We start from the raw sequence: 41,794 nt of genomic DNA, 5'->3' as shown, positions 1-41,794 counted from the left end.
CAGCGTGCTTGACGGTATAAGCGACGGTAAGGCCGCAAGTCGATCGCAGCCAATCCCTTTAACCACGCGGGTTTAGGTGGCCTGTTGATGATGGAGTGGGAGTGAGATCGGGTTCGTCGGGGACTATCGGCCACGATCGAATAGCTGCCGTAACGTATTGATTTAAAAAGACATACGTCACGGTTGCTATCGGTTGGCTATCGCCGGCCAGCGGAACAGGTTGGCGGTAGCGGTGGCGAGGTCACGAGCTAAGCGCTTCAGTTCCTTCAGTTCCAGATTGGATCTTCCTTCTGCATCTGATCCTTGGTCTTCTTCATCCAATAGGAACCGATCTGGCGTTCCGTGACGAAACCCTGCTTTTTGACGTCGATCTTGTCGAAATTCTCGTAGACATGCGGCATGCCCGTCTGCGCTTCGTCACGGGCCAGCTTGCCGTCATGATTGGTATCGGCCGCCTTGAACCGCTCGGCAATCAGGGCCTTGGCCTGCGCCGTAGTCGGGGGGGCTTTCGGAATCTCGGCTGGCGCCGCCCCCGGTTGGGATCCCGGCGCTGACTGGGCCGTCGCACCTAGAGAAGTGAGTGCCATCAGGACTGCGAAACCAACTGCGGGCAATTTGCGTACGGTCATGTCGCTCTCCTCAAGTCATGATGTTGTTTGAATCTTCGGCACTGGAAGATCTGCTGGCCGAGCTTCCTGAGCCTTGACTCACTCAGCATTCTAGGCGCCCGGACCGGAGACTGCGCGCCAAACTTCGCGTCGATGATATTCGACGCGAAGAGCGAAATGAGCCGCCTGGCTCTCCATTTCGATACCCAAGGTGCCACTTGGCTTGGGTGCGACATCACGCGGTGTTGTTCGGCGATGTTGAGTGCAACGGCCTGCCTCTGGTACCGGCGGATTCCGCTAGACCGCCTAATATGAAAGGCCGCGGGCTCAACGCGTCGAACTCGCCTTCTTCTCTTGCGACACCGTTGCCATGCAAAACAAGCCCAATGCGACAATATTCGTGCCGTTCACCGTGGTCCTGCGCGATGGACGGGAAGTCCTGGTTCGGGAGATTGCCGAAGACGACAAGGCCGGCCTAATGGCGGCATTCAGCAAACTTTCCGCCGATGCGCGTTATGCCAGATTCATGGCCGCCATGCAACAGTTGCCGGAAACGATGCTTGAGCAGGCGACGCACCCGTCCGCGGAACGCGAGTTTGCCTTGGTGGCGCTTGCCACGAAAGAGAAGGGCTCCTCTATTGTGGGTGGCGCGCGCTACGCCGCGGCGCCGGGCAACGATGCTTGCGAGTTTGCCGTGACGGTAGTCGATGACTGGCATGGGATTGGCCTTGCCAGCCGACTGCTGAGCGCTTTGATTGACATCGCTCGCCGCCGCGGTTATCGATGCATGGAAGGTTATGTCTTGTCATCGAATACCGCGATGCGGCGACTGGCTAGACGTTTGGGATTTTCCGACATACCGTGCCCCGACGATGCCACGCTGCGCGTGGTGACCCTTGCGCTGTAAGACAGTGTTGCCCGGAGGTGGGTTACCGCTCTACCTTCGGCTTTCCTGCATCGGATACTCTGCTGCCCGGCCCTATATGCGCTAATCCACACTGCATCTTTGCGACCTGCCTTCACGATGTCCATAAGTGTTGGGCGCGGCCGTCATGCTCGGGGCGCCGCACCTAGGACAACCTCTACTACGCAGCCCTCACTTCGCAGTCTCCGGTTCAGGGCCAAGGTTAGGCCGCCGGCGAATTCAACGCTCGTTCCTCCGGTCGACGCCACGATGTCGGTGGTGGCTACCGGGTTCATGTTGAAAGCGATGCAGATTTTCAGGCTGCGGTGCCGCGCGTCTTCGATTAGGACTTAATCTACAAGGGCGAACGACCGTCGATTTCCTTTGATGGCAGCCCCAGGAGCGCGCGCGCCTGGGCCACTGTCGCCACGGGGCGCCCATATTCCTCGCACAAGGCCGCACCTGGCTGACCAGCGCGGCGTTGGAGGGCGCCAGTGTATGCTTGTCAAGCCGTACATTGTCTTCCAGGCCGGTGCGGCAATGGCCGCCCAGTTCGAGCGACCAGCGCGCCATCGTCAACTGGTCGCGGCCGATGCCAGCGCCGGTCCAGGTGGCATCGGGTGCCAGGCGCCGCAGGGTATGCACATAGAAGGCGAGCACCTCGCGATCGACCGGCATCGCATTCTTGATCCCCATCACGAACTGGATATGCAGCGCGCCGTCGATCTTGCCGGCCTGTTGCATGGCCACCGCCTGGAAGATCATCGACAGGTCGAAGGCCTCTATCTCGGGTTTGACGGCGCAGGCCTTCATTTCCGCGGCGAGCCAGTCCACCAGGTCTGGCGGATTGTCATAGACGCGTGTCGGGAAATTGACCGAGCCGGTGGCAAGCGAGGCCATGTCCGGCCGCAGCGCCAGCATCCCGCCTCGCTCCTTTCCCGCGCCGGAGCGGCCGCCGGTGGAGACCTGCGTGATGATGCCCGGCGCATGCTTGCGGATGCCCTCCAGCACGCGGGCAAAGCGGTCCGGCTCGGAGGACGGCGTCTCGTCGTCATTGCGCACGTGCAGGTGGACGAGCGTGGCCCCCGCCTCGAACGCGGCTTGGGTGGACTCGACCTGCTCGCTGACGGTGATCGGCACGGCCGGGTTGTCCTTCTTGCGCGGCAGCGAGCCGGTGATGGCGACGGAGATAATGCAGGGCTGGGTCATATCGAGGCTTCGGGTGGTGTAGTGCATCACGCCTGGGACAGGAAGCGGATCACCGCGTGCGAAAACGGCTTGGGCAACTCCCAGTTGGACAAATGCGCGGCATTGAGCGCGAGGTATTCGGCGTCGGCAATGCCTTGCGCCAGCTCGCGGCCGTGTTGCGGCGTGGTGGCGGCATCCTGCACGCCCGCGATCACCAGCACGCGCGACCGGATGCCTGGCAGCAGGCCGCGCAGGTCGGCGTCGCGCACGGCGGCGCAGTTGGCGATATAGCCGGCGGGATCCGTGGAGGCGAGCATGGCGAGCACGGGCGCGATGTGCGCCGGATCGCCTGCCAGCGCAGCCGGCGTGAACCAGCGGGCCAGCACGCCCTCGGCAATCTCCGCCATGCCCTCGTTGCGCACGCGCTCGATGCGCGTGTTCCAGCCGGACGCCGGGCCGATCAGCGCCGCGGTATTCGCCAGCACGAAGCGGCCAAAGCGTTCGGGATGATGGCGTGCCAGCCAGATGCCGGTCATGCCGCCCATCGACAGGCCGCAGAAATGGGCCTGCTCAACGCCGGCGTGGTCCATCACCGCCAGCACGTCGGCACCGAGCTCGGCCATGCCGAACGGCGCTGTCGGAACACCGGAGGCGCCATGGCCGCGCGTGTCGTAGCGCAGCACGCGGAAGCGCTCCAGCAGCGCCGGCATCTGCGGGTCCCACATCGACAGGGTGGTGCCCAGCGAGTTGGACAGGACCAGCACCGGCGCGCCGGCCGGACCGTGGAGTTCATAGTGCAGGCGAAGCCCGTCGTGGGTGGCAAAGCGCATGACGTGGGCTCCCTCAGCGGATCGATGAAGGATGCGGCGCCAGCGGGGTGACGGCGATCTTCATGTACGGGAACAGCGGCAGCCCCGACAGCAGCGTGTGCAGCGCCTCGTTGGACTCGACGTCGAACATGCTGTAGTTGGCATACTCGCCGACCACGCGGTAGAGCTGCTGCCACTTGCCCTGGCGCTGCAGGTCCTGCGCATAGGCTTTCTCGCGCGCCTTGATGTCCTCCGCCTGCGCGGGGGGCATGTCGTGCGGCAGGTTTACGTCCATTCGTACCAGATACAGCATTGGTGTCTCCTCGCCTCGATTCTGATGGGGTCTGATTGCAGGGATTCAGGCGCGGTCGCGCCGGTAGTGGGCGAGCTTGTCCTCGTCCAGTGCCATGCCGAGGCCGGGGCCCTGCGGCAGGTGCAACGCGAAGTCGCGGTAGATGGGGCGCTCGGCCACGATGTCGTCCTTCAGCAGCAGCGGGCCGAACAGTTCGGTGCCCCATGCCAGTTGCGGCAGGGTCGCAAAGCCGTGGGCGGCGGCTATGGTGCCGATGCTGCCTTCGAGCATGGTGCCGCCATACAGTGCAATGCCGGCCGCATCGCCCACCGCGGCCGTGCGCAGCATGCCGAAGATGCCGCCCGACTTGGCGATCTTCAGGGCGAACACGTCGGCGCCGCCGATGCGGGCCAGTTCCATCGCGTCCTCGGGCCCGCACACGGCTTCGTCGGCCATGATGGGCACGACGAAGCGCGCCGCCAGACGCGCCAGCGCGGCGCGTTGTTCGCGAGGTGTGGGCTGCTCGATCAGGTCGATGCCGGCGGCCTCCAGCATGGCAATGCCGGTGGCGGCATCCGCTTCGTTCCAGGCCTGGTTGACATCCACCGTGACGCGCGCCCGCTCGCCCAGCGCGCGCTTGATCGCGGATACATGTGCGACGTCCTCGCGCACGCTGCGTCGGCCGATCTTGAGCTTGAAAGTGTCGTGGCGGCGCTCGTCAAGCAGGCGCTCCGCCTCGTCGATGTCCCGCGCGGTGTCGCCGCTGGCCAGCGTCCACAGCACCGGCAGGGTGTCGCGCACGGGGCCGCCTAGCAGTGTCGCCAGCGGCACGCCGAGACGCTTGCCCTGCGCGTCCAGCAGCGCGGTTTCTAGCGCCGACTTGGCGAAGCGGTTACCGCGTGCGACCTTGGCGAGGCGCGCCATGGCGCCATGCACGTTGGCCGCATCCTGGCCCAGCAGCGCCGGTGCAAGGTAGCTGTCGATGGTCAGCTTGATGCCCTCGGGGCTCTCGTCGCCGTAGGAAAGGCCACCGATGGTGGTCGCCTCGCCGAGGCCTTCGACGCCGTCGGCGCAGCGCAGCCGGACGATCACCAGCGTCTGCCGCTGCATGGTCGCCATGGCGAGCTGGTGCGGCCGGATGGTCGGAAGATCGACCAGGATGGCCTCGATGGACTCGATGGCCGTGATGCTTTGCTGCGTCGCCACTTTCATACCTTTCTGATGCAGTTGAACGTTGCACCGGAGTATGGAGGGCGATTTTTTGGGTGTCCAAGACCGTTGGCGTCTGATTTCATACCTCCAGAGTATGGACCGCCCGCTGCTCCTTATTCCTTCGGCGGCGGCAGGTAGGCCATGCCCTCATCCTCGTAGAGCTGGTAGATCATGTCCCGCAGCGAGCGCAGGTCGGCCGACTCGTCCAGCATGCGCGTGCTCATGATAATGGGCGATACCAGCTTGGGATCGTCCAGTTCCTTGTAGGTCACGTCGCCCCGCTTGAGCCCGTAGACGCTGCTCGGGACCACCGAGATGCCTTCGCCCATCGCCACCAGCCCGAGCGCGATCTGCAGCTCGCGCACTTCGTGCAGGCGGCGGGGCTTCAGGGCGCGGTCGTGGAAGGCGGCCAGCACCTGGTCGGCAAAGCTCGGGCGCGGCGCCTTGGGGAAGATGATGAGCGGCTCACCGACCAGGTCGTGCAGCGCGAGCTCGGGTTTGGTGTCAGCCAGCGGATGGCCGACCGGCAGCGCCACGATCATGCGCTCCTCGCGCAGCACCACGCGCCGCACCGACGGGTCTTCGTGGCGAATACGCCCGAAGCCCACGTCGATGCGCCCCTCCTTGAGCGCCTTGATCTGGTCCATGGTCGACATCTCATGCAGGCTCAGTTCCAGATCGGCGTGCATCTGCCGGAAGCGCCGGATGATGCGCGGCAGCATCCCATACAGCGTGGAGCCGACAAAGCCCACCGACATCTTGTGCTCGATCTTGCCGACCCGCTTGGTCATCGCCTGCAGTTCTGCGGTCTGGGCCAGCAGTTGCAGCGCGTGGGTATAGAAGAAGCGCCCGGTGTCGGTCAGCTTCAGCGGGCGCGAATGCCGCTCGAAGAGTTGCACACCCAGGTCTTCCTCCAGTTGCTGGATCTGGCGCGACAGCGGCGGCTGTGCGATATGCAGCCGCTCGGCCGCCCGGGTGAAGTTGCGTTCCTCTGCCACGGCCACGAAGTAACGCAGGTGCCGCAATTCCAAGACTATACCTCCTGAGTATCGAGCAGATACTAAATCAGTGTTGGACTGCTAAAACTGCCGTTGACTATGCTCCATCCGTGCCCGGAAGACAAGCTCGATACCTGCAAAGCATGAACCGGGACCCAACCACAACTATGGAGACCCCCATGACTCACTCGGAAATCGACGCCCTGGTCAACAGCTTTATCGTCGCCACCGGCACGCAAGGCACCCCCGACCCGCGCGTGCAGCAGGTGGTAGTCCGCCTGACGGCGGACCTGTTCAAGGCGATAGAGGACCTCGACCTGAGCGCCAGCGAGGTCTGGAAGGGCATTGAATACTTCGCCGAGGCGGGCGCCACCCAGGAGTTGGGCCTGCTCGCCGCCGGCCTGGGGCTGGAACGCTTCCTCGATGTCCGCGCCGACGAGGCTGAAGCCCGCGCCGGCCTGACCGGCGGCACGCCGCGCACCATCGAAGGCCCGCTCTACGTGGCCGGCGCCCCGGAAAGCACCGGCTTTGCCCGGCTCGACGACGGTAGCGACGACGGCAAGGGCGAGGTCCTGTTCATGCAGGGCACGGTGTACGGCGCCGACGGCAAGCCGCTGCCCGGCGCCAGGGTCGAGGTGTGGCACGCCAACCTGATGGGCAACTACTCGTTCTTCGACAAGACCCAGTCGCACTTCAACCTGCGCCGCACCATCGTCACCGACGCCAACGGCCGCTACCAGTTCCGCAGCAACGTGCCCAACGGCTATGGCTGCCCGCCGGAAGGTACCACCCAGCGCCTGCTGGACCAGCTCGCGCGCCACGGCCGGCGCCCGGCCCACATCCACTTCTTCGTGTCGGCGGACGGCCACCGCAAGCTGACCACGCAGATCAACATCGACGGCGACGAATACCTGTGGGACGACTTCGCCTTTGCCAGCCGCGAGGGGCTGGTGCCGGCGGTGACCCGCGTCACCGACGCCGCCGCGCTCGACAAACACGGCGTGGACAAGCCGTTCGCCTCGATCGACTTCGACTTCCGGCTGCTGCCGGAGCAGGCCGGCGCTCCCGCCGCCGAGGTGGAGCGCCAGCGCGCCGCCGCCTGATTTTCCGTAGTGCCGCCCGCCGTGCGGGCCGGCAGATCCAGTCCGGGCGGCAGCGCCATGCGCAGCGCCGTCCCGCAGACAAGACATCGGCAGGAGACAACTCCATGATCCCCATCTATCCGGAGGGCAAGGCCCCCGTTCGCCCCGGCGCCGGGCGCCTCGACCTCGATGCCTTCCTGGTGGAAGACAAGGCAAGCGGCGACTACCGGCTGCACCGCGCGGCCTTCACCGACGAAGACCTGTTCGAACTCGAGATGAAGCACATCTTCGAGGGTAACTGGATCTACCTGGCGCACGAAAGCCAGATCCCGAACAACAACGATTACTACACCACCCATATCGGCCGCCAGCCGGTGGTGATCGCGCGCAATCGCCAGGGCGAACTGAACGCTTTCATCAATGCCTGTAGCCACCGCGGCGCCATGCTGTGCCGCCACAAGCGCGGCAACAAGGCTACCTATACCTGCCCGTTCCACGGCTGGACCTTCAACAACAGCGGCAAGCTGCTGAAGGTGAAGGATCCCGAGAACGCCGGCTATCCCGACTGCTTCAACAAGGAAGGCTCGCACGACCTGAAGAAGGTGGCGCGCTTCGAGAACTACCGCGGCTTCCTGTTCGGCAGCCTGAACGCGGACGTGCCGCCGCTGAAGGACTTCCTCGGCGAAGCGGCGCGCGTCATCGACATGATCGTCGACCAGTCGGCCGACGGGCTTGAGGTGCTGCGCGGCTCGTCCACATACACATTCGAGGGCAACTGGAAGCTGCAGGCCGAGAACGGCGCCGATGGCTACCATGTGTCGGCGGTGCACTGGAACTACGCCGCGACCACCAGCCAGCGCAAGCAGAAGAACGCGCAGGACGACAAGATCCGCGCCATGGACGCCGGCAAGTGGGGGCAGCAGGGCGGCGGCTTCTACGCCTTCGAGCATGGCCACATGCTGCTGTGGTCGCGCTGGGCCAACCCGGAGGACCGCCCCAACTTCAGCCGCCGCGAGGAATTCGCCGAGCGCTGCGGCGCGGAGACCGCGGACTGGATGATCCAGAACTCGCGCAACCTGTGCCTCTACCCCAACGTCTACCTGATGGACCAGTTCGGCTCGCAGATCCGCCTGCTGCGTCCGCTGGCCGTCGACAAGACCGAGGTCACCATCTACTGCATCGCGCCGAAGGGCGAAGCCGACGAGGCGCGCGCGCGCCGCATCCGCCAGTACGAGGACTTCTTCAACGTCAGCGGCATGGCCACCCCCGACGACCTCGAAGAGTTCCGCGCTTGCCAGCAGGGCTACGCCGGGCAGGCGCTGGCCTGGAACGACATGTGCCGCGGCGCGAAGCACTGGATCGACGGTGCCGACGAGGCCGCGCAGCGCATCGGACTCAAGCCCGTGATGAGCGGGGTGCGTACCGAGGACGAGGGCCTCTACACGGTGCAGCACCGCTACTGGCTGGACGTGATGAAGAAGGCCGTGGCAGAGCAATCCGCCGAAGCTGCGAATGAAGCCACCGACGCCGCCGCAGGGAGCGCAGCATGAGCACCGCCGACATCACCCTCGACCAACCGGTCGACCTTGCCGCCATCCAGTCCTTCCTGTACCGCGAGGCACGGCTGCTGGATGACGAAGAGTGGGACGCATGGCTTGAGTGCTACCACCCCGACGCAAAGTTCTGGATGCCCTGCTGGGATGACGACGGCAAGCTGGTTACCGACCCACAGCGCGAGATCTCGCTGATCTATTACCCGACCCGCCAGGGCCTGGAGGATCGCGTGTTCCGCATCAAGACCGAGCGCTCCAGCGCCACCATCCCGGACACGCGCACCAGCCACAACCTGAGCAACGTGGAAGTGCTCGGGGTGGAGGGCGACACCTGCACCGTGCGCTTCAACTGGCACACGCTGAGCCATCGCTACCAGACTACCTACAGCTACTTCGGCATGTCGCGCTACACGCTCGACCTCTGCGGCGGGCAGCCACGCATCCTGGACAAGTATGTCGTGCTCAAGAACGACTACATCAACCAGGTCATCGACATCTATCACATCTGATCCAGGCTGGAGGAACGCGCCATGGAACACACCATCGCACTGCAATTCGAGGACGGCGTCACCCGCTTCATCACCTGCGGCGAGCACGAGACCCTGTCCGATGCCGCCTATCGGCAGCAGATCAATATCCCGCTGGACTGCCGCGACGGCGCCTGCGGCACCTGCCGCGGGCTGTGCGAGTCGGGCAGCTATGACCTGCCGGCGTCTAGCTATATCGAGGATGCACTGACCGCCGAGGAAGCGGCCGAGGGCTACGTGCTGGCCTGCCAGACCCGCCCGCGTTCGGACTGCGTGATCCGGGTGCCCGCCTCGTCGGCCGCCTGCAAGACCGGCGTCACCACCTACCAGGGGACGCTGGCCGAGCTGGAACAGCTCTCCGATTCGACCATCGGCTTCGCCATCGACCTGGACGAGGCCGCCGGCCTGGATTTTCTGCCCGGCCAGTATGTCAATGTCGAGATCCCGGGCACCAGCCAGACGCGCTCATATTCCTTCTGCTCCGCGCCCGGCAGCGCGCGCACCGGCTTCGTGGTGCGCAACGTGCCGGAAGGGCGGATGAGTACGTGGCTGACCAGCCAGGCGAAGGCCGGCGAGCGCGTGGCGTTCTCGGGCCCCTACGGCAGCTTCTACCTGCGCGAGGTGGCGCGGCCGGTGCTGTTCCTGGCCGGCGGCACCGGCATCGCCCCTTTCCTGTCGATGCTCGATGTGCTGGCCGCCAGCGGCTGTGCGCAGCCGGTGCGCATGGTCTATGGAGTCACCAACGACATAGACCTGGTGGCGCTGTCGCGCATCCATGCGGCCCAGGGTGCCTTGCCCGGCTTCGAATACCGTACCTGCGTTGCTGACGCTGCCAGCAACCACGCCCGCAAGGGCTATGTCACAGCCCATGTGGAACCAGAATGGCTCAACGGCGGCGATGTCGACATCTACCTCTGTGGCCCCGTGGCGATGGTGGAGGCCGTGCGCGGCTGGCTGCAGCAGAGCGGTATCACGCCCGCCGGCTTTTACTACGAGAAGTTCTCGGCCAGCAACGCGGCATGAGCAAGGAGCACGACAACATGAGAACTGCTACACGCTTTGCCGGCAAAGCCATGATCGTGACCGGGGCCGCGCAAGGCATCGGCCGCGGCGTCGCACTGGCCGCCGCCGCCGAGGGCGCCTCGGTGGCGCTGGTCGACCGCTCGACGCTGGTCGATGAAGTCGCGGCGCAGATCGTTGCTGCAGGCGGGCAGGCCATCGCAGTGCACGCCGACCTGGAGCGCTATGCCGGCGCCACGCACATGGCGCAGGCGGCCGAAGCAGCCTTCGGCCGCATCGACATCCTCGTCAACAACGTGGGCGGCACAATCTGGGCCAAGCCCTTCCAGGCCTATGAAGAGGACGAGATCGAAGCCGAGATCCGGCGCTCGCTGTTCCCCACGCTGTGGTGCTGCCGGGCGGTGCTGCCCGGCATGGTCGCGCGCCGGCAGGGCGTCATCGTCAACGTGTCGTCGATTGCCACGCGCAGCATCCACCGTGTGCCCTACGCGGCGGCCAAGGGCGGCGTCAACGCACTGACGGCCAGCCTCGCCTTCGAGCATGCGCACGAAGGCGTGCGCGTCAACGCAGTGGCCACCGGTGGCACCGAGGCACCGCCGCGCCGGATTCCACGCAACATGGCTGCTCAGAGCGAGCAGGAGGCCATCTGGTACCAGGCCATCGTCGACCAGACCAGGGCCTCGAGCCTGATGCACCGCTATGGCACGATCGACGAGCAGGTGCATGCCATCCTGTTTCTCGCATCGGACGAGGCTTCGTACATTACCGGCACGGTCTTGCCAGTTGGCGGCGGGGATCAGGGCTGACAGCGGTCTGAAGCGCCGGCCCCCGGCGCAATCAGCAGGTGGCGCTTGACGCGCATTTTCTTTTGGTTCACCTTATGTCGCCGGCATGGCTGGCCGGGCGTCCGATGGCCGGCGCCAGGCTTTTCGCGGCGATCGCGCCAGCGCAGCCCGCGAGCGAACAACAATAGGTGACCAAAGGGAGACCATCACAATGAGCAAGCTGCTGCTCGGACCCGTGCTGTCTACCGGGGCACGGACAACCCGAACGGCTGCAAGCTGTGGGCGACGTGGCGGTGCGAGACCAAGGCAGCATTCACCAATTCACCTGCTGGCTACCGACCCGGTGAACTTATAGGTTGGGCCGAGTCAGAGAGTAGGGCGGGGCGACGTGCTCAGGCATGCGTCCCCCATGCCTCGCCGATTCAAACCCCATCCGAGGAGGATTCATACCATGCGCCATTGATGCCGCCGTCTGCATGACGGCCAGTCTCCACCGCCCCCAAGCAGGGGGAGTTCCTGGCATCCCTGGAATCTTGCATGTCAAATCCCAAGCTGACGCTGGAAAGCGTTGCCTGCGTCCTGCCCGACGGCCGGACGCTCTTCTCTGAACTGTCCGAACAATTCGATGGCCGTCCCACTGGCCTGGTCGGGCGCAACGGTATCGGCAAGTCCGTGCTGGCACGCATCCTGGGCGGGGAGCTGGAGCCCTCCGCGGGGCGTTGCGTGCGCTCGGGCAGCGTGCATTACCTGTCCCAGCAGGCTGCGCATGCCGTGCAGACGTCGGTGGCCGGGCTGGCTGGCGTGCAGTCGGTGCTGGATGCGCTGCAACGCCTTGAGGCCGGCAGCACGGTGGCACAAGACTTCGATGACGTCGGCGAGCACTGGAACATGCCGCAACGGCTGCAGCAGGAGCTGGAGCGCAATGGCCTGGGCTACCTGCACGCGGACACCCCGGCGCGCACCCTGAGCGGCGGCGAAGCCATGCGTGTGGCACTGATCGGCGCGCTGTTGTCGGATGCCGATTTCCTGATTCTCGACGAACCCAGCAACCACCTGGACCGGCCGAACCGGCTGGCGCTGATCGCACAACTGCAACGCTGGCAACGCGGCCTGCTGGTGGTCAGCCATGACCGGCAATTGCTGGCGGGCATGGCGCGCATCGTCGAGCTGTCGTCGCTCGGACTGCGCAGCTATGGCGGCGGCTATTCGTTCTATGCGCAATGCAAGGCGCAGGAGCGAGAGAATGCCTTGCAGCAGCTGGATCAGCGCAAGCTCGAACGCAAGCGGGAAGAACAGTCGCTGCGTGCGCAACGTGAACGCCAGGAGCGTCGGCAGGCCCGTGGCCACCGGCAGGCGCGCGACGCCAATCAGGCCAGGATCCTGCTGGGCCGGCAGAAGGAGCGCAGCCAGGCATCGGCGGGCAGGCTGCGCCTGCAGCAAGCGGCGGCGCGCGAAGCGCTCGATGCGCGCGTGAGCGACGCAGCGCGACAGGTGGAAGACGATGCAGCGATCATATTGCTCGCGTTGCCTGTCAGTCAGGCGGCCCAACGCCGCGTAGCTGAACTGGAGGAGGTCGATCTGCCGTTCGTGCCGGCCGCTACGCGACGCGTCAGCCTGACCCTGACGGGCCAGCAGCGCGTGGGCGTGGTCGGCCCCAACGGCTGCGGCAAGTCCACCTTGCTCAAGCTGCTGGCCGGCCAGTTGCAGCCGCTGGCTGGCCGCTGCGCGGTGCATGTCGAAAGCGCCTACCTCGACCAGCAACTGGCCGGCCTGTTGCCGCAGCGCTCAACCATTGAACAGATGCTGGCCGCCAACCACACCGCGGGGGAGGCGGCATTGCGCACGCGGCTGGCGCTGCTGGATCTCGATGCGCAGAAGGTCACCGTACCCAGCGGCCTGCTCAGCGGCGGCGAGCGCCTGAAGGCCGCGCTGGCTTGTACCTTGTATGCCGATCCGCCGGCACAGCTGCTGTTGTTCGATGAACCCAGCAACCACCTGGACCTGCCGTCCGTGCAGGCGGTGGAGACGATGCTGCGCGGCTATCAGGGCGCACTGGTGGTGGTGTCCCACGATGATGTGTTCATGGCCAGCCTGGGGCTGACCCATCGACTGGCGGCAACGTCGGATGGGTGGAAGCTGGAACCCTGGTGACCCGAAAGCGAGGTGGTCTTATTTATACCCGGGTGATATTGGCATCTTATTTTATCCGGGTAATATTCGGAGGTCGTCTCCCAGGGGCATCCCCATGAGCAACGTAACGCTTCACAACTACACCACCTTCGACGGCCACCGGCGTATCGCCACGGGCCCGCTGCAAGCCAATGCGCTGGCGCTCAAGCGTGCGCTGGAAGCTGGCGCGGGCGGACCCGTGCTGGTTTTCGACGACAGCACCGGGCGCTCCGTCGACCTGGATACAAGCGGGACGGAGGCCGCCGCACTTGAGCGGACTGCCAAGCGCGCCGCGCAGCTAGAATCCCTGCGGCAGCCAGCCGGCGAGAACGACGACGCAGCGGATGTGGCCGAGCCCCGGGGCCGAGGGCGCCCGAAGCTTGGCGTGGTATCGCGCGAGGTGACGCTGCTGCCGCGCCATTGGGAATGGCTGGCCGCCCAGCCAGGCGGGGCATCCGTGGCCCTGCGCAAGCTGGTCGAGCAGGCGCGCCGGGACAGCGCGGACAAGGACCGCGGCCGCCGCGCCAGCGAACGGACCTACCACTTCATGGTGGCGATGGCGGGAGATTTGCCCGGCTTCGAGGAAGCCACGCGGGCCTTGTTCGCGGGCGATGTGGCGGGCTTTGCGCAGCGGATCGAGGCATGGCCGGTGGATGTCCGCGAGCACGCGATGCGCCTTGCCAACAGCAACGCCTGAACGGCTGGGCGGTCCCGCTCAGATGCCGCCCAGCAGGTCATGCGCATCCACGATCGCATAGGCGATCTCGGGATGCTCTTCCATGCTGCGGCGGATGGCGGCGGGGATCGACTGGCGGATCTTGCGGCACAGGCCGGGCTGCTCCTGCACCTGGATGCTGATGCCGCGCACCGTGCGCACGCCGCGGGCGCTGGGGGTGATGGTCAGCACGATGCCCAGCTGGGTCTGCATCAGGCTTTCCATGCGCTGCAGTTCAGCCAGGCTGGTCAGGCTCTCAAGCCGTTCGACCAGCCGCTTTTCCTCGGGGCGGGTGAGCCGCAGCACGCGCAAGTCAGCGTTGGGGTCACTCAGCAAGGCTTCGCGCCCGCAGATGCAGGCGCCGGGCGGGCATTCCGTGCGAAGAGGGAACGGCGCGTTCATGTGGGGCGCGGCCACAAGGCCGCAAGATAGCGGGGGCGATGACCGCATATGTTAACAGGTTGCCGGTCGCCGGTTGCCCGCTGCGGGCGCGCCATCTTTCCCGCCACCCCTCAGGTCTCAGGCCGCGGCACCTGGCCTGGCCGCGCCCTGCCGGTTGCGCGGCTCGGTGTCCGGCAGCAAATGCCGATCCGGTCTATGCTCGCGGCAGCGGTGCGGCCCGACGGCCCCCGACAACAAGAAATTTCCAACCAGGGCCTGCACAGGAGATCCCCATGGCACTCTCGATGTACGAAGTTTCGATTCCCTTGTTCATCCGCGCGCTCGGCAACCTGGCCGCGATCCTGGACAAGGGCGCGGCCCACGCCCAGGCGCAGGGCATGGATCCGGCCGACCTGATCCAGTCCCGCCTGATCGCCGACATGGATGCGCTGGCGGCACAGGTGCAGCGCGCCAGCGACGCCGCCAAGGGCTGCGCCGCGCGGCTGGCAGGCATCGAGGTGCCGTCGTTCGCCGATACGGAAACCACCTTTGCCGAACTGCAGGACCGCATCGCCCGCACCGTCGTCTTCCTGGAGCAGATCACGCCTGAGCAGCTGGAAGGCAGCGAGCGGCGCGCGATCGAGCTGAAGCTGCGCCAGGGGCCGATGACATTCGACGGCAAGTCCTACCTGCTGGGCTTTGCGTTGCCCAATTTCTACTTCCACGTGACCACTGCCTACGACATCCTGCGCCACAAGGGCGTGCAGATCGGCAAGCGCGACTATCTCGGGCTCAAGTAAGAAAAAGGCCGGGCGCAAAGGCCCGGCCGTGTTCATCATGGCGCGCTCAGGCGGCGATCAATCCCACTTCGGCGCAAAGTCCGGGTTGGCCAGCCGCTCGCCGCGGTCCAGGCCGGCGATGGCCGCCATCTCCTGCTCCGACAACCGCAGCGATGCTGCCGCCAGGTTGCTCTCCAGGTTGGCGCGCCGGGTCGACGACGGGATCACCGCATAGCCCTGCTGCAGCAGCCATGCCAGCGCGACCTGCGCGGGAGATGCGCCGTGCGCCTGTGCAATCCGCTGCAGGACCGGGTCGTGCACCACCTTGCCGTAGGCCAGCGGCATGTATGCGGTGAGGTGGATGCCTTGCGCGCGGGTGAAGTCGGCCAGCTTGCGGTTCTGCAGGAACGGGTGCATTTCGATCTGCTGCGTGGCGATCTGGTCGGCGCCGACCGCATCGATGGCCTGCTGCAGGTGGGCGATGGTGAAGTTCGATACGCCGGTCGCGCGGGTGAGGCCCGCGGCGCGCGCCTCGGCCAGTGCCGCCATGTATTCCTGCACGGGGATTGTGTCGCCGGGCGCGGGCCAGTGGATCAGCGTCAGGTCGACCTGGTCCAGTTGCAGCTTTTCCAGGCTCTGCTCCAGGCTGGCGCGCAGGCGGTCGCGGCCCAGCGCTCCGGTCCAGATCTTGGTGGTGACAAACAGGTCCTGGCGCGGCACGCCGCTGGCGGCGATGGCCTGGCCGACTTCGGCCTCGTTGTCGTAGATCTGCGCGGTGTCGACATGGCGGTAGCCCAGTTCCAGCCCGGTGCGCACCGAGTCGATGACCTGCCGGCCCTTGAGTCGGAACGTGCCGAGGCCGATGGCGGGAATCTGCATGATGTTCTCCTTATAGCTTTCAGGGTGTTCGCGAAGCGTCGGTACAGGGGGGGCGGATCAGTGCGTCATGGCACCGGCCGGCATGCCGCCGCTGCGGGCATCGAAGCCAGCGGCGCGGTCCAGGCGCCCGCTCAGCTCGGTCAGGGCCAGTGCCACCAGCACGACCAGCGCGCCGATCCATGGAGTCTGCATCAGCCCCAGGTGGGTCACGATCAGCCCGCCGGCCCAGGCCGCGCCGGCAATGCCGAGATTGAAGGCGGCGATATTCAGGCCGGAGGCCACGTCCACGGCGTCAGGCGTGAAGCGTTCGGCCTGCTTGACTACGTAGACCTGCAGGCCGGGCACGTTGCCGAAGGCCACGGCGCCCCAGGCCAGCACGGTCGCCACCACCAGCCAGCGATGCGGCGCGGTGAAGGTCAGCACGAACAGCACCAGGGCCAGCAGCAGGAACACCAGCTTCAACGCCGGGATCGGCCCGTGGCGGTCGGCCAGGCGGCCGCCCCAGATGTTGCCCGCGGCGACCGAGACACCATACACCAGCATCACCAGGCCGACCGCGCCGGCGTCAAAGCCGGACACGTCCTGCAGGATCGGGGCGAGGAAGGTGAAGGGGATGAACGAACCGCCGTAGCCGATCGCGGTCTTGGCGTACACCAGCAGCAGCCGCGGCTCGGCCAGCACACGAGCCTGCTGCAGCAGCGACGCCGGCGGCGTATGCGCGATGTTGCGCGGCACGAACAGCAGGCTGCCGACAAAGGCCACTGCGCCCAGCGCCGAGACGGCCAGGAAGGTCTCACGCCAGCCGAAGTGCTGGCCAATGAAGGTGCCAAGCGGCACGCCGGTCACCAGCGCCACGGTCAGGCCGGTGAACATGATGGCGATGGCACTGGCGGCTTTCTCGCGCGGCACCAGCCCGGTGGCGATGGTCGAGCCGATCGAGAAGAACACGCCGTGGGCCAGGCCGGTCAGCACGCGCGCCAGCACCAGCGATTCATAGCCGGGCGCCTTCCACGCCAGCAGGTTGCCGAGCGTAAACAGTGCCATCAGCGACAACAGCAGCAGCTTGCGCGGCAGCCGCCCGGTCAGCGCGGTCAGCACGGGCGCGCCGATGGCGACGCCCAGCGCGTACAGGCTGACCAGCAGCCCCGCCGACGGCAGCGAGACATGCAGGTCGGCGGCAATGGTAGGGATCAGGCCAACGATCACGAACTCGGTCGTGCCGATGGCAAAGGCGCTGATGGTCAGCGCGAACAGGGCAATGGGCATGATGCAGCCTCCGGTAAGGGCAACAAGGGCGAAAGGAGCCAGGAACAGGGCCGAGTGTGCCTGACATGCTTTTGCAGAAAAACCCGGTGATCTGCAGAAGATATTTGATTAAAATTCAAGAATGAAGCTGACCCTGGAAGAACTCGCCGCCTTTGTCGCCGTGGTCGATGCCGGCTCGATCACGGCCGCTGCCGAGCAGTTGGGCCAGACCGTGTCTGGCATCAGCCGCGCGCTGAGCCGCCTGGAGGACAAGCTGGAAACCACGCTGCTGCGCCGGACCACGCGCCGGCTGGAGCTGACGGAGGAGGGCGGCGCCATGCTGGCGCATGCGCGCGGCATCCTGTCCGCGGCAGACCTGGCCGAGGAGCAGATGGCGCTGCGCCGCCAGCGCCCGGCGGGCAAGCTGCGCGTCAATGCGGCCGCGCCGTTCATGCTGCACGCGGTGGTGCCGCTGGTGGGCGAGTTCCGGCGCCTGTATCCGGACATCGAGCTGGAACTGAACACCAACGACCAGATCATCGACCTGATCGAGCACCGCACCGATGTCGCCATCCGCATCGGCACGCTGCGCGATTCAACGCTGCATGCGCGCTCGCTGGGCACCTCGCGGCTGCGCGTGCTGGCCAGCCCCGCCTACCTGAAGGCACGCGGGCGGCCGCGCAGCGTGGCCGACCTGGCCGGGCATGCGCTGCTGGGCTTTACCCAGCCGGAAGGGCTCAACCGCTGGCCCGTGCGGACCGACGACGGCCTGGAGTTGCCGATCCGGCCACATCTGGCGGCATCCAGCGGCGAAACCCTGCGCCACCTGGCCCTGGCCGGCCAGGGGCTGGTGTGCCTGGCGGATTTCATGACCGAGGCCGACCGGCGCGCGGGCGATCTGGTGCAGGTGCTGGTGGACCAGACCGAGGAGGTGCGGCAATCGATCCACGCCGTGTACTACCTGAATACGCAGCTGTCGGCGCGGATTGCCTGTTTCCTCGATTTCCTGGCCGCTCACCTGGCCGGCGGCGGGGACCGCATCCCGCCAGTATCTAAGCGAAAACCCTGACCCCTCTGGTATACTTGCAATACGTCCGGACCGGCCGGACGCAGCCTGCGACAGGCCACAGGCGGTCCTCCGGCAGTGCCCGGAGCCCTGCACGGGAAACCCGGTGCACACCGCCCGCGCTGCCAGCAATGCGGCGCCGATCCGGGAGCCCGAGCCCAGATCCGTGATACTTGTAATCCGGCCTTTGCCCAATACCTATTGAAACCCCGGCCAGCCCAACGGCGGCCGAAGGCCCGTTAACGGTCCCGGAACGGTCCAGAACGGTCCCAGAGAGACCCCCACGCATGACTTACGCCGTCAAGGAAATCTTCTATACGCTGCAGGGCGAAGGCGCCAATGCCGGCCGCGCCGCGGTGTTCTGCCGCTTTGCCGGCTGCAACCTGTGGAGCGGCCGCGAAGACGACCGCGCCAGCGCGGTGTGCCAGTTCTGCGATACGGATTTCGTCGGCACCGATGGCACGCGCGGCGGCAAGTACCGCACGGCCGAAGAGCTGGCCGCGGTGGTCGCGTCGGAATGGCCGCAGGGCGCGGGCGGCCAGCCGCTGGTGGTCTGCACCGGGGGCGAGCCGCTGCTGCAGCTGGATGCGCCGCTGATCGGCGCGCTGCATGCGCAGGGCTTCGAGATCGCGATCGAAACCAACGGCACCATCGCCGTGCCGGCGGGGATCGACTGGGTCTGCGTCAGCCCCAAGATGGGCTCGGAACTGGTGGTCACGCGTGGTGACGAGCTCAAAGTCGTGATCCCGCAGGAGGGCCAGGACTTTGCCGCATACGAGCAGCTTGATTTCCGCCATTTCCTGGTGCAGGCCATGGATGGCCCGCTGGCGAGGGAAAATACCGCCGCCGCGGTGGCGTTCTGCCAGCGCCATCCGCGCTGGCGGCTGTCGCTGCAGACCCACAAGCTGCTGGGCATCCGCTGAGCGGCGCGGCATCCACGGTATCGACAGGTCGCCCAACGGGCGGCAAAACGTACACAATACAGGCTTCGGACGCGCGCGCAGCGTCTGTTCCAACGCAGGCGGCCGGCACCGGCGCCGGTAGACATGAGCAAACAAGTTTCCATTACCCGCCGGCTGGAGTTCGACTCCGGCCACCGCATCCCGAACCATTGCGGCCAGTGCCGCAATATCCACGGCCACCGCTACCGGCTGGACCTGACGCTCTCGGGCGAGGTCCTGCACCGCGAGGGCGCGTCGGATGACGGCATGATCCTGGACTTCGGCGACATCAAGGCGCTGGCCAACGAGCACCTGGTCAGCAAGTGGGACCATGCCTTCCTGATCTATCGTGGCGACACCGCGCTCCTGGACTTCCTGCAATCGATGGAAGGGCACAAGACCGTGGTGCTGGACGCGATCCCGACGGTCGAGAACCTGGCCCAGGTCGCGTTCGACATCCTGGCGCCGGTGTTCAAGGACTGCTTCGGCCACCACCTGCAGCTGACCAGGCTGGTGCTGTTCGAAACGCCCAACTGCTGGGCGGAAGTGAGCGCGCCCGCCGTGCAGCCGGCGCAGGACTGAGCGGGGACGATGCCAGAGACGCCACCGCTGCCGTTGCGCGCGCTGCGCGCGCTGCCTGAAGACCCGGCCGAGGCTGCCGAGCGTGACGCGCGCTACATGCGCGCCGCGCTGGAAGAAGCCCGCCTGGCCGAAGCCGCCGGCGAAGTGCCGGTGGGCGCGGTGGTGGTCTGGAACGACACCATCATCGCGCGCGGCCACAACCTGCCGATCCGCTCGGTGGACCCGTCCGCGCATGCCGAGATGCAGGCGCTGCGCGCCGCCGCCCAGGTGATCGGCAACTATCGCATGCCGGAGTGCGAGCTGTACGTGACGCTGGAACCGTGCGTCATGTGCAGCGGCGCGATCCTGCACGCGCGGCTGCGCCACGTGGTGTTCGGTGCGACCGACCCCAAGACCGGCGCGGCCGGCAGCGTGCTCAACCTGTTCGAGCAGGCGCAGCTCAACCACCAGACCACCATTGCCGGCGGGGTGCTGGCCGACAGCTGCGGCCAGATGCTGAAGGATTTCTTCGGCGCGCGCCGCCGGGCCCAGAAGGCCGCGCAGAAGGCGGCACCGCCGGACGCCGCCGCGCCCGTCACCGATCCCGGCAAGAACCACGACACTGAAGCATGAGCATGCCGAACAGCAGGCCGCCGCATACCGAAGTCCGACTGATCGCGTCGTCCGGGTATCCGCACGACGTCGCCATCGCCGCGCGCGGGTGTGCCTGGCTCAGGCATCATGGCTACCACATGACCAACCCCGACGTGCTGGCGCGGCGCTACCTGCGCTTTGGCGGCACGGATGCGGAGCGGCTGGCCGACCTGCACGCCATCGGCACCGGCGCGCCGCACGCGCTGACGCTGGCGGTGCGCGGCGGCTATGGCATCGCGCGGCTGCTGACGCAAGTCGACTTTGCCCGCATCGCCGCGCAGGCCAGCGCCAGCGGCACGCCCATCGTCGGCCACAGCGACTTCACCGCGTTCCAGCTGGCCTACCTGGCGGCGACGGGTGGCGTCACCTTTGCCGGGCCGATGCTGCTGGCGGATTTTGGTGCCGAGGTGGTGGATCCCTTCATGTGGGAGCATTTCGAAGGCATCTTGCGCAACCCTGCGTACAGTGTCGACGTGGCAGCGCCGCAGTCGGGCGGCCAACCGTTTTCCGGCAGCGTGCAAGGCACGCTCTGGGGCGGCAACCTGGCCATGCTGTGCAGCCTGCTGGGTACGCCTTTCATGCCGCAGGTGGAGGGCGGGGTGCTGTTCCTGGAAGACATCAACGAGCCGCCGTATCGGGTGGAGCGCATGCTGATCCAGTTGCAGCAGGCCGGGGTGCTGGGCGCGCAGCGCGCCATTGTGCTGGGCGACTTCTCCAATTACCGCGTCACCGACTACGACAACGGCTACGACATGGACGCGGTGGTGGCCTACCTGCGCGACCAGCTGCCGGCTCCGGTGCTGACCGGGCTGCCGTTCGGGCACTGCGCGCGCAAGCTGACGCTGCCGGTCGGTGCCCAGGTGCGGCTGGCCGCACGTGCGGATGGTTTCAGCATGGCGTTTTCTGGCTATCCGGTGCTGGCGCCACCGGCCTGACCGGCCGCATCGTCCGATGCCGCGCGTCCGGGTCGCAAGGAATGCGTCCGGATGATAGAATGTGCGGTTGTTTCCTGACTTCCTGCCGGGTTCTCACATGAACCGGGCGCGGCCCGTGCCGCATCGCAAGCCATGGCCGTCTGAATACTTCCGGCCAGCGCGATGCATCTCCGGCAAGGCCCGCCCCTTGAGCGGCATGGGGGTGCGCCTCGTGTGCAAAACCGGCAAGCCGCGGCCAGCGCCGCGGCGCCACAATCTCCAGACAAGGTTCCAGACGTGCTTTCTACCGCAAACATCACCATGCAGTTCGGCCCCAAGCCGTTGTTCGAGAATATCTCGGTCAAGTTCGGCGAGGGCAACCGCTACGGCCTGATCGGCGCGAACGGTTGCGGCAAGTCCACCTTCATGAAGATCCTGGGCAGCGACCTCGAGCCGTCGTCGGGCAACGTCATGCTGGAGCCGGGCGTGCGCCTGGGCAAGCTGCGCCAGGACCAGTTCGCCTATGAAGACATGCGCGTGCTGGACGTGGTGATGATGGGCCACACCGAGATGTGGGGCGCCGCGCAGGAGCGCGACGCCATCTACGCCAACCCCGAAGCGACCGACGAAGACTACATGAAGGCCGCCGAGCTGGAGGCCAAGTACGCCGAATACGACGGCTACACCGCCGAGGCCCGCGCCGGCGAGCTGCTGCTGGGCGTGGGCATCCCCACCAGCCAGCACCAGGGCAACATGAGCGACGTGGCCCCGGGCTGGAAGCTGCGCGTGCTGCTGGCACAGGCTCTGTTCTCGAACCCGGACGTGCTGCTGCTGGACGAACCGACCAACAACCTGGACATCAACACGATCCGCTGGCTGGAGACCGTGCTCAACGAGCGCAACTCCACCATGATCATCATCTCCCACGATCGCCACTTCCTGAACTCGGTCTGCACCCACATGGCCGACATGGACTACGGCACGCTCAAGGTCTACCCGGGCAACTACGACGACTACATGGAAGCGTCGATGCAGGCCCGCGAGCGCCAGGTGGCCGCCAACGCGCGCGCCAAGGAGCGCATCAGCGAGCTGCAGGACTTCGTGCGCCGCTTCTCGGCCAACAAGTCCAAGGCCCGCCAGGCCACCTCGCGCGCCAAGCAGATCGAGAAGATCAAGGTCGACGACATCAAGCCGTCGTCGCGCCAGAATCCGTTCATCCGCTTCGAGTTCGAGAAGAAGCTGCACAACCTGGCCGTGGAAGTGGAGAACATCACCAAGACCTACGACCGCAAGATCATCGACGGCCTGTCGCTGGCGATCCAGGCCGGCGAGCGCGTGGCGATCATCGGCGAAAACGGCGCCGGCAAGACTACGCTGCTGCGCAGCCTGCTCAACGGCGCGGTGCAGACCGGCGTGCAGCGCGGCGTGGAAGTGGACCGCGGCACGGTCAAGTGGGCCGAGAACGCCAACGTCGGCTACATGCCGCAGGATACCTACGAGGAATTCCCGGACAACCGCGACGTGATGGACTGGATGAGCCAGTGGACGCAGGCCGGCGACGACGAGACCTCGCTGCGCGGCACGCTGGGCCGCCTGCTGTTCTCGGCCGACGACATCAGGAAGTCGGTCAAGGTGCTGTCCGGCGGCGAGAAGGGCCGCATGATCTGGGGCAAGCTGATGCTGGGCCGCCACAACGTGCTGGCCATGGACGAGCCGACCAACCACATGGACATGGAGTCGATCGAATCCCTGCAGATCGCGCTGGACAAGTTCCCGGGCACGCTGGTCTTCGTTTCGCACGACCGCGAGCTGATCAGCGGGCTGGCGACGCGCGTGATTGAAGTGCGCACGGACGGCACGCTGACTGACTATCTGGGTACGTATGACGAGTATCTGCAGTCGCAGGGCATCGACGGCTGAGCGCCGCCGCGCCTGACCGATGCTGAAGGCCGCCTCCGGGCGGCCTTTCTTGCTTTTGCCGGCAGTATCTGGCTGAGGCACTGGATGCCTGTCCTGGGGTTGTGGCAACCTCGGCACAGGCCGAAAGCCGACACTACACAGGACTAGCGGGCACCGGCGCGCTGCTTTCCCAAGACTCCGGCCTTTAAGCGCCACAGTTCATAGCGCTCAGCTCCAGGCTTTACCGAACCAGCGAAATGCTCGTTGAGGCGGCTTGCCGTGAAGACGAGATAGCCATCTGGCGCGATGGCCGGGGTATCGGGCCACCACACACCGTCGTCAGCGGCCATCAGGCGCATTGCATGGGATGTCGGCTCGTAGCGAACAATGCCGTTGCGGGTCACATCGGTGATGTAGAGGCGACCCTGGGAGTCCGTGACGATGCCGTCGGTGTTGCCGCCCACATTGCCAAGGTTCTTCACTGCGGAGCCAAGTTCCTTGTCGCTCCGGCCTCCGTCGCGCAACAAGCTTGTCTTCAGGCTATACGCATGCGTGCCGGTGGTCACTGTCCAGTACAGGGTGTCCCCGTTCGGCGACAAGGCGATGCCGTTGATACCCAGCTTGAGCGGATTGCCTGGCCACACCTCGGCGCCATGAGACCGGACCTTCACCTTCGGCTCGGGCATCACCGACGCGTGCTGATGCAGGACACGCCGCACAGTGGCGCTGTCAAATTCAACCACGATAATGCCTGCTTGATTGTTCGGCGCACTTCGCAGGCCACTGTCCGAGATGTAAGCCATCTTGCGCTGTTCATCGACGACAACGTCATTGAGGAAACTGCCTTTGCGATCGGCTACCCCATCCAGCGCAATGCGCTTGATAACGCGGCCGCTGGCGATCTCGTACACGATGAGCTTCTGAGCGCCCTCGGGCGCATCGCCTTCGCCGGCCACGAATCCCATGTCCAGCGCCCACACCCAGCCGTGCAGGCGGTCCACGTGGAATCCGAGAACATTGCGAAGCTGCTCGGCCGGCGGGCCTGTCACCGCATTGCCGTCCGCGGAAGGGAAGGCCTGAAGCCGTGCGGGCCCGCCGTCTTCACGGGTGTCCAGCATGCTCAGCGTGGCCGGCGATCCTGCCGAGATCAGACGGGGAGTGCTCACGAATGCACGCCCGTCGCGATCGAAGTGCAGACCGGCAATGGGCGCATTCACAGACTCCGGGAACGGCGCCGGCGACTCCCCGGTGGCCGGCGATGCCCAAGTCACGCCGGTATAGCTGCGCCAGCGTTCCAAGTTCACCGGCCCGGCAGCGAAGGCGGGGAGCGCGGCGCTCAAAATGGCCAGCAGACTGAGCGATATAGACCTGGAAAAAGATGAGTTCATGGCTGCGCCCTTACAGGATGGAGCGATAGCTGCCGCCTTCCACTCGAACGGCTGCGCCATTCGATGCGGCGCCCAGAGGACTGGCCAGCAGGGCCACCATCGCCGCAATCTCGTCGGCTTCGATCATGCGGGCGATCAAGGAACTGGGGCGGAAGGTACGGAAGAAGTGCGCTTCGATCTCCGCATCGGTCATGCCGGGCCGAGGCGCGGTCTGACGCAGGTACTCAACGATGCCGTCCGAGCGCGTAGCTGCCGGCAGCACACTGTTGACGGTCACCCGGGTCCCCTTCGTGAGCTCCGCAAGACCGCGTGCGACCGCCAGTTGCGCCGATTTGCTGACGCCGTAATGCACCATGTCCGGCGGCGTGAACGCACCGACCTCGCTCGAGATAAAGATCACACGGCCCCAGTTCCGCGCCAGCATCTGCGGGAAATAGTGTCGCGACAGCCGTACGCCCGACATCACGTTGACCTCCAGCATCTGCCCCCAGTCCGCGTCGGTAATTTCCGCAAAGGGCTTGGCTTCGTAGAAGCCGAGGTTGTTGATCAGGATGTCGGCCTCCGGCTGAGCCGCGATCAGCTGGGCCGCGCCCTCTGCATTGCCGAGGTCGGCGACCAAGGCGCGTACGCGAGCCTGGGGGACCGCCGAGCGAATCGTGGCCACGGCCTCGTCGAGCTTGTCCGGCGAGCGGCCGGTGATGGTGACGGATGCGCCTTCGCGGGCGAGGGTGCGGGCGATGGCGAGCCCGATGCCGGCGGTTGCGCCGGTAATCAAGGCGGTCTTGCCTTGTAATTGCATGTCCATGTGAAAACTCCAGCGTGGGAAACAGTCTCGCCACTCTATTGATGTCATTGAAGGCAATAAACTATCATTGGAGAAAATTATTTGTTCTCTTGGGAGCAAGATGAGCCGCAAGTTTGAGTACCTGGCCGACGTCGAGATCTTGCTGGCCGTGGTGGATCGCGGTTCATTCACCGCAGCGGCGATAGCACTCTCGACAACCGCCTCGGTGCTCAGCCGGGCCGTCAGCCGCCTGGAAGCGCGGCTGGGGCAACAGCTGATGCGCCGCACGACCCGTCGAATCGGGCTGACCGACGCGGGCCGCAGCTATCTGGAACAAGCCCGCAGCGCTTTCGATTTGCTCGAAGGTGCCGAACGGGCGGTACGGTCACAAGACAACGGCGCGCTCAGCGGGCGCGTGCGCATCAGCGCACCGACCACCTACGGACACTATCGTCTGCCGGCGCTGCTCAAGCCGTTCGTGGCGCGGCATCCGCAAGTCAGGTTGGAGCTCAACATCACCAACCGCAACGTGGATCTGGTGGCCGAGGGCTTTGACATGGCGATTCGCTTAGGGCATCTGCCCGATAGCGGCCTGGTGGCCCGCAAGCTGGAAGACGCGCGACTGAGGTTGGTGGCGACGCCGGACTATCTGTCTCGGGCCGGCACGCCTGCTGCGCTCGACGATCTGCAGCGGCATACCTGCCTGCCATTCGTCATGCCGCGCACGGGCCGGTATGGACCGTGGTCGTTCCGGGTCAACGGCGAAGATTTGGAATGGCTGCCGACCTCCGTGCTGGAGGTGTCCGACGATGTGCTTGCCACGGTGTCTCTGGCCGAGCAGGGCATCGGCATCTGCCAGACCTACGATTTCATCGTGCGGGAGCGACTGGCCAGTGGTCGGTTGGTCGAACTGATGCCCGAACTAGGTGGGCGGACCAGGCCGTTCTCGCTGGTGTACTCGCCACATCGGCATCAGTCGGTGGCGGCGCGGGCCTTGATTGATACGCTGACCAGCTGAGTTGGCTCTGCTCAAGATAATGCGTTCAGCCGACCCACCGAGAAGCCGCCATTCACCACAAAGCGCGTCAGGCGGAGCCGGCGACGATGCCGTGGCAGAGTTGGTCTAGTTGCGCGATGATGGCCCGCGCAGTGATCTCCCCCCGGGCCTTGAGCAGTGCAGCGTGCAGGGGCTCGCGCAGCGCCTTCAGTGCGGGCAGGTCAGTGGCCTTTTCCACCTTCACCTGCAGCATGTAGCCGCGCAGTCCGAGGTGCTGCCCGATCACCTCGGTATAGAAGTGGTAGAGGCGCTGGAACGCCTCGATATCCGCGGGCGAATGGCCTTCGGCAGCGGCTGGGTGCGGCGCCTCCGGTATCTCGGCAACCGCTGCATGCCGCATCGCATACACGGAGAACAGGTTGGTGTCGGCAACAGGCGTGGCGGCGCGCACCGGTGCCAGTGCTGCGGCGGCGGGCGGCTGTGCCGGCTCCGGAATGGCTGCGACCAGCCCTTGTGCCACCAGCGCATCCATTGCCTCGGGGCCCACCCCCAAGCCGGCTACCTGCGCCAGCAATTCCTGCCCGCGGCGCTCGCCGTTGACCATCAGCAGCAGCGCGCGCAGCTTGTGGTCAAGCTTGCGTGCACGCGTCCGGATCTCGTCCAGTCCCGCATCCGTCTTGCGGTAGATCGGATCGACCATGTCTCACCCCTTGTTATGTCCGGCCGCCTAAAGGCGAGAGTCCCGTCGGCCGATTATCGCCATCTTCTTGTCCAGAGCGGTATGCGCGGCTTTCCGCGGCGCAAAAACATAGTCCCGAATCCGCTCTACAATGTGCATGCACCATAAAAGTAACAAAAAATTGCAATCGCCAATTCACCAAACCGAGAACTGTGGCCATGCAACAACGAGACAAACTCTTTATTAACGGCAAGTGGGTCGCTCCCCACGGCAACGGCAAGATCGACGTTATCCATTCCGCCACCGAGGCGGTGATGGGCACCATCCCCGAAGGCTCGGCGCGCGACGCCGAGGATGCCATCCAGGCGGCCCGCGCGGCCTTCGACAGCTGGTCGGCCACGCCGCCGGCGGTGCGTGCCGGCTATATCGCCAAGATCGCCGAAGGCCTGAAGGCACGCAGCGAAGAGCTGGCCCAGCTGATCGCCGGCGAAGTCGGCATGCCGATCAAGCTGGCGCGCGCGATCCAGGTGGGCGGACCGGTCTACAACTGGGGCCAGGCCGCCAAGCTGCTGGACGGATTCCGCTTCGAGGAAGAGGTCGGCAACTCCCTGGTGGTGCGCGAGCCCGTGGGCGTGGTGGGTGCCATCACGCCGTGGAACTACCCGCTCAACCAGATCACGCTTAAAGTGGCGCCGGCACTGGCCGCCGGCTGCACCGTGGTGCTCAAGCCTTCGGAGGTGGCGCCGCTCAGTGCCTTCGTGCTGGCCGAGGTGATCGAGGCCGCCGGCCTGCCGCCGGGTGTGTTCAACCTGGTAACCGGCTATGGCCCGGTGGTGGGCGAGGTGCTGGCCAGCCACCCGGAAGTCGACATGGTGTCGTTCACGGGATCGACCCGCGCCGGCAAGCGCGTGTCGGAACTGGGCTCGCAGACCGTCAAGCGCGTGGCGCTGGAGCTGGGCGGCAAGTCCGCTTCGGTGATCCTGGACGACGCCGACCTGCCGTCGGCGGTGAAGGGCACCATCAATGCCTGCTTCCTGAATTCCGGCCAGACCTGCTCGGCGCACACCCGCATGCTGGTGCCGCGGGCCCGTTACGATGAAGTGAAGGCGATCGCGCAGAAGGTGGTCGAGGGCTTTACCGTGGGCGATCCGCTGCAGGAAACCAGCAAGCTGGGACCGCTGATTTCCGCGGTGCAGAAGGACCGTGTGACCGGCTACATCCGCCGCGGCCTGGAAGAGGGTGCGGAGCTGGTGGCTGGCGGTCCGGACACCCCGGAAGGGCTGGACAAGGGCTTCTTCGTCAAGCCGACCGTGCTCGGCAAGGTGGAGCCGCGTGCCACCGTGGCGCAGGAAGAGATCTTCGGGCCGGTGCTGTCAATCATCTGCTATGACACCGAGGAAGACGCGGTGCGCATCGCCAATGACAGCATCTATGGCCTGGGCGGCGGGGTCTGGTCCGGTGACGAGGCACGCGCGATCCGCGTGGCGCGCCGCATCCGCACCGGCCAGGTCGATATCAACGGCGGCCCGTTCAATATGCAGGCGCCGTTTGGCGGCTACAAGCAGTCCGGCAACGGGCGCGAAGCGGGCAAGTACGGCCTGGAGGAATTCCTGGAGTACAAGTCGCTGCAGCTGAAGAAGCCGGCGGCCTGATGCGGGGCTGAGGGCGTTGATGCAATATGGGAAATGCCCGGCTGGTCCGGGCATTTTTTCGTGCGGATAATGCGCGCGAAACACGCACAACATAACGACAAGAGTCATTGGGGGAGCAACGATGCGCTGGTTTGGTCGGCTGGCCAGGTTTGTGGTGGGGCTGCTGGTGCTGGCGGTGGCCGGCGCTGCCGGGGCCCTGGTCTGGTATCGCCATGCGGCGCAGCCGCCTGCTTCCGGCCAGGAAGCGCTGGCGGGTTTGCGCGAACAGGTCACGGTCGTGCGCGACGGTCATGGCGTGCCGCATATCCGCGCCGCCAGCAAGGCGGACGCCTGGTTTGCGCTGGGCTACGTCCATGCACAGGACCGGCTGTGGCAGATGCAGATGAACAAGCGCGTCGTGGCAGGCCGGCTCGCGGAGATCCTGGGGCCATCCGCGCTCGATACCGACAAGTTCTTGCGCACGCTGGGCGTGCGGCGCAATGCCGAAGCCATCCTGGCGCAGGCCTCGCCCGAGACCCGTGCCGCGCTGCAGGCCTATGCCGACGGCGTCAATGCCTGGATCGACCATCGCAAGGGCCCGCTGCCGCCCGAATTCCTGCTGCTGCGCGCGCAGCCCGAGCACTGGGAGCCGGCCGATACGCTGGGCTGGCAGACCATGATGGCCTGGGACCTGGGCGGCAACTGGACCCAGGAAACCCTGCGCATGCGGCTGGCGCAAGTGCTGCCGGTGGCCCGCATCAGCGAGTTGCTGGCGCCGTATCCGGGCGAGCAGCCGCTGCGCACCATGGATTACGGCCATCTGTACAGGCAACTGGCACCGCTGGCGAATGCCATGGCCAGCGTCGGCGACAGAGCGCCGCCGGGATATGTCGAGGGCATGGGCTCGAACAACTGGGTGGTGTCGGGCGCGCACACGCAATCGGGCAAGCCGATGCTGGCCAATGACCCGCACCTGGGGCTGCAGGCGCCCGCGCTGTGGTATTTCGCCAGGATGACGGCGCCAGGACTGGACGTGACCGGCGCCACGCTGCCCGGCATGCCGCTGGTGGTGCTGGGGCACAACGACCGCATCGCCTGGGGGCTGACCAATACCGCGCCCGACGTGCAGGACCTGTATATCGAGCGGCTGCGCCCCGGCAACGACACCCAGTACCAGACCCCGGACGGCTGGGCCGCACTCGAGACCCGCACCGAGACCATCCACGTCAAGGGGGCCCCGGACGTGGTGCTGAAGGTCCGCGCCACGCGCCACGGCCCGGTGATTTCCGATGTGGCCGAGCCGCTTTCAGCTGCCGCAGGACCGCTTGGCGCCCAGTATGTGGTGGCCTTCCAGTGGACCGCGCTGCGCCCGGACGACCGCACCTTCCAGGCGGGACTGCGGATGAATGAGGCGCGCGACTGGGCCGGCTTCACTGCGGCGCTGCGCGACTTCCATGCGCCGCAGCAGAACATTGTCTATGCCGATGTCGACGGCAATATCGGCTTCTATGCGCCCGGACGCGTGCCGCTGCGCCGGGCCGACAACGACCTCAAAGGGCTGGCTCCGGCGCCCGGCTGGGACGCGCGCTACGACTGGACCGGCTTTATTCCGTTCGAAGCACTGCCGCACCGCTACAACCCGGCGGACGGCGTGATCGTGACGGCCAACCAGCGCATCGTTGCGCCGGACTACCCGTACTTCATCACCAGCGAATGGACCGTGCCGTATCGCTTTGACCGGATCAACGCGCTGCTGGCGGCCACGCCCAGGCACAGCTTCGACAGCTTTGCGGCAATCCAGAAAGACGTGGTCTCGCTGGCCGTGCGCGATGCCTTGCCGCTGCTGCTGGCCGCGCCCGTCAGCCGCGATGCAGCGCGGCCCGAGCGCGAACGCGCCTTGCTCGAAGCGCTGCGCAAGTGGGACGGCACCATGGACCCCGCGCGCGCCGAGCCGCTGGTGGTCACCGCCTGGCTGCGCGAGCTGTCGCGGCGGCTGTTCGAGGAGAAGGCGGGCGAGGCGATCTTTACCCGCATGTGGGAGCAGCGCAACGTGCAGCAGCCCATGCTCAACATCCTGCGCGATCCGCGCACGCTGGGCGCGTTCTGGTGCGACCGGCAGCATACGCGCCCGGCCGAGACCTGCGACGACGCCATCGCGGACGCCTGGACCCAGGCCATGGCGGACCTGTCGCGCCGCTATGGCGACGACTCCGCCCGCTGGCGCTGGGGCGAGGCGCACACGGCCCGCTCCGAGCACAAGCCCTTCGGCAAGGTCGCGTACCTGTCGCCGCTGTTCAACCTGCGCGTGCCGACCGGCGGCGACACCTATACGGTCAATGTCGGCCGGCACAACCTGCGCGACGACAAGGCGCCGTTCGAGAACACCCACGCGGCCAGCGTGCGTGCGCTCTATGATCTGGCGGACCTGGGGGCGTCGCGGTTCATGGACTCCACCGGGCAGTCAGGCAACGCGCTGTTGCCGCGCTACCGCGACTGGGCCGGCAAATGGGCGGCGGTCGAGTATGTGACCATTCCGCCCATGCCTGCGCCGCCGCAGCAGCTTGCGCCAGATACGCTGATCCTGGTGCCGGCTGCGACCAAATAGCGCATGGCATGACATGCCGTGCTGAGAATGCTCGCAAATAGGCGCCATCCTGCCATGGTCTTCGCGGGGTGCAGCAATTGACGCTACCATGGGGACCCCTTTCGACCGGCAGGAGTCCCCGATGGCAACGCGTACCACCCATGTGATCCAGCACGTCGCATTCGAACATGCGGGCGTGATCGGCAATGCGTTGCGCGCGCGCGGGCACGCGTTGCAGGTGTTCCAGGCCGGGGTCGATGACCTGGCACCCATCGCGGACAATCCGGCCGACCTGCTGCTGATCCTCGGCGGCCCCATCGGTGTCTATGAAACCGATGCCTATCCCTGGCTGGAGGCCGAGATCGCCTTGATCCGCCAACGCCTGGCGGCTGGCGGCAAGATGATCGGGGTTTGCCTGGGCGCGCAGCTGATCGCGCGTGCTGCCGGCGCGCGCGTCTACGCGGGCACGCGCGAGATCGGCTGGGCGCCGATTTCGCCTACACCGGCGGGACAGGATTCCGCGCTGGCCGAACTGGCCGCCGCCCACTGGGAGGTGCTGCACTGGCATGGCGATACCTTCGACCTGCCACCCGGCGCGCAACGGCTGGCATCCACCGCCGCGGTACAGAACCAGGCCTACGCCATCGGCAACCAGGTGCTGGCGCTGCAGTTCCACCCCGAGGTCATGCCGCGCGATATCGAGGCCTGGCTGATCGGCCACACCGTCGAGCTGGCCAAGGCCGGCATCGATCCGCGCACCATCCGCGCGCGTACTGCCGAAGCCGGTGCCACGGTGGCGGCCGCGGGCGAGCGCATGTTCGCGCGCTGGCTGGAGGAAGCCGGGCTATGAGCCAGCCGGCATCGCCTGTGCGCGCGGTGATCGGCGCCGTGTTGACGGGACAGGTGCGCCCGTTCGGGCCCAGGGGCGTGCCCAGCGGCATCGCCAAGGCCGCAGCTGACGGGCGGATTCGCGTGACTGCGCTTGGACTTGAAGGCGACGGGCAGGGCGATCCGCGCCATCACGGTGGCCCGGAAAAGGCGCTGCACCACTACGCCTTCGATCATTACCCGGCGTGGCGCGAGGAACTGGCCGCGCAGGGTGCGCAAGGCAACGGCGTGCTCGGCGTTCCGGGCGCCTTCGGCGAGAACCTGAGCACCACCGGGCTGACCGAGGCCGCGGTCTGCATCGGCGACCGCTTCCGTCTGGGCACGGCGCTGGTGGAGGTATCGCAGGCACGCCAGCCGTGCTGGAAGCTCAATCATCGATTCGGCTATGCAGGCATGTCGCGCGCCGTGCAGCAAAGCCTGCGCACCGGCTGGTACTACCGTGTACTGGAGACTGGCGACGTGGCGGCGGGCGATACGCTGGAACTGGTGGGGCGCCCCTGTCCCAGATGGTCGCTGCAGCGCCTGCTGCAGGTGCTGTATGTCGACCGGCTGGACTATGCCGCGCTCGCGGAAATGTCAGAGCTGGCACCGCTGGCCGAGAACTGGCGCAAGCTTGCCAGGCAGCGCATGGAACGGCGCGAAATCGAAGATATGGAGCGGCGGCTGGCGGGCGGCTGAGCGCCGCCGCCTCAGCCCTGGCGGAACCGCTTCCCCGTGCCTTCGCGCGTAATGCGCTCCCAGACCACCTGCTTTTCCTCTTCGCTGAAGAATACCCAGTTGCTGACCTCGGAAGCGGTGCGGCCGCAGCCCTGGCAGATCTCGTCGAACAGCGTCGAGCAGATGCCGATGCAGGGGCTGTCCGGGCGCTCGGACAGCGTGGAATCCGTGGTGCCGTGGTCCGGTTCAGGGCGGAGCGGGGCGGATTCTGAAGGCGACGGCATGGTGACGGGAGGGATTGGGGGTGAAACGGGGGGACATTATAAGGGTTGGGCGGTGATACCCGGCCCCAACCTTTGTTGCGACAGGGCCGCGCGCCTGCGCCTAGCGTTCTTGCGCAAGCGCTGCCAGGGCTGCGCGGGCAAGGAACCCGCTCCGTGTCTCATGGCGCTTTTCATGGGTTGTCAATCCGATGTGTATTCGTGTGTGCAAAGATGCGTCATCTAGCCATGGATGTGAATGGCACGTCCCCTAAATGCTTGGGCACGTCACAACTACGCGACGGGTAATTGAGCATGCCCTGCCAGCCGGATACGCTTCATGCACGACCTTGCACAATGCTGACCGGAGCCGCCCATGCCTCAAGCCATCGCCAACTTGCCCCTCCAGCACGATCGCCAAGTCACCGTTGACCCCCGCATGCGCGCCATGGTCGACAACGTGCTGATCGGCTCCCCCGTGGCGCGCGCACTCGGCGTGCGGCTGGCCAGCCTGGCGCCCGAACATGTCGAGCTGGAGATGCCGTTCCTGCCGACCAACGTGACCCATGGCAGCATCGTCCATGGCGGCGTCATTGCCACGCTGATCGATATTGCCGGCGCCGCGGCGGCAGCTTCCGGCGCCAGTGCCGACGAAGTGAAGGGCGGGGCGACCAGTTCGCTGTCCATCCAGTACCTGGCCCCGGCACAGGGCGCGGCGCTGCGCGCGGTGGCCATGGTGGTGCGGCGTGGGCGCCGGCAGGTGGTCACCGACGTGTCGGTCTATGCGCAAGCGCCGGACGAGGGCGTACTGGTGGCCAAGGCATTGATGAGCAGTGCCATGTTCTGAATCCGGAGCGGACGCATCGTGCGTCCGTTTTCAAACCCATTAAATGCAATTAACCGCCGGAAATTCACGGTCACACCCAGGCGCGCCAGTACACTGGCGCGATCTGCTCCCAATGCAAAGGGGGCAGCTTCGTGGAGGAACGCGATGTAGCCGCCGGTTTGCCCCCCTCTCCCGCGTGCGGGAGAGGGGCCGGGGGAGAGGGCAGGAGCGTCTGGTAGCGGCGATACCGCTTGCTCCACGAACCCGTCAGTACTTCCAGAAGACCTGCTGCAGCGCCTTGGTGTCGTTGCTCTGCGTCAGTGCCAGCGCCATCAGGATGCGTGCCTTCTGCGGCAGCTGGTCGTCGGTGACGATCCAGTCGTACTTGTCGTCCGGCTGCTCTGCATTGCGAACCACCACGCCGCTGCCGGTGCGCGAGGCGCGCACGATCTGCACGCCCTTGGCGCGCGCGGCCTTGAGCGACTCGACCATGTAGTCGCCGACGCTGCCGTTGCCGGTGGCGGCATAGATGATGGCCTTGGCACCGCTCTTCACCGCGGCGTCGACCGCGGCCGGATTGACGTTGCCGTAAGCGTAGACCACTGCCACTTCAGGCAGCTTGTCGATCTTGTCGATGTCCCACTGCGTCTGCAGCGTATGCGGACGCGCCGGCAGGCGGTAGAACAGCGTGCGGCCTTCGACCACGTAGCCCAGCGGGCCGAACGGCGAGCGGAAGGTCTCGGTCTTGAAGGTGTTGCTCTTGGTGACGTCGCGGCCGGTGTGGATCTCGTCGTTCAGCACGGCCAGCGTGCCCTTGCCCTTGGAGGCAGGGTTGGACGCGACCAGCACGGCGTCGTACAGGTTGAGCGCGCCATCGGCGCCCAGCGCGGTGCCCGGGCGCATCGAGCCCACTACCACCACCGGCTTGTCGCTCTTGAGCGTCAGGTTCAGGAAGTAAGCGGTTTCCTCGATGGTATCGGTGCCGTGCGTAATGACGATGCCGTCCACGTCCGGCTGCTTGAGCAGTTCCGATACGCGCTTGGCCAGCTTCAGCAGGCGCTCGTTATTGAAGCTTTCCGAACCGATCTGGAAGATCTGCTCACCCTTGACGTTGGCGACCTTGGAGATCTCGGGCACCGAGGCGATGATCTTGTCGACCGGCACCACGGCGGACTGGTAGGCCGCGGTGTTGGTCGCCGATGCGCCGGCGCCGGCAATGGTGCCGCCGGTGCCGATGATGACGATATTGGCCTTGCGGGCTTCGGCCTGGGCCGTGGCGGGTGCGGCAACAGGTTGTGCGGCGGGTGCGAGCTGCGCGTGGGCAGCGCCGGTGATCAGGCTCGCCGACAGCAGGGCGGCGGCCAGCGTGGTGATGCGGGTGATTTGCTTCATGGTTCTCCTCGGTATTTATACGAACGTGTGGCCCGTACTGGATTCGGCCCGACATACCTTATGGGTGGAATGGTGCCGTCCGTGTTCAGTCAGTGGCTGCGGCAACGGGGCCTGTGTTGCAGGGCCCGGTTCAGGCAGCGGCAGAGACTATACGTCAGGAGAAATTTGTGCGGGAGATGCGCGCAAGGGTTATGCCGATTCGGCATGAAAGTGCCAGGGCGATAACTCAGATCGCATACATATCGAGGTACTCATTGACCGGGATGGCCTCCAGCCGCGCCTGGCCCAGCGACGCGGCCAGGATGGCCTGCTGCTGTTTCGGCGGAAAGCGGCGGGCGAGGTTGGTGCGGAATTTCTCTACCAGCAGCGGGATGCCCTCGGTACGGCGGCGCTTGTGGCCGAGCGGGTATTCGACCAGCACCTCGTCCAGCACGGTGCCGTCTGCCAGCGTCACGGTCAGCGCATTGGCGATCGAGCGCTTGCCGGGGTCGTGGTAGTCGCGCGTCAGTGCGGGGTCTTCCACGCAGGTGATCTTGCCGCGCAGCGCGTCGATGCGCGGGTCGGCGGCAACATTGTCTTCGTAGTCGGCGGCGGTCAGGCGGCCGAACAGCAGCGGCACGGCCACCATGTACTGGATGCAGTGGTCGCGATCCGCCGGATTGCTGAGCGGACCCTGCTTGTCGATGATGCGCAGGCAGGCCTCGTGGGTGCGGATGGTGATGGCGGCGATGTCGGCCACGCTGCGCCCCGCGAGCGCCAGCGCGCCGTGCAGCTGCAAGGCTGCCTCCACCGCGGTCTGTGCGTGGAATTCAGCCGGAAACGAGATCTTGAACAGGATGTTCTCCATCACGTACGACCCGTACGGCCGCTGGAAGCGGAACGGCTGCCCCTTGAACAGCACGTCGTAGAAGCCCCAGGTCTTTGCCGTCAGCACCGATGGATAGCCCATCTCGCCGGTGCGGGCGATCAGCGCCAGCCGCACCGCGCGGCTGGTGGCGTCGCCGGCGGCCCAGCTCTTGCGGCTGCCGGTGTTGGGGGCGTGGCGGTAGGTGCGCAGGCTCTGGCCGTCGACCCAGGCCAGCGACACGGCATTGAGGATCTCGTCGCGCGTGAGGCCGAGCATCTGCGCGACCACGGCAGTGGAGGCCACCTTGACCAGCACCACGTGATCCAGCCCGACCTGGTTGAACGAATTCTCCAGCGCGATGCAGCCCTGGATCTCGTGCGCCTTGATCATCGCCGCCAGCACCGTCTTCATTGTCAGCGGCTTGCGCCCGGCGGCGACGTTGTTGCGCGAGATCCAGTCAGCGGTGGCCAGGATGCCGCCCAGATTGTCCGAGGGATGACCCCATTCGGCCGCGAGCCAGGTGTCGTTGAAGTCCAGCCAGCGGATCATCGTGCCGATATTGAACGCGGCCTGGACCGGATCGAGCTGGAACTGGGTGCCCGGCACGCGCGCGCCGTTGGGCACGACCGTGCCCGGGACGATGGGACCCAGCAGCTTGGTGCAGGCCGGGTAGGACAGGGCTTCGAGCCCGCAACCGAGCGTGTCGATCAGGCAGTTGCGGGCGATATCGTAGGCGAGGCCGCTCTTGATCTCGTAGCGGGTGACATAGTCGACGATGTCGGCCAGCACCTGGTCCGGAGCGGGGCGTTGCGCGGACGGCGTGCCGGTGGACATGAACGGCCTCGCGGGTGCGGCTCAGGTCAGAACGCGTCGCCGGGCACGCGCACCCAGCCTTCCATCAGCACGCGCGCGCTGCGGCTCATAATGGCCTTCTTGACTACCCATTCGCCGTTCACCTGCTGTGCCTCCGCGCCGACGCGCAGCGTGCCGGACGGATGCCCGAAACGCACCGCGTTGCGCTCGCCGCCGCCGGCGGCCAGGTTGACCAGCGTGCCGGGAATGGCCGCGGCGGTGCCGATCGCCACCGCTGCCGTGCCCATCATGGCGTGGTGCAGCTTGCCCATCGACAGCGCGCGCACCAGCAGGTCCACATCGGCCGCGGCCACCTTCTTGCCGCTGGAGGCGACGTAGTCGACCGGCTTGGCAACAAAAGCCACCTTGGGTGTATGCTGGCGCTTGGCGGCCTCGTCCACGTTCTTGATCAGGCCCATGCGCAGCGCGCCGTAGGCGCGGATGGTCTCGAACATCGCCAGCGCCTTGGTGTCGCTGTTGATAGCGTCCTGCAGCTCGGTGCCGGTGTAGCCGATGCTCTCGGCGTTGACGAAGATGGTCGGGATGCCGGCGTTGATCATGGTGGCCCTGAGCGTGCCCACGCCCGGCACTTCAAGGTCGTCGACCACGTTGCCGGTGGGGAACATCGCGCCGCCGGCGCCTTCTTCCTCGGCGGCCGGGTCCATGAACTCAAGCTGCACCTCGGCGGCCGGGAAGGTCACGCCGTCCAGCTCGAAATCGCCGGTTTCCTGCACTTCACCGTTGGTGACGGGCACATGGCCGATGATGGTCTTGCCGATATTGGCCTGCCAGATGCGCACCACGGCCACGCCGTTCTGCGGGATGCGGCTGGCATCGACCAGGCCGGCGCTGATGGCGAAGGGACCGACCGCCGCCGACAGGTTGCCGCAGTTGCCGCTCCAGTCGACAAAGGGCTGGTCGATCGAGACCTGGCCGAACAGGTAGTCGACATCGTGGTCGGGCCGGCTGCTTTTGGACAGGATGACGGTCTTGCTGGTGCTGGAGGTGGCGGCGCCCATGCCGTCGATCTGCTTGCCATAGGGATCTGGGCTGCCGATCACGCGCATCAGCAGCGCGTCGCGGGCCGGGCCGGGCACTTGTGCCGTTTCCGGCAAGTCCTGCAGGCGGAAGAACACGCCCTTGCTGGTGCCGCCACGGATATAGGTGGCGGGGATTTTGATCTGGGGTACGTGGGCCATGGAAATCTTTGTCCTGGTTGGCCCGGGCGGCACGCATGCCGCCCGGGCCCATGTCACAGCTTATGCAGCCGCACGGGTCGACTCAAGGAAGTCCTGCGCGAAGCGCTGCAGCACGCCGCCGGCTTCGTAGATCGACACTTCCTCGTCGCTGTCGAGGCGGCAGGTCACCGGCACCTCGACGCGCTCGCCGTTCTTGCGGTTCACTACCAGCGTCAGCGTGGCGCGCGGCTGGCGCTCGCCGACGACGTCATAGGTCTCGGTGCCATCCAGGCCCAGCGTCAGGCGGTTCACGCCCGGCTTGAACTCCAGCGGCAGCACGCCCATGCCGATCAGGTTGGTGCGGTGGATGCGCTCGAAGCCTTCGGCGACGATGACCTCAACGCCGGCCAGGCGCACGCCCTTGGCGGCCCAGTCGCGCGACGAGCCCTGGCCATAGTCCGCGCCGGCGATGATGATCAGCGGCTGCTTGCGGTCCATATAGGTCTCGATCGCTTCCCACATGCGCACGACCTTGCCTTCCGGCTCGATGCGCGCCAGCGAACCCTTCTTGACCTGGCCGTCGACCACGGCCATTTCATTGACCAGGGTCGGGTTGGCAAAGGTGGCGCGCTGCGCGGTCAGGTGGTCGCCGCGGTGGGTGGCGTACGAGTTGAAGTCCTCTTCCGGCAGGCCCATCTTGGCCAGATATTCCCCGGCGGCGCTGTTGAGCATGATCGCGTTGGACGGCGACAGGTGGTCGGTGGTGATGTTGTCGCCCAGCACCGCCAGCGGGCGCAGCGCCTTGAGCGTGCGCTCGCCGGCCAGCGCGCCTTCCCAGTAGGGCGGGCGGCGGATATAGGTGCTCTGCGGGCGCCAGTCGTACAGCGGGCTGGCGGACTCGCCGCTGGCCGCGGTGATGGCGAACATCGGCTCGTAGACCTTGCGGAACTGCTCGGGCTTGACGCTCTGCGCCACGATCGCGTCGATCTCTTCGTCGCTCGGCCAGATGTCCTTGAGGTAGACCGGCTTGCCGTCCTGGTCCGTGCCCAGCACGTCCTTTTCGATATCGAAGCGGATGGTGCCGGCAATGGCGTAGGCCACCACCAGCGGCGGCGAGGCCAGGAAGGCCTGCTTGGCGTACGGGTGGATGCGGCCGTCGAAGTTGCGGTTGCCGGACAGCACCGCCGTGGCGTACAGGTCGCGGTCGATGATTTCCTGCTGGATCTTCGGGTCCAGCGCGCCGGACATGCCGTTGCAGGTGGTGCAGGCAAAGGCCACGATGCCGAAGCCCAGCTTTTCCAGGTCCGGCAGCAGCTTGGCTTCTTCCAGGTACAGCTCCACGGCCTTGGAGCCCGGCGCCAGCGACGACTTGACCCACGGCTTGCGGGCCAGGCCGCGCGCATTGGCGTTGCGCGCCAGCAGGGCGGCGGCGATCACGTTGCGTGGGTTGCTGGTGTTGGTGCAGCTGGTGATGGCGGCGATGATCACCGCGCCGTCCGGCATCAGGCCTTCGGCTTCCTGCGCGCGGGCCTTGTCCAGGTCGACGGCGATGCCGCGCTCGGCCAGCGCGGAGGTCGGCAGGCGCTTGTGCGGGTTGGACGGGCCGGCCATGTTGCGCACCACGCTCGACAGGTCGAACGTCAGTACGCGCTCATACTCGGCATGCTTCAGGGAATCCGCCCACAGGCCGGCGGTCTTCGCATACGTCTCGACCAGCTTGAGTTGTGCGTCGTCGCGGCCGGTCAGGCGCAGGTAGTCGATGGTCTGCTCGTCGATAAAGAACATCGCCGCGGTGGCGCCGTACTCAGGGGCCATGTTGGAGATGGTGGCGCGGTCGCCGAGCGTCAGGCTCGAGGCGCCTTCGCCGCGGAACTCCAGGTAGGCGCCAACGACCTTCTCCTTGCGCAGGAACTCGGTCAGGGCCAGCACGATGTCGGTGGCGGTGATGCCGGGCTGGCGCTTGCCGGTCAGCTCCACGCCGACGATATCCGGCAGGCGCATCCATGAGGCGCGGCCGAGCATGACGTTCTCGGCTTCCAGGCCGCCCACGCCGATGGCGATCACGCCCAGCGCATCCACGTGCGGGGTGTGGCTGTCGGTGCCGACACAGGTATCGGGGTAGGCCACGCCCTGGTCGGCGTGGATCACGGGCGACATCTTTTCCAGGTTGATCTGGTGCATGATGCCGTTGCCCGGCGGGATCACGTCGACGTTCTTGAACGCCTGCTTGGTCCAGTCGATGAAATGGAAGCGGTCTTCGTTGCGGCGGTCTTCGATGGCGCGGTTCTTGGCGAAGGCATCGGGATCGAAGCCGCCGCACTCCACCGCCAGCGAGTGGTCGACGATCAGCTGCACCGGCACCACCGGATTGACCTTGGCGGGGTCGCCGCCCTGGTCGGCAATGGCATCGCGCAGGCCGGCCAGGTCCACCAGCGCGGTCTGGCCCAGGATGTCATGACACACCACGCGCGCCGGGAACCACGGGAAGTCCAGCTCGCGCTTGCGCTCGATCAGCTGCTTGAGCGAATCGCTCAGCGTGGCGGGATCGCAGCGGCGCACCAGGTTTTCTGCCAGCACGCGCGACGTGTACGGCAGCTTGTCGTAGGCACCCGGCTGGATGGCCTCGACCGCGGCGCGCGCGTCGAAGTAATCCAGCTTGGTGCCCGGTAGCGGTTTGCGGTTTGCAGAATTCATGGTGTAGGGAAATCAATATAGGTATGAAAAAGGGGTAGTGGCCCCGTGTCGGCGACCAACTACCCCCTTGCCCGCAGGCCCGGATCAATGCAACCCGACGCGGAGCAAACCGGCAGCCGGTCTTACTTGCGATCCTTGATCGGCACGAACTTCAGGTTCTCCGGGCCGGTGTAGTTGGCACTCGGGCGGATGATCTTGTTGTCGATGCGCTGCTCGATAATGTGCGCGGCCCAGCCGGACGTACGCGCGATCACGAACAGCGGCGTGAACATCGCGGTCGGCACGCCCATCATGTGATAGCTCACCGCGCTGAACCAGTCCAGGTTCGGGAACATCTTCTTGATGTCCCCCATCACCGTTTCCAGGCGCTCGGCAATGTCGAACATCTTCATCGAGCCGGCCTCCTTCGACAGCTTCTTCGCCACTTCCTTGATCACCTGGTTGCGCGGGTCGCTGATGGTGTACACCGGGTGGCCGAAGCCGATCACGACTTCCTTGTTCTCGACGCGCCGGGTGATATCGGCCTGGGCCTCATCGGGGTTGTCGTAGCGCTTCTGGATCTCGAACGCGACTTCGTTGGCGCCGCCGTGCTTGGGGCCGCGCAGCGCGCCGATGGCGCCCGCGATCGACGAGTACATGTCCGAGCCCGTGCCGGCGATCACGCGGGCGGTGAAGGTCGAGGCGTTGAACTCGTGCTCGGCGTACAGGTTGAGCGAGGTGTTCATGGCGCGCTCCCACAGCGCCGACGGCTTCTCGCCGTGCAGCAGGTGCAGGAAGTGGCCACCGATGGACTCATCATCGGTTTCGACTTCGATGCGGCGGCCATTGTGGCTGTAGTGGTACCAGTACAGCAGCATCGAGCCCAGGCTGGCCATCAGGCGGTCGGCGATGTCGCGCGCGCCCGGGGTGTTGTGGTCTTCCTTCTCCGGCAGCACGGTGCCCAGCACCGACACGCC

38 protein-coding genes and 1 pseudogene are annotated in these 41,794 nt (G+C 66.3%); 21 read left to right on the top strand and 18 right to left on the bottom strand.

All coding sequences use genetic code 11. From position 1 onward, the window contains the following. Positions 1–266: 266 nt before the first annotated feature. Positions 267–629 carry a hypothetical protein gene (locus A3A5_RS0129280; RefSeq protein WP_018314001.1) on the bottom strand — a complete coding sequence of 121 codons (363 nt, stop codon included), beginning with the start codon at positions 627–629 and terminating at the stop codon, positions 267–269. A 349-nt stretch (positions 630–978) separates the two neighbouring features. Between A3A5_RS0129280 and A3A5_RS0129275 the strand changes: the two genes are divergently transcribed. Next, on the top strand, positions 979–1,515 hold the full coding sequence (locus A3A5_RS0129275; RefSeq protein ID WP_018314000.1) for a GNAT family N-acetyltransferase: 537 nt from the start codon (positions 979–981) through the stop codon (positions 1,513–1,515). A 352-nt stretch (positions 1,516–1,867) separates the two neighbouring features. On the opposite strand, the pseudogene A3A5_RS39495 reads toward A3A5_RS0129275, so the two are convergent. The 5 genes and pseudogenes from A3A5_RS39495 to A3A5_RS0129250 form a co-directional block, all read right to left on the bottom strand. After that, positions 1,868–2,721: pseudogene (locus A3A5_RS39495) on the bottom strand (3-keto-5-aminohexanoate cleavage protein). Between the two features lie 26 nt (positions 2,722–2,747). Next, on the bottom strand, positions 2,748–3,530 hold the full coding sequence (pcaD, locus tag A3A5_RS0129265; protein ID WP_018313999.1) for a 3-oxoadipate enol-lactonase: 783 nt from the start codon (positions 3,528–3,530) through the stop codon (positions 2,748–2,750). A 13-nt stretch (positions 3,531–3,543) separates the two neighbouring features. Further along, on the bottom strand, positions 3,544–3,822 hold the full coding sequence (gene catC, locus A3A5_RS0129260) for a muconolactone Delta-isomerase (RefSeq protein ID WP_018313998.1): 279 nt from the start codon (positions 3,820–3,822) through the stop codon (positions 3,544–3,546). A gap of 45 nt (positions 3,823–3,867) precedes the next feature. Continuing rightward, complete coding sequence (locus tag A3A5_RS0129255) at positions 3,868–5,013, bottom strand: muconate/chloromuconate family cycloisomerase (RefSeq protein WP_018313997.1); 1,146 nt, start codon at positions 5,011–5,013, stop codon at positions 3,868–3,870. A 113-nt stretch (positions 5,014–5,126) separates the two neighbouring features. Continuing rightward, positions 5,127–6,044: a LysR family transcriptional regulator gene (locus tag A3A5_RS0129250; protein WP_018313996.1), complete on the bottom strand. Its 918-nt coding sequence runs from the start codon at positions 6,042–6,044 to the stop codon at positions 5,127–5,129. A 146-nt stretch (positions 6,045–6,190) separates the two neighbouring features. Here A3A5_RS0129250 and catA point away from each other — a divergent pair, with 146 nt between their 5' ends. From catA to A3A5_RS0129215, 7 genes are all read left to right on the top strand, one after another. Beyond that, entirely contained in the window at positions 6,191–7,114 is a 924-nt protein-coding gene (gene catA / locus A3A5_RS0129245) for a catechol 1,2-dioxygenase (protein ID WP_018313995.1), read from the top strand. Between the two features lie 104 nt (positions 7,115–7,218). Next, positions 7,219–8,643: a benzoate 1,2-dioxygenase large subunit gene (gene benA, locus A3A5_RS0129240; RefSeq protein WP_018313994.1), complete on the top strand. Its 1,425-nt coding sequence runs from the start codon at positions 7,219–7,221 to the stop codon at positions 8,641–8,643. Continuing rightward, on the top strand, positions 8,640–9,155 hold the full coding sequence (gene benB / locus A3A5_RS0129235) for a benzoate 1,2-dioxygenase small subunit (protein WP_018313993.1): 516 nt from the start codon (positions 8,640–8,642) through the stop codon (positions 9,153–9,155). Before benA ends, benB begins: the two co-directional genes overlap by 4 nt. Positions 9,156–9,176: 21 nt before the next feature. After that, positions 9,177–10,196 (top strand): benzoate 1,2-dioxygenase electron transfer component BenC, encoded by a 1,020-nt coding sequence (gene benC, locus A3A5_RS0129230; protein ID WP_018313992.1) that lies wholly within the window; start codon positions 9,177–9,179, stop codon positions 10,194–10,196. A gap of 17 nt (positions 10,197–10,213) precedes the next feature. Then, positions 10,214–10,999 carry a 1,6-dihydroxycyclohexa-2,4-diene-1-carboxylate dehydrogenase gene (locus A3A5_RS0129225; protein ID WP_026201245.1) on the top strand — a complete coding sequence of 262 codons (786 nt, stop codon included), beginning with the start codon at positions 10,214–10,216 and terminating at the stop codon, positions 10,997–10,999. Positions 11,000–11,515: 516 nt separating this feature from the next. Continuing rightward, positions 11,516–13,129, top strand: a complete 1,614-nt coding sequence (locus A3A5_RS0129220; protein ID WP_018313990.1) for an ABC-F family ATP-binding cassette domain-containing protein — start codon at positions 11,516–11,518, stop codon at positions 13,127–13,129. A gap of 94 nt (positions 13,130–13,223) precedes the next feature. Beyond that, positions 13,224–13,844, top strand: a complete 621-nt coding sequence (locus A3A5_RS0129215) for a DUF2239 family protein (RefSeq protein ID WP_018313989.1) — start codon at positions 13,224–13,226, stop codon at positions 13,842–13,844. A gap of 18 nt (positions 13,845–13,862) precedes the next feature. Here A3A5_RS0129215 and A3A5_RS0129210 read toward each other — a convergent pair whose 3' ends face one another. Next, complete coding sequence (locus A3A5_RS0129210) at positions 13,863–14,264, bottom strand: hypothetical protein (protein ID WP_018313988.1); 402 nt, start codon at positions 14,262–14,264, stop codon at positions 13,863–13,865. 272 nt (positions 14,265–14,536) lie between these two features. On the opposite strand from A3A5_RS0129210, the gene A3A5_RS0129205 reads away from it, so the two are divergent. Next, the gene (locus A3A5_RS0129205) at positions 14,537–15,043 is read left to right on the top strand and encodes a DUF1993 family protein (protein ID WP_018313987.1); all 507 of its coding nucleotides are present in this window, start codon (positions 14,537–14,539) and stop codon (positions 15,041–15,043) included. A 57-nt stretch (positions 15,044–15,100) separates the two neighbouring features. On the opposite strand, the gene dkgB is transcribed toward A3A5_RS0129205, so the two are convergent. Next, positions 15,101–15,901, bottom strand: coding sequence for a 2,5-didehydrogluconate reductase DkgB (gene dkgB, locus A3A5_RS0129200; protein WP_018313986.1), 801 nt, complete (start codon positions 15,899–15,901; stop codon positions 15,101–15,103). A 57-nt stretch (positions 15,902–15,958) separates the two neighbouring features. Next, positions 15,959–17,167: an MFS transporter gene (locus tag A3A5_RS0129195; protein WP_018313985.1), complete on the bottom strand. Its 1,209-nt coding sequence runs from the start codon at positions 17,165–17,167 to the stop codon at positions 15,959–15,961. Positions 17,168–17,288: 121 nt separating this feature from the next. On the opposite strand from A3A5_RS0129195, the gene A3A5_RS0129190 reads away from it, so the two are divergent. From A3A5_RS0129190 to A3A5_RS0129165, 6 genes are all read left to right on the top strand, one after another. After that, positions 17,289–18,215 carry a LysR substrate-binding domain-containing protein gene (locus tag A3A5_RS0129190; protein ID WP_018313984.1) on the top strand — a complete coding sequence of 309 codons (927 nt, stop codon included), beginning with the start codon at positions 17,289–17,291 and terminating at the stop codon, positions 18,213–18,215. 284 nt (positions 18,216–18,499) lie between these two features. Beyond that, on the top strand, positions 18,500–19,135 hold the full coding sequence (gene queE, locus A3A5_RS0129185; protein ID WP_018313983.1) for a 7-carboxy-7-deazaguanine synthase: 636 nt from the start codon (positions 18,500–18,502) through the stop codon (positions 19,133–19,135). A 123-nt stretch (positions 19,136–19,258) separates the two neighbouring features. Beyond that, positions 19,259–19,735, top strand: a complete 477-nt coding sequence (locus A3A5_RS0129180) for a 6-carboxytetrahydropterin synthase (protein WP_018313982.1) — start codon at positions 19,259–19,261, stop codon at positions 19,733–19,735. A gap of 9 nt (positions 19,736–19,744) precedes the next feature. Further along, positions 19,745–20,347 (top strand): tRNA adenosine(34) deaminase TadA, encoded by a 603-nt coding sequence (gene tadA / locus A3A5_RS0129175; RefSeq protein ID WP_018313981.1) that lies wholly within the window; start codon positions 19,745–19,747, stop codon positions 20,345–20,347. After that, positions 20,344–21,303 carry a muramoyltetrapeptide carboxypeptidase gene (gene ldcA / locus A3A5_RS0129170; protein ID WP_018313980.1) on the top strand — a complete coding sequence of 320 codons (960 nt, stop codon included), beginning with the start codon at positions 20,344–20,346 and terminating at the stop codon, positions 21,301–21,303. The genes tadA and ldcA overlap by 4 nt, the downstream gene beginning before the upstream one ends. 276 nt (positions 21,304–21,579) lie before the next feature. Further along, complete coding sequence (locus A3A5_RS0129165; protein WP_026201244.1) at positions 21,580–23,202, top strand: ABC-F family ATPase; 1,623 nt, start codon at positions 21,580–21,582, stop codon at positions 23,200–23,202. Positions 23,203–23,345: 143 nt separating this feature from the next. On the opposite strand, the gene A3A5_RS39490 is transcribed toward A3A5_RS0129165, so the two are convergent. Further along, positions 23,346–24,569, bottom strand: a complete 1,224-nt coding sequence (locus A3A5_RS39490) for an L-dopachrome tautomerase-related protein (RefSeq protein WP_051108586.1) — start codon at positions 24,567–24,569, stop codon at positions 23,346–23,348. A gap of 10 nt (positions 24,570–24,579) precedes the next feature. Continuing rightward, on the bottom strand, positions 24,580–25,374 hold the full coding sequence (locus A3A5_RS0129155; protein WP_018313977.1) for an SDR family NAD(P)-dependent oxidoreductase: 795 nt from the start codon (positions 25,372–25,374) through the stop codon (positions 24,580–24,582). Between the two features lie 100 nt (positions 25,375–25,474). Between A3A5_RS0129155 and A3A5_RS0129150 the strand changes: the two genes are divergently transcribed. After that, complete coding sequence (locus A3A5_RS0129150; protein ID WP_018313976.1) at positions 25,475–26,371, top strand: LysR family transcriptional regulator; 897 nt, start codon at positions 25,475–25,477, stop codon at positions 26,369–26,371. A gap of 67 nt (positions 26,372–26,438) precedes the next feature. Here A3A5_RS0129150 and A3A5_RS0129145 read toward each other — a convergent pair whose 3' ends face one another. Further along, positions 26,439–27,050 (bottom strand): hypothetical protein, encoded by a 612-nt coding sequence (locus A3A5_RS0129145; protein WP_018313975.1) that lies wholly within the window; start codon positions 27,048–27,050, stop codon positions 26,439–26,441. 197 nt (positions 27,051–27,247) lie between these two features. Between A3A5_RS0129145 and A3A5_RS0129140 the strand changes: the two genes are divergently transcribed. The 4 genes from A3A5_RS0129140 (at position 27,248) to A3A5_RS0129125 (ending at position 32,810) form a co-directional block, all read left to right on the top strand. After that, positions 27,248–28,681 (top strand): aldehyde dehydrogenase family protein, encoded by a 1,434-nt coding sequence (locus tag A3A5_RS0129140; RefSeq protein WP_018313974.1) that lies wholly within the window; start codon positions 27,248–27,250, stop codon positions 28,679–28,681. Between the two features lie 121 nt (positions 28,682–28,802). Beyond that, positions 28,803–31,265 carry a penicillin acylase family protein gene (locus tag A3A5_RS0129135; protein ID WP_018313973.1) on the top strand — a complete coding sequence of 821 codons (2,463 nt, stop codon included), beginning with the start codon at positions 28,803–28,805 and terminating at the stop codon, positions 31,263–31,265. 121 nt (positions 31,266–31,386) lie between these two features. Further along, on the top strand, positions 31,387–32,094 hold the full coding sequence (locus tag A3A5_RS0129130; RefSeq protein ID WP_018313972.1) for a glutamine amidotransferase: 708 nt from the start codon (positions 31,387–31,389) through the stop codon (positions 32,092–32,094). Further along, positions 32,091–32,810 carry an MOSC domain-containing protein gene (locus A3A5_RS0129125; RefSeq protein ID WP_018313971.1) on the top strand — a complete coding sequence of 240 codons (720 nt, stop codon included), beginning with the start codon at positions 32,091–32,093 and terminating at the stop codon, positions 32,808–32,810. Before A3A5_RS0129130 ends, A3A5_RS0129125 begins: the two co-directional genes overlap by 4 nt. Positions 32,811–32,821: 11 nt before the next feature. On the opposite strand, the gene A3A5_RS0129120 is transcribed toward A3A5_RS0129125, so the two are convergent. Then, positions 32,822–33,073 carry a DUF1289 domain-containing protein gene (locus tag A3A5_RS0129120; protein ID WP_018313970.1) on the bottom strand — a complete coding sequence of 84 codons (252 nt, stop codon included), beginning with the start codon at positions 33,071–33,073 and terminating at the stop codon, positions 32,822–32,824. Between the two features lie 352 nt (positions 33,074–33,425). Between A3A5_RS0129120 and A3A5_RS0129115 the strand changes: the two genes are divergently transcribed. After that, positions 33,426–33,896, top strand: coding sequence for a PaaI family thioesterase (locus A3A5_RS0129115; RefSeq protein ID WP_018313969.1), 471 nt, complete (start codon positions 33,426–33,428; stop codon positions 33,894–33,896). A gap of 246 nt (positions 33,897–34,142) precedes the next feature. Here the strand turns inward: A3A5_RS0129115 and A3A5_RS0129110 are convergent, their stop codons facing one another. The 5 genes from A3A5_RS0129110 to prpC form a co-directional block, all read right to left on the bottom strand. Continuing rightward, the gene (locus tag A3A5_RS0129110) at positions 34,143–35,267 is read right to left on the bottom strand and encodes an asparaginase (RefSeq protein ID WP_018313968.1); all 1,125 of its coding nucleotides are present in this window, start codon (positions 35,265–35,267) and stop codon (positions 34,143–34,145) included. 226 nt (positions 35,268–35,493) lie between these two features. Next, a complete protein-coding gene (locus tag A3A5_RS0129105) occupies positions 35,494–36,948 on the bottom strand; it encodes a bifunctional 2-methylcitrate dehydratase/aconitate hydratase (RefSeq protein WP_018313967.1) in 1,455 nt (484 codons plus the stop codon). A 26-nt stretch (positions 36,949–36,974) separates the two neighbouring features. Then, on the bottom strand, positions 36,975–38,165 hold the full coding sequence (prpF, locus tag A3A5_RS0129100) for a 2-methylaconitate cis-trans isomerase PrpF (protein WP_018313966.1): 1,191 nt from the start codon (positions 38,163–38,165) through the stop codon (positions 36,975–36,977). Between the two features lie 60 nt (positions 38,166–38,225). Next, on the bottom strand, positions 38,226–40,838 hold the full coding sequence (acnD, locus tag A3A5_RS0129095) for a Fe/S-dependent 2-methylisocitrate dehydratase AcnD (RefSeq protein ID WP_018313965.1): 2,613 nt from the start codon (positions 40,836–40,838) through the stop codon (positions 38,226–38,228). Positions 40,839–40,960: 122 nt separating this feature from the next. Then, positions 40,961–41,794 (bottom strand): 2-methylcitrate synthase (gene prpC / locus A3A5_RS0129090; RefSeq protein ID WP_018313964.1); only part of this gene is annotated, 834 nt, incomplete at its 5' end.

This window comes from Cupriavidus sp. UYPR2.512 (genome assembly GCF_000379565.1).
In the GTDB taxonomy this organism is placed as follows: Bacteria; Pseudomonadota; Gammaproteobacteria; order Burkholderiales; family Burkholderiaceae; genus Cupriavidus.
The sequence above is the reverse complement of the archived record's forward strand: the minus strand, read 5'-3'. Positions and strand labels throughout refer to the sequence as shown.

Coding starts and splice junctions, on each gene's coding strand:
- A3A5_RS0129280 (WP_018314001.1), bottom strand. CDS start 629: ATGACCGTACGCAAATTGCCCGCAGTTGGTTTCGCAGTCCTGATGGCA.
- A3A5_RS0129275 (WP_018314000.1), top strand. CDS start 979: ATGCAAAACAAGCCCAATGCGACAATATTCGTGCCGTTCACCGTGGTC.
- pcaD (WP_018313999.1), bottom strand. CDS start 3,530: ATGCGCTTTGCCACCCACGACGGGCTTCGCCTGCACTATGAACTCCAC.
- catC (WP_018313998.1), bottom strand. CDS start 3,822: ATGCTGTATCTGGTACGAATGGACGTAAACCTGCCGCACGACATGCCC.
- A3A5_RS0129255 (WP_018313997.1), bottom strand. CDS start 5,013: ATGAAAGTGGCGACGCAGCAAAGCATCACGGCCATCGAGTCCATCGAG.
- catA (WP_018313995.1), top strand. CDS start 6,191: ATGACTCACTCGGAAATCGACGCCCTGGTCAACAGCTTTATCGTCGCC.
- benA (WP_018313994.1), top strand. CDS start 7,219: ATGATCCCCATCTATCCGGAGGGCAAGGCCCCCGTTCGCCCCGGCGCC.
- benB (WP_018313993.1), top strand. CDS start 8,640: ATGAGCACCGCCGACATCACCCTCGACCAACCGGTCGACCTTGCCGCC.
- benC (WP_018313992.1), top strand. CDS start 9,177: ATGGAACACACCATCGCACTGCAATTCGAGGACGGCGTCACCCGCTTC.
- A3A5_RS0129225 (WP_026201245.1), top strand. CDS start 10,214: ATGAGAACTGCTACACGCTTTGCCGGCAAAGCCATGATCGTGACCGGG.
- A3A5_RS0129220 (WP_018313990.1), top strand. CDS start 11,516: ATGTCAAATCCCAAGCTGACGCTGGAAAGCGTTGCCTGCGTCCTGCCC.
- A3A5_RS0129215 (WP_018313989.1), top strand. CDS start 13,224: ATGAGCAACGTAACGCTTCACAACTACACCACCTTCGACGGCCACCGG.
- A3A5_RS0129210 (WP_018313988.1), bottom strand. CDS start 14,264: ATGAACGCGCCGTTCCCTCTTCGCACGGAATGCCCGCCCGGCGCCTGC.
- A3A5_RS0129205 (WP_018313987.1), top strand. CDS start 14,537: ATGGCACTCTCGATGTACGAAGTTTCGATTCCCTTGTTCATCCGCGCG.
- dkgB (WP_018313986.1), bottom strand. CDS start 15,901: ATGCAGATTCCCGCCATCGGCCTCGGCACGTTCCGACTCAAGGGCCGG.
- A3A5_RS0129195 (WP_018313985.1), bottom strand. CDS start 17,167: ATGCCCATTGCCCTGTTCGCGCTGACCATCAGCGCCTTTGCCATCGGC.
- A3A5_RS0129190 (WP_018313984.1), top strand. CDS start 17,289: ATGAAGCTGACCCTGGAAGAACTCGCCGCCTTTGTCGCCGTGGTCGAT.
- queE (WP_018313983.1), top strand. CDS start 18,500: ATGACTTACGCCGTCAAGGAAATCTTCTATACGCTGCAGGGCGAAGGC.
- A3A5_RS0129180 (WP_018313982.1), top strand. CDS start 19,259: ATGAGCAAACAAGTTTCCATTACCCGCCGGCTGGAGTTCGACTCCGGC.
- tadA (WP_018313981.1), top strand. CDS start 19,745: ATGCCAGAGACGCCACCGCTGCCGTTGCGCGCGCTGCGCGCGCTGCCT.
- ldcA (WP_018313980.1), top strand. CDS start 20,344: ATGAGCATGCCGAACAGCAGGCCGCCGCATACCGAAGTCCGACTGATC.
- A3A5_RS39490 (WP_051108586.1), bottom strand. CDS start 24,569: ATGAACTCATCTTTTTCCAGGTCTATATCGCTCAGTCTGCTGGCCATT.
- A3A5_RS0129155 (WP_018313977.1), bottom strand. CDS start 25,374: ATGGACATGCAATTACAAGGCAAGACCGCCTTGATTACCGGCGCAACC.
- A3A5_RS0129150 (WP_018313976.1), top strand. CDS start 25,475: ATGAGCCGCAAGTTTGAGTACCTGGCCGACGTCGAGATCTTGCTGGCC.
- A3A5_RS0129145 (WP_018313975.1), bottom strand. CDS start 27,050: ATGGTCGATCCGATCTACCGCAAGACGGATGCGGGACTGGACGAGATC.
- A3A5_RS0129140 (WP_018313974.1), top strand. CDS start 27,248: ATGCAACAACGAGACAAACTCTTTATTAACGGCAAGTGGGTCGCTCCC.
- A3A5_RS0129135 (WP_018313973.1), top strand. CDS start 28,803: ATGCGCTGGTTTGGTCGGCTGGCCAGGTTTGTGGTGGGGCTGCTGGTG.
- A3A5_RS0129130 (WP_018313972.1), top strand. CDS start 31,387: ATGGCAACGCGTACCACCCATGTGATCCAGCACGTCGCATTCGAACAT.
- A3A5_RS0129125 (WP_018313971.1), top strand. CDS start 32,091: ATGAGCCAGCCGGCATCGCCTGTGCGCGCGGTGATCGGCGCCGTGTTG.
- A3A5_RS0129120 (WP_018313970.1), bottom strand. CDS start 33,073: ATGCCGTCGCCTTCAGAATCCGCCCCGCTCCGCCCTGAACCGGACCAC.
- A3A5_RS0129115 (WP_018313969.1), top strand. CDS start 33,426: ATGCCTCAAGCCATCGCCAACTTGCCCCTCCAGCACGATCGCCAAGTC.
- A3A5_RS0129110 (WP_018313968.1), bottom strand. CDS start 35,267: ATGAAGCAAATCACCCGCATCACCACGCTGGCCGCCGCCCTGCTGTCG.
- A3A5_RS0129105 (WP_018313967.1), bottom strand. CDS start 36,948: ATGTCCACCGGCACGCCGTCCGCGCAACGCCCCGCTCCGGACCAGGTG.
- prpF (WP_018313966.1), bottom strand. CDS start 38,165: ATGGCCCACGTACCCCAGATCAAAATCCCCGCCACCTATATCCGTGGC.
- acnD (WP_018313965.1), bottom strand. CDS start 40,838: ATGAATTCTGCAAACCGCAAACCGCTACCGGGCACCAAGCTGGATTAC.